Below are 54,986 nucleotides of genomic sequence, written 5' to 3'. Positions count from 1 at the left end.
CTCCGCCTTGAGCGGCGACATCATCGGCGGACGCACCACCACGGTGCCGCCGGACAGACCCTTGGCCACATAGTCATTGGCATCGCCCGACACCTCGATCTTCAGGCCCGGCGCCGCGAAGGCGCCCAGCGACTGACCCGCAGAGCCGGTCAGCTTCACATGCAGGTGGTCGGGCTGCAGCGCGTTGCGCATCCCGAACTTGCGCACGATATGGCTGGAGGTGCGGGTGCCGACGGTGCGGTGGGTGTTCTGCACCGCATAGCTCAGCTGCATCTTCTCGCCATCTTCAAGGAAGCGCGCGGCATCGCGCACGATCTCGGCATCCAGCGTGTCGGGCACCATGTTGCGCGGCTTGTCGCGGTTGTAGACGATGTCATCGGCGCCATCGACGCGGATCAGCAGCGGGTTGAGGTCGAGATCGTCCAGATGCTCCGCCCCACGGCTGACCTGCCGCAGCAGATCGGCACGGCCGATCACGTCATTCAGGCTGCGCGCCCCGATGGAGGCGAGGATCTCGCGCACCTCGGTGGCGTAGAAGGTGATGAGGTTCACCACCTTTTCCGCATTGCCGGTGAACTTGGCGCGCAGGCTTTCATCCTGCGTGCAGACGCCCACGGGGCAGGTGTTGGACTGGCACTGGCGCACCATGATGCAGCCCATGGCGATCAGCGCGGCGGTGCCGATGCCATATTCCTCGGCCCCCAGCATCGCGGCCATCACGATGTCGCGCCCGGTGCGCAGGCCACCATCGGTGCGCAGCGTCACGCGGTCGCGCAGCTTGTTCATCGCCAGAACCTGATGCGCCTCGGTCAGGCCCATCTCCCACGGCAGGCCCGCATGTTTGATCGAGGTGGCGGGCGACGCGCCGGTGCCGCCGTTATGGCCGGAAATCAGGATGATGTCCGCCTTGGCCTTGGCCACGCCCGCCGCGATGGTACCAACCCCGGAGGAGGCCACCAGCTTGACCGTCACCTTGCAGCGCGGGTTGATCTGCTTCAGGTCGTAGATCAGCTGCGCCAGATCCTCGATCGAATAGATGTCGTGATGCGGCGGCGGCGAAATCAGCGTCACGCCTTCGGTGGAATGACGCAGACGCGCGATCAGCTTGGTGACCTTCATGCCGGGCAGCTGGCCACCCTCGCCGGGCTTGGCGCCCTGCGCGACCTTGATTTCAAGCTCTTCGCAGTGGTTGAGATATTCCGCCGTCACGCCGAACCGGCCCGACGCCACCTGCTTGATCTTGGCCGAGGGGTTGTCGCCATTGGGTTCGGGCACAAAATGTGCCGGATCCTCGCCGCCCTCGCCGCTGTCGGACTTGGCGCCGATGCGGTTCATGGCGACGTTCAGCGTCTTGTGCGCCTCCGGGCTCAGCGCGCCAAGGCTCATCCCCGGCGTCACGAAACGCTTGCGGATGGAGGTGATGCTTTCCACCTCTTCCAGCGGCACGGGTTCTGCCAGCGGCTTGAAATCCAAGAGGTCGCGCAGATGGATCGGCGGGTTGGCCCGCATCGCCTTGGAATAGGTCTTCCACAGCTCGTAGCTGGCCTTGTTGCAGGCGGCCTGCAGCAGATGCATGTTCTGCGCGCCCCAGGCATGGGTCTCGCCGGACTTGCGCGCCTTGTAGAAGCCGCCGATGGGCAGCACGTCGCGCCCGCCACGGAAGCCAAGCCCGTGCACCTCTTCGGCCTTCTGCTGGATGCCATGCACGCCGATGCCGGAAATCCGGCTCAGCATGCCGGGGAAATATTCCGCCACCATGGCACGGCTCAGCCCCACCGCCTCGAAGTTCAGGCCGCCGCGATAGGAGGAGATGACAGAGATCCCCATCTTCGACATGATCTTCAGCAGACCGGCGTCGATGGCCTCGCGGTAGCGCGCGACATTGTCGGTCAGCGACCCGTCCAGCAGGCCACGGTCGATGCGGTCGGCAAGGCTGTCTTCGGCCAGATAGGGGTTCACGATGGTCGCGCCGCAGCCCACCAGCACCGCGAAATAATGCGGATCGATACATTCCGCCGAGCGCACGCCCAGCGAACAGAAGGTGCGCAGGCCCTTCTTGGTCAGCCACGAATGCACCGCCGAGGTGGCAAGGATCATCGGCATCGCCACCTTGTCCTCGGACTGGTGGTGATCGGTCAGCACGATGTGACCGCCGCCGGAGCGCACGGCATCCTCGGCCTCGGCCCGGATCCGCGCCAGCCCGTCGCGCAGCGCGCCCTCGCCGCCATTGGCGGGGAAGGTACAGTCGATTTCCACCAGACCGGCGTTGAAATGCTTCACCAGCTCGTCGAACTGCGTGTTGGCGACAAAGGGGCTGTCCAGCACGAGGATCTCGGTCTGGGAGGAGGATTCATCCAGCACGTTCTTGAGGTTGCCGAACCGCGTCTTCAGCGACATCACGCGGAATTCGCGCAGGGAGTCGATGGGCGGGTTGGTCACCTGGCTGAAGTTCTGGCGGAAGAAATGCGACAGCGGGCGGTATTTCTTCGACAGCACCGCCGAAGGCGTGTCATCGCCCATGGAGGCGAGCATCTCCTTGCCGTCCTCCGCCATCGGCGCCAGCGCCTGTTCCAGTTCCTCGATCGTGTAGCCTGCGGCGATCTGGCGGCGGCGCAGTTCGGATCCGGCAAACAGCGGCTTTTCCGACACCTTGCCCAGCACGTCGTCCAGTTCGACGATCTTGCCCACCCATTCGCCGAAGGGCTGGCTGGCGGCCAGACGGTCCTTGATCTCGGTATCGTGGTAAAGCTTGCCCTCTTCCATATCCACGGCGATCATCTGGCCCGGCCCAAGCGCGCCCTTTTCGCGCACCGACCCTTCGTCGACCGGCACCATGCCCGCCTCGGATCCCGCGATCAGCAGGCCGTCACCGGTCACGACATACCGCATGGGGCGCAGGCCGTTGCGGTCAAGCCCGCCACAGACCCAGCGGCCATCGGTCATGGCCAGCGCCGCCGGGCCGTCCCACGGTTCCATCACCGAGTTGACGTAGGAATACATGTCCAGCCACGCCTGCGGCAGTTCCACCGCCTGCTTGGACCACGCTTCGGGGATCAGCATGGTCTTGGCCATGGGGGCGTTGCGGCCCGCGCGCACCAGCACCTCGAACACCGCATCCAGGGCTGCGGAATCCGACGCCCCCGACGCGATGATCGGCTTGATGTCTTCGGCCATCTCTCCGAACGTGGCCGAGGCCATGCGGATTTCGTGGCTTTTCATCCAGTTGGTGTTGCCCTTGATCGTGTTGATCTCGCCGTTATGCGCCAGCATGCGGAACGGCTGGGCCAGCCACCATTGCGGGAAGGTGTTGGTGGAATAGCGCTGGTGATAGATCGCGAAGGCGGATTCGAACCGCGCATCCATCAGGTCGGGGTAGAACACCGCCACCTGTTCGGCCAGCATCATGCCCTTGTAGATGATCGACCGGCAGGACAGCGAAGCGATGTAAAGCCCGTTGATCCCCGCCGCCGTCGCCGCCTTTTCGATGCGGCGCCGGATCACATACAGTTCGCGCTCAAAGGTCTCTTCGTCGATGCCCTTGGCGTTGGAGATCAGGATCTGCTCGATCTCGGGGCGCGTGGCGTTGGCCTTTTCGCCAAGGCAGTCGACATTCACCGGCACATGCCGCCAGCCATAGATGTAATGGCCCATGCGCAGCACTTCGGTTTCCACGATGGTCCGGCAGGTTTCCTGTGCGGCAAAATCCGTGCGCGGCAGGAACACCTGCCCCACCGCCATCAGCTCGTCCTTGCGCGGCGCGTGGCCGGTGCGGTCGATCTGATCGTAAAAGAAGCTGACCGGGATCTGCACATGGATGCCCGCGCCGTCACCGGTCTTGCCATCGGCATCCACGGCACCACGGTGCCAGATCGCCTTGAGCGCGGTGATCCCCGCCTCGACCACCTTGCGCGACGGCTTGCCGTCGATGGAGACAACAAGACCCACGCCGCAGGACGAATGCTCGTGCTCGTCGCGGAACAGGCTGTTCTCTTCCATCCACTTGCGTTTGGTCTCTTCGGCGGCAGCCCAGTTGGCGTCGAAAGTGGTCATGGCTTGATACCTCCATGGCGGGGCCGTGATGCGGCCGGACTAGCGTGGTTCGGCGCGGCTGCGCCGGAATTTCTGGTGGCGCGGGTGCGCCGGTATTCTTCGGTCTTCGGGACCGGGGCTCAGGCCCCGTCGCTTTGCGATCCGAACATCGCGAGGCATTCGGAACGGGTCAGCCGGTCGTGCTGCCCGTCCAGCGCCCAGCTGTCCGGTTTCTTATCGGCAAAAATCTCGCGCTTCAGCGCAAAGCCATTGGCGTCGTCCAGCAGGCCAAGGCAGACCTCATAGGCCCCGGCACCGTCCACGCCTTTGTCGTAACGATACCACAGCACCGAACCGCAGGTCCCGCAGAACGACCGCGTCGCCCAGTCGGAGCTGCGGAAGCTGCGGATGTGCTCGGCGCCCTGCACGTCCAGATCGCCCTCGGCCACATCCGCCGCAAACAGCGCGGATCCCGCCCAGCGACGGCACTGTTCGCAATGACAGACGCCGAAGCTGCCCCAACTCGTCGCGGTGAATCGCACCGCGCCGCACAGACAATGACCGCTTCTGCGTGTCATGGCATGGACCTTTCCGGGTGCGGGTCAGCGGGGCCGACCCAGAGAAACGGACAGAGGCCGTGGCCTCACTCCGCGGCAATCGCCGCCGCGGACTGGAAATCCTTCAGCACCGCCTCGGCGCAGTCGCGACCGTCGCGGATCGCCCAGACCACCAGCGACGCGCCGCGCACGATGTCGCCCACGGCATAGACGCCGGGCAGCGAGGTGCGCCCGCTGGTGAATTCGGCCTTCACCGTGCCCCAGCGTGTCACTTCCAGCTCGGGGCAGCCCCAGAGCGTCGGCAGTTCCTCGGGTTCGAACCCCAGCGCCTTGATGACCAGATCGGCGGGTTCGTCATAGTCGCTGCCGTCGATCAGTTCCGGCGTCTGGCGCCCGGACGCGTCGGGCAGGCCCAGCCGCATCTTCTGCACCACCACCGCTTCGACCGCCGCGTCGCCCTTGAAGCCCTTGGGCGCGGTCAGCCATTCGAAGACCACGCCTTCTTCCTCGGCGTTCTGGGTCTCGCGCTGGCTGCCCGGCATGTTGGCGCGGTCGCGGCGATAGAGGCACTTGACCGAGGTCGCCCCCTGCCGGATCGCGGTGCGCACGCAGTCCATGGCGGTGTCGCCGCCGCCAATGACCACGACCTTCTTGCCCTCGGCGTTCAGCTCGCCGCTTTCGAACTCCGGCACGCTGTCGCCAAAATTGGCCGCGCGGTTGGAGGCGGTGAGATAGTCGATGGCCCGCACGATGCCGCGCGCACCCGCGCCCGGCCCGCCCAGATCGCGGGACTTGTAGACGCCGGTGGCGATGATGACCGCATCATGCTGCGACCGGATCTCGTCAAAGGTGATGTCCTCGCCCACGGCGCAGTTCAGCACGAAGCGCACGCCGCCCGCTTCCAGCTGGGCATTGCGGCGCATCACCACTTCTTTCTCCAGCTTGAAGCCGGGGATGCCATAGGTCATCAGCCCGCCCGCGCGGTCATACCGGTCATAGACCGTGACCTGCACGCCCGCACGGCGCAGCATGTCCGCCGCCGCCAGCCCGCCGGGGCCCGCGCCGATGATGCCCACGCTTTCGGGCCGTTCCACCGCCGGGGCAGCGGGGGTGACCCAGCCGTTTTCCCAAGCGGTGTCAGTGATGTATTTCTCGACCGAGCCGATGGTCACGGTGCCATGGCCCGACTGTTCGATCACGCAATTGCCTTCGCAAAGCCGGTCCTGCGGGCAGATGCGGCCACAGATCTCGGGGAAGGTGTTGGTGGACTGGCTGATTTCATAGGCTTCGCGCAGCCGCCCGGTGGCGGTCAGGTTCAGCCAGTCGGGGATGTTGTTGTGCAGCGGGCAATGGCTCTGACAATAGGGCACGCCGCACTGACTGCAGCGGCTGGCCTGTTCCGCCGCCTTCGCCGCCGCGAACTCGGCGTAGATTTCGTGGAAATCCTCCTTGCGCACATCCGCCGAGCGTTTCTCGGGCATGTCGCGGGCGATCTTCACGAATTTCAGCATGGGTTGCTTTGCCATGACGCCTTGTCTCCAAGCAGATCAGTCGGTGGCGCGTGTTTACTCAAAGCCGCGCCGGAAGAAAAGTCACTCTTACTGACCTATTATGCGTTTATTTTGGAGACACGCCCTCCCCGGTCGCGAAAATCGCGTCAAAATAGGTATCGAACCGGAACCATTTACCTCTTTTCCCCAGAAAACCAAGGGGATATAGCAGACGCCGATAGTCCCCCGGAGAGGCGCTGCGATGCCACTGTCCCAACTCATTATACTCGCCCTGATCCAGGGCATCACCGAATTTCTGCCGATTTCTTCCTCGGGCCACCTGATTCTTCTGCCGAATCTCACTGGGATGGCAGATCAGGGGCAGGTCATCGACGTGGCCGTGCATGTGGGCACGCTGTTCGCGGTGATCCTGTATTTCTGGTCCGACGTGCGCGAGGCTGCCATCGGCACCCTGCGCCTGCTTACGGGCCGTGTCGACACGCCCGGGGCCAAGCTGGCCCTGTGCCTTGCGCTGGCCACCGTGCCGGTGATCGTCGTGGGCCTGATCCTCAAGGTCACCGGGCTTGCCGACATGATGCGGTCGGTCGCGCTGATCGGCTGGACCATGCTGATCTTCGGCATCGTGCTGTGGTGGGCCGACCAGAAGAACCCCGAAATCCGCACCGAAACCGACTGGAGCTTCCGCGACGCGGTCCTGCTTGGCCTGTGGCAGGCGGTGGCGCTGATTCCCGGCACCTCGCGGTCGGGCATCACCATCACCGGCGCCCGCTTCATGGGCTACACCCGGCATGACGCGGCCAAGCTGTCCATGCTGATGTCGATACCCACCATCATCGCCTCCGGCACGCTGCTGGGGCTGGAAGTGGTGGAAACCGCCAACCGGCAGGCTGCGGTGGACGGTGCCATTGCCGCCGGATTCGCCTTCATCTCGGCGCTGCTGGCGCTGACGCTGATGATGCGGCTGCTGCGGTCGGTCAGCTTCACGCCCTATGTGATCTACCGGGTGATCCTTGGCATCATCCTGCTGGTCTATGCCTATGGCTATGCCGGCTCAGACGCGGTGATAGGGGCTGCCGGCTAGGATCGAGGCCGCGCGGTACAGCTGCTCGGCCAGCATCACCCGCACAAGCATATGCGGCCAGACCATGGCGCCAAAGGACAGCGCCATGTCTGCCTGAGCCCGAAGCGCGGGGTCGATCCCGTCGGCCCCGCCGATGACAAAGGCCAGATCCGGCGCGCCCTCGTCGCGCAGCCGGGCCAGCGTGTCGGAAAATTCAGGCGAGCTCATCACCCGCCCGCGTTCGTCCAGCACGCAGATCTTGGCACCGGACGGCAGCGCGCGGCGCAGCAGGTCGGCCTCTGCCGCCATGCCGCCGCCCTTGCGGTCCTCCACCTCATGCACAGTGACCGGGCCAAGCGCCATCGCCCGCCCGGTTCGGTCGAACCGCTTCAGATAGTCGTCGATCAGATCGCGTTCGGGGCCCGCCCGAAGGCGGCCCACCACGCAAAGATGCACCCGCATGACGAAAGGTCAGGCCGGGTTCTGGGTCACCTTGCCCATCGGCATCCACATCTTTTCCAGCTGGTAGAACTCGCGCACCTCGGGACGGAACACATGGACGACCACATCGCCCGTGTCGATCAGCACCCAGTCGCCGGTTTCCTGCCCCTCGATCTTCGAAGGGACACCCAGCTCGTGCTTGAGGTCTTCGACCAGCTTCTGCGACAGCGCAGACACCTGACGGGACGAACGCCCCGAACAGATGACCATATGGTCGCAGACAGACGTCTTGCCGCGCAGATCGATCTGCACGACCTCTTCGGCCTTGTTGTCGTCAAGGCTCCGCAAGATCAGCGCAAGAATGGACTCGCTGGTGACCTCGGGTTGGGTCAGCCCGGTCATGGGCAGGCCCGCATCAGCGGCAGTGGCCGCATCGGCAGTAAGTGACAGGACATTGTCCTCCTTCATGACACGCGCCGAATGTCACCCCGGCGCAGGGCATGGGAAAAAGATAACACCGCAAGGGCCATATCTCAACGGCAGCCCGGACAAAGCCTCCGGCTGCCGCCCCATGGGATTGATCTGACTTGATTTCCTTTTTTCCCAAACCGCCGCAACCGCCGCGACTCGGGCCCGTTTTGCGCCCCTTTCGCTACCGGATCCGGTCCGACAGCCAGCGCAGCAGCGCGTTTTTCTGTGGCCTCAGCAGTTCCAGATGCAGGATGCGCGGCTTGGGCGCATCCGACCACAGCAGTTCCGACGCCTCGAACACCCGTTTGTTGAACTGCGGCGGGAAGACGTAGAATTTCACCTCCGACCGCCACAGCACCTCGCGGAACGAGGGCTGGTCGATCCCCATGCCGGAGACGGCAAAGGTTTCGGCCCAGTCGCGGAAGAAGTCCAGCACGGCGGGCGTCTTGCGATACAGCAGCACGCCGGTGTTGATCTCGGGGAAGGTTTCGGGCAGGTCCAGCGCGATCTTCTTCAGATGGCGCGGGCGGTGCCACAGGATCACCTGCGCGCCGCACATCTCGTATTTGTCGAGCAGATCGAACAGCGAGGACAGATCGGCGCGCACCAGCGTGTCATTGTCCAGAAACAGCGTTTCCTCGAACGGGCTTTCGCCCAGCACGTTGACCTTGGGCCGTTTCAGCCCCTCGGGGATATACAGCGCCTGATCGAATCCGCTCACGTCATCGCCCGGCTTGCACCAGATCGCGGTGCCCAGTCCGGGGTTGGACCGTTTCACGCTGGCCGCAGACCGGCGTGCCACGTCAACATGGTCGCGGCCCCAAGCCACATAGACCACGCCCCGTTGGCTCTGCCTGTTCTGCGTCATGCCATTCTCCGCTGCTGCCCCGCACATAGGCGCGTGCGGCGCCCGTGTAAATCCGTAGCAGCGGCGGCTTGCAAAGCGCGGCATTCCCGCCATGCTGCCCGGAACGGAGGAGCCAGCCATGATCGCCATCATCTTCGAAGTCATCCCCGCCGAGGGGCGCCGGGACGAATATCTCGATATTGCCGCCACCATGCGCCCCATGGTGGAACAGGTCGAAGGCTTCATTTCCGTGGAACGGTTCGAAAGCCTGACCAACCCCGGCAAGCTGCTGTCCATCAGCTTTTTCGAGGATGAGGCCGCCGTGGACCGCTGGCGCGCGCTTTCCGGTCACCGGGGCGCGCAGCGGCGCGGGCGCGAGGGCGTGTTCAGCGATTACCGGCTGAAGGTCTGCCATGTGCTGCGGGATTACGGCATGTTCGACCGCGACGAGGCCCCGCAGGACAGTCTGGCCGAACATGGCTAGGGGTCAGGGGGCGGGCGTTCCGCCCCCCTTCAGGCTCAGATGCCCGATTTCACGATGGCTTCGGCCAGAACCGGCACGGTGGCGCTGTTCAGCCCGGCGATGTTCAGCCGCGAATCACCGACCATGTAGATGCCGTGCTTGCTGCGCAGCGTCTCCACCTGTTCGGGCGTAGCCCCCAGCCGCGAGAACATGCCGCGATGCTGCGCCAGAAAGCCGAAGCGGTCCGACCCGGACAGACGCTGCAGTTCCGAGGCCAGCTGTTCGCGCAGGCCCAGCATCGACAGCCGCACCTCTTCCAGTTCCGCCATCCAGTCGGCCCGCAGCTCGGGATCGGTCAGCACCATGCCAACGAGCCGCGCGCCATGATCCGGCGGGAACGAGAAATTCTGCCGGTTCAGGTAGTTGAGCGTGCCTTGGTTGAGCTTCTTCGCCCCCGCATCCCGGCTGACCGCCATGAGCAGGCCCGTGCGTTCGCGATAGATGCCAAAATTCTTGGAGCAGGAGGCCGCGATCAGGCATTCCGGCATCTTCGACGCCATCAGCCGCACGCCCGCCGCATCCGCATCAAGCCCGTCGCCAAAACCCTGATAGGCGATGTCGATCATCGGCGTGCCTTCTTTTTCAAGAAGCAGATCCGCCACGGCCTTCCACTGCGAAATGTTCAGGTTGGCGCCGGTGGGGTTGTGGCAGCAGCCATGCAGCAGCACCACGTCGCCCGGCAGCACCTGATGCAGATCCGCGATCATACCGACAAAATCCACGCCCCGCGTCTCGGCGTCGAAATAGCGGTAGGTCACCACTTCCATGTCCATGTGCTTGAGGATGGACAGATGGTTCGGCCATGTCGGGTCAGAGACAAAAATCCGCGCCTTGCGGTTCGCCATCCGGATCATGTCGAACCCCTGACGCACCGCGCCGGTGCCCCCGGGGGTGGCGGCGGCAGCCACGTTTTCACGCGGCACGGCATCGCCCAGCACCAGATCCACCATGGCATCGGCAAAGACCGGATCGCCCGCAAGCCCGGTATAGGTCTTGGTGGTCTCACGCTCCCACAGCTGCTTTTCGGCGGCCTTGATGGCGCGCATCACCGGCGTGTTGCCGCTGGCATCCTTGTAGACGCCGACGCCAAGGTCGATCTTCTGCTCGCGCGGGTCTTCGCGGTAGGCCTGCATCAGCATCAGGATCTTGTCGGCGGGTTGTTCCTTGAGGGTCTCGAACATCAGTCCTCTCCGGTGGCGACGGGCAGCGTGGGGAATTGCCCCCACTCGCTCCACGACCCGTCATACAGGGAATGGTCGCTTTTGCCCATGCGGGTCAGGGCAAGGTTCAGAATGGCGGCGGTCACGCCGGACCCGCAGGAGGTAATCGCCGGCTTCGACAGGTCCACCCCTGCGGCCAGAAACACCTCGCGCAGGGCCTGCGGCGGCTTCAGCGTGCCATCCGGAGCCAGCAGCGTGGCAAAAGGCACGTTGCGCGCGCTGGGAATATGCCCCGACCGCAGGCCGGGCCGCGGCTCCGGGACCTCGCCGCGAAACCGCGGCGCCGCGCGGGCGTCGATGATCTCGTGATCGCGCAGCTTGGAGGCGGCAGAAACCTGCGTGACATCCTTCACCAGATGGTTCTGGCGGCGCACCATCATGTGCCGGTCGCGGATGACGGGCGGCATGTCCTCGACCTCACGGCCCTCGGCCTGCCATTTGGGAAAGCCGCCATCCAGCACGGCCACGTCATCCTGCCCCATCAGCTTGAACAGCCACCAGACGCGCGCGGCGGAAAACAGCCCCGCGCCGTCATAGACCACCACCTGATGGCCGTCGCCCACCCCCATGGCGCGCATCCGGGACATGAACTTGTCCACCGGCGGCACCATATGCGGCAGGTCCGAGCGCAGATCGGAAATCTCGTCAATGTCGAAGAACCGCGCGCCGGGAATATGGGCGGCGTCATATTCGGCTTTCGGATCGCGACCCGATCCGGGCATGTACCAGCTGGCGTCCAGAACCCGCAGATCGGGATCCTTCAGGTGCTGCGCCAGCCAGTTGGTCGAAACCAGCGTCTTGGGATCGTCAAGGGCCATGAGCTCCCCCCGGGCAGTCGGCATCGCCCTGTCTCTAGTCGGGGAACCCCGCGCTGACAAGGGCGCCGCCGCTCACTCCGCCGAGGACTGGGCGATGATGCCCACCAGCAGAAGCCCCAGCCCGCCCCCGGCAAGCCCGCCCAGCGCCTCGGCGGCCACCCCCGCCTCGCCCGAGCCGATCAGCAGCGCGCAAAGCCCGCCAAGGCCCCCGCCCACGGTGCCCGACATGGCATCGACGGTGCGGCCCTGACTGAGCCGCGGCCACAATGGTCCGCACAGCACGATGGACACCGCGCCGACGATCATCCCGAAAAACATGCGTAAATCCCCCGATCACGCAGAAATCCCGCGGCAGCCGCGGTCGGGCGCTGCTTATTCCTTCCAACAGGAAAGACAATCCCCGCCGCAGAAAGCTGACCGGATCTGTGGCAATTCTCCGCCGGTCAGCCGCCCTGCTTGAGCAGGCGCTGCTTCTGGCGGTTCCAGTCGCGCTTGGCCTCGGTCTCGCGCTTGTCGTGGTTCTTCTTGCCGCGCGCGATGCCGATCTTCAGCTTCACGATGCCCTTGTGGTTGAAATACATGACCAGCGGGACAAGCGTCATGCCCTTGCGCTGGGTCTCGTTCCAGAGCCGCGACAGATCCTTCTTGGACACCAGCAGCTTGCGCCGCCGCCGTTCCTCATGCGGGAACATCGCCCGGGTATAGGGAGCGATATAGGAGTTCACCAGCCAAAGCTCGCTCTCCTCCACCGCCGCATAGCTCTCGGCCACATTGGCGGAGTTCTCGCGCAGGCTCTTCACCTCGGACCCGGTCAGCATGATGCCGCATTCGAGATCGTCCTCGATGGCATAATCGAAACGCGCCCGCCGGTTCTCGGCGATGATCTTGTAATTCGGGTCGGACTTTGTCTGTGCCATGATGGGCTGACATAGGCTGCGCACGCGTCCCTGTCCATACGGGGCGCGCGCGCGGATGGTGGGGCCGAGGGGGCGCTGCCCCCGCCGCGCGTGCCGCGCGGCCCCCCGGGATATTTGAAGCCAATGGAAACCACGTCCGCGCTTCCAGCGGCCCCAAATATCCCCGCCGGAGGCATCCGAGGCCGCCACACACGCGGCGGCGGGCATCCGGGTGCCGCCGCCGCGTCGGGTTTGCCGAGCCTCAGCGGCGCGCGGTCGGCTGTTCTGTCGCGCGGGGCGGCGGCAGGGCTGCCGATCAGCGCCGCGGACCCGCCGCCACGCGGTAGCCCTGTCCGGCATGGCAGCGTTCGGAAAAGGCGGTGGCGCGCCCGCGCGAGGTGGCGACCTGCATCCGGCAGCGGTCGGGCAGGCTGTTCAGGCGGATGCCGTGCTGGCGCAGGCAGCCTTCGGCCAGAACGTGATCCGTGCGCGCGCCAGACACCGCCAGCAGGCAGGCGCGCGGCAGCAGGTGGCGGGCGGCGGGCTGCGGCGCGTGCGGGCGCCCGATCACCCGGGGAAGCGGCTTGTGGCGGTCGTCCAGATGCGGCTGCCACGGGCGCGGCAGATGCGGTGCGGCGGATCCGTGGGGATGCGGCGCGCGGCCTTGCCAGCCGTCGTGCCGGTCCTTGCGGTCTTTGTCGTCGTCCTTGTCACGCGCGTTCTGGATCGCCTTGCCCAGCACAAAAAGCGTGGCGGCCACGCCCACGGCGCGGGCGATGTCCTGTTCGTCGGCGCGGACCGGGGCGGGCAGCGCCACGGCCAGCGACAGCGCCGTGGCAAGAACGACAGAGATGAAGGTTCGGGACATGGGAAAGCTCCTTGAAAGGGGATCGTGCGGCAGCACCGCACCCTGCCCGAGCCTTGGCCAGCTCGTGAAAACGGGCAATATCCCCAAAGTGTTATCGGATAACCGCGCCCTGTCCGGGCTTCGCTATTGATTTGTGCGGGCCGCGCGATCAGTGTCGCGGCATGAAACCCATGGCCTGCGCGCTTTTCCTGCTGACCGTCCTGCCCGCTTCGGCGGCACAGGCAGCCTGTTTTGTCGAATACAAGGCCAAGCAGGACAACCCGCTGCGCCTGCATTACGGCATCTCGACCCTGCCCGGGGCGGCCTGCCCGCCCGCCAATGCCGCCGCAGCCCAGATGGAGATCCGGCTGGACCGCAACGGCTGGACGCTGCTGAACGTGGTGCATCTGTCGGCAGAGGAACCTTCTGCCGAGAAGAAGGCGAATGCCGGTGACTTCTATCTCCGCTACTGAGGCGCGCCGCGCCGGAACCCGGATCGTGGTCTTCGGGATCGCGGCCATCGTGGCGCTGCTGATGGCTGCCGGGGCCGGGCTGCTGCTGACCCTGCCCGATGGCAATGCCTTCAACGCGCGGGTGGAGCGGATTTTTGTCGAGAATGACACGCTGACCGCGCCCTCCGAGGTCCGGCTGCTTGAGATTCTCGCGCAGTCGGGCACCGCCTTTTCCGAAGTTCTGGTCAGCTACCGGGTGGTGATCTTCGTGCTGCTGGTCTTTGCCACGGCGCTGCTGGTGGCGGCGCTGGTGTTTCTGGTCATGCTGGTGACGCTGAACCGGCGCATGGCGCAGATCGAACGCGCCGGGATTCAGGTCAATTCGCTGCTGATCTCGCGCGAGGAGAACATGGTCTATCTCAACACCATGGGCTTCAAGCTGACCGAGGCGATGATCGAGACGCTGACCGTTCTGGCCGAGGCGCGCATGGATGACGAGATGATGACCGGCGCGCAGATCGAGGCGGTGATTTCCGGGCGCGATGCCGCCGACTGCGACGAGGCCGCAGGCGCCACCCGCATCAAGCGGCTGCGCGACGGGCTGGGCAACCAGATCGTCAGCGAATTGCTGGTCAAGAACATCACCCGCCGCGGCTACATGCTCGCCATCGACAAATCGGTGATCGCGCTGGTCGGAGCCGCAGAGGCGAGGCCGGGCCTTTCCAACAGCGGATGACGCCGCAAGGCGGGGGCGCTGCCCCCGTCCGCGCGGGCGCGGACTCCCCCGGGATATTTGCGGTCAGAAGAAGCCTGCGCCATTTATTTCGGCAAAACCCTTGGCAATGCCGGGCAAACAGGCGAATTCTGCCGCAGACCGGCCCAATGGGATTGCCGCGACTCGCGCCCTTCCTTACCGCATGGTCAAAAACCGGCCAGACATAACAGGGATGGGTCTGATCATGACGACATGGACACGCGGCGGCCCGGGGCTTACCCGGCGGCGGATGCTGATGGGCACGGGCGGGGTGGCGGCGCTGGCGGCGTTTGGCGGTCTGCCGACGCGGCTGCGGGCGCAGGCCCCGGTGCGGGTGGCGGGCATCTATACGGTGCCGGTGGAACAGCAATGGGTGAGCCGCATCCATCTGGCCGCCGAAGCCGCCAAGGCGGCGGGGCAGATCGAGTACAGCTTCACCGAAAACACCGCCAATACCGATTACCCCCGCGTGATGCGCGAATATGCCGAAAGCGGCGCGCAGCTGATCGTGGGCGAGATCTTTGGCGTGGAGCAGGAGGCGCGCGAGGTGGTGCTGGATTATCCCGACACCGCCTTCCTGCTGGGCTCCAGCTTTCCGCCGGATCCGGCCTATCCGAATCTGGGCGTTTTCGACAATTACATTCAGGACGCCTCTTACCTTTCCGGCATCATCGCGGGCGCCATGAGCGAGACCGGCACCATCGGCATGGTGGGCGGCTTTCCCATCCCCGAGGTCAACCGGCTGATGCATGCCTTCATGGCCGGGGTGCGCGAGAGCAAGCCCGAGGCGGCGTTTCAGGTGAGCTTCATCGGGTCGTGGTTCGATCCGCCCAAGGCCAAGGAAACCGCCTTTGCCATGATCGAAGGCGGCGCCGACCTGCTTTATGCCGAACGCTTCGGCGTGTCGGATGCGGCGCAGGAACGCGGCGTGCTGGCCATCGGCAACGTGATCGACACGCAGGCGGATTACCCCGATACCGTGGTCGCCTCGGCGCTGTGGCATTTCGAGCCGACCCTGCAGGCGGCGCTGGCCAAGGTGGCCTCTGGCAGCTTCGCGGCAGAGGATTACGGCATCTATTCCTTCATGAAGGAGGGGGGCTGTTCGCTGGCTCCGCTGGGCACGTTCGAAGGCAAGGTGCCGCAGGCGGCGCTGGATCTGGTGGCCACGCGCGAGGCGGCGATCCGGGATGGCAGCTTTACCGTCGAGATCAACGATACAGAGCCGACCTCTTCCTGATGACGCAAGACCATGGGGCGCAGGACATTGTCCTGCGCCTGACCAACATCACCAAGCGGTTCGGCGCCCTGCTGGCCAATGACGGCATCAGCCTTGCGCTGCGGCGCGGCGAGGTCGTGGCGCTGCTGGGGGAGAATGGCGCGGGCAAGACCACGCTGATGAACATCCTCTTTGGCCATTACACCGCCGATGAGGGCGAGGTGGAGGTGTTCGGCCAGAAGCTGCCCCCCGGCCTGCCGGGCGCGGCGCTGCGCGCGGGCGTGGGCATGGTGCATCAGCATTTTACGCTGGCCGACAACCTGACCGTGCTGGACAACATCCTGTTGGGCACCGAACCGCTGTGGCGGCTGTCGCTGGGGCGCGGCGCGGCGCGGCGGCGGGTGGCGCGGCTGTCGCAGGAATTCGGGCTGGCGGTCGATCCCGACGCGCGGGTGGGCGCGCTGTCGGTGGGCGAACGCCAGCGGGTCGAGATCCTCAAGGCGCTGTATCGCGAGGCGCGGATCCTGATCCTTGACGAGCCGACGGCGGTGCTGACCCCGCAGGAAAGCGAGGCGCTGTTCGACACGCTGCGCCGGATGGTGGCGCAGGGGCTGTCGGTGATCTTCATCAGCCACAAGCTGCACGAGGTCATGGCGGCCTCGCAGCGCGTGCTGGTGCTGCGCCATGGCCGGCTGGCGGGAGAGGTGGCGACAGCCGACACCAGCCGCGAGGCACTGGCGGAGATGATGGTGGGGGCAGAGATCACCCCGCCCGCGCCCAGCCCGGCGCGCCCCGGCGCGGTGCGGCTGCGGCTGGCGGGCGTGGTCACGCCGCCGCAGGGCACCCGCCCCGGGCTGCGCGGCATCGATCTGGATCTGCGGGCGGGGCAGATCCTTGGCCTTGCGGGCGTGTCGGGCAACGGTCAGGGCGCGCTGGCCGACCTGCTGTCGGGGCTGGAGGCGCCGCAGGCGGGCCGGATGGAACTGGACGGCGTGCCGGTGCGCCAGTGGTCGCCGCGCGCAGCGCTGGCCGCCGGGATCGGGCGCATCCCCGAAGACCGGCACAGGACCGGCACCATCGCGGATTTCAGCCTGACCGAAAACGCCGTGCTGGAAACCTATGCCCGCCCGCCCGTGGCGCGGCGCGGCCTCATGGACTGGCGCGCCGCCCGCCGCGCGGCTCAGGATCTGATCGAGGCCTACGACATCCGCTGCCCCGGACCCGAGGCGCGCATCCGCCTGCTGTCGGGCGGCAACATGCAGAAGCTGATCCTTGGCCGCGTGCTGGAGGCGGGCCCCGTGGTGATCCTTGCCAACCAGCCGGTGCGCGGGCTCGACATCGGCGCGGTGACCTATGTGCAGGACCGGCTGATCGCGGCGCGGGATGCGGGCGCGGCGGTGCTGCTGATTTCGGAGGATCTGGACGAGGTGCTGACGCTGTCGGATGTGGTGCGGGTGATCTGCGACGGGCGGCTTTCGCCGGAATTTCCCCGCGGCAGCAAGACACCCGCCGAGCTGGGGCAATGGATGGCGGGCGCGGGGGTCGATCATGCGGCTTGAACCCATCGCCGCGCCCTCTCTGGCGCGCAGGCTGGGCCTGCCCGCGCTGGCGCTTGCCGCCACGGTGCTGGTCGCCTCGGCGCTGGCGATGCTGGCGGGGGCCGATCCCTTGGCCACGCTGGGGCTGATCCTGCAGGGCGCCGTCGGCAGCAAGTTCGCGGCGCTGGAAACCCTGAACCGCGCGACGCCGCTGATCTTTACCGGGCTGGCGGTGGCGGTGGCCTTCCGCGCCAAGCTCTGGAACATCGGCGCCGAGGCGCAGCTTTACGCGGGCGCGCTGCTGACCGTGGTGGTGGGCACGCAGGCGGGCCTGCCCGGCCCGCTGGCGCTGCCGCTGATGGCCGGGGCGGCGGTGCTGGCCGGGGCGCTGGTGCTGCTGGGGCCGGTGCTGCTCAAGACCCGGATGGGCGTCGACGAGGTGGTGACCACGCTGCTGCTGAATTTCATCATGGCGCTGCTGATCTCTTACCTGCTGGAGGGGCCGCTGAAGGATCCGATGGGCATGGGCTGGCCCAAATCCCCGGCCCTGCCCCGCGACGCGCGCCTGCCCCGGCTGGCCGAGGGGCTGCGGCTGCACTGGGGCTTCGCGCTGGCGCTGATCTGTGCGGCGGGAATCTGGCTGATGCAGACCCGCACCACGCTGGGATACGAAATCCGCGCCGTGGGGCTCAGCCCGCAGGCGGCGCGGTTTGCAGGCATCCCGGTGGGCCGGGTGCTGGTCAAGACGGCGCTGATCTCGGGCGGGCTTGCCGCCCTTGCAGGCTTTTCCGAGGTGGCGGGGCTGAAGGGCAACCTGACCGCCGATCTGTCGCCCGGCTTTGGCTATACCGGCATCATCGTCGCCATGCTGGCGCTGCTGCATCCCTTGGGCGTGGTGGTGTCGGCGCTGTTCGTCGCGGGCATCTTCGTGGGCGCCGACAGCATGTCGCGCGCGGCGGGGGTGCCCACCTACATCGCCGACATGCTGCTGGCCACGGCGCTGCTGTTCATGGTGCTGGCGCTGCTGCTGACACGGATGCGGGTGGTGCGCGGATGACCGAGCTTTTCGACATCCTGATGCAGGCCAGCTTCTGGGCCGCCGTGCTGCGCATCGCCTCGCCGCTGATCTTTGCCACCATGGGCGAGCTGATCTGCGAACGCGCGGGCGTGCTGAACCTCGGGATCGAGGGGATCATGGTGATCGGCGCCTTTACCGGCTGGATCGCGGTCTATGCCGGGCTGGGGCTGTGGCCGGGGGTGGGCGTGGCGCTGCTGGCGGGCATGGCCTTTGGCGCGCTGCATGCCACGCTGACCGTGCCCTTCGGCCTGTCGCAGCATGTGGTGGGGCTGGGCATCACGCTGCTGGCCACCGCCACCGCCTCCTTCGCCTACCGTCTGGCCCTGCCCGAGGTCACGAGCCCGCCCCGGATCGAGCCCTTCGCGCCGCTGCACATCCCGGGCCTGTCGGATCTGCCATGGCTGGGCGAGGCGCTGTTTTCCCAGACCGCGCTGACATGGGCAGGCTTTGGGCTGGCCGGGATGGTGGCCTTCGTGCTCTACCGCACGCCGCTGGGGCTGGCGCTGCGCGCGGCGGGGGAAAACCCGCAGGCGGTGGCGGCGCAGGGCCTGTCGGTGACCGGGCTGCGCATGGGGGCGGTGATCGCCGGATCCGGGCTGATGGCCGTGGGCGGCGCCTTCCTGACCATGTCGGCCTTTTCCAGCTTCTTCTTCGAGATGGTGAACGGTCGCGGCTGGATCTGCATCGCGCTGGTGGTGTTCGGCGCGTGGCGCCCGGGCAAGGCGCTGCTGGGGGCGCTGCTGTTTGCTGGCTTCGACGCGCTGCAGATCCGCATGCAGCAGACGCCGCTGGGACAGGTGGTGCCCTATCAGGTGTTCCTGATGGTGCCTTACCTGCTGTCGATCCTCGCGCTGATCCTGATGTCGCGCCGGGCCGAGATTCCCGCCGCCCTGATGACCCCTTTCAACCGTGGAGAGCGCTGATGGCCAGCTTTGACCTTCTTGTGACGGGCGGCACCCTGCCCGATGGCCGCGTGCTGGACATCGGCATCACCGGCGACCGCATCGCCGCCATGGGCGACCTGTCCGGCAGCGACGCGGGCGAGGTGATCGACGCGCAGGGCGATCTGGTCAGCCCGCCCTTTGTCGATCCGCATTTCCACATGGATGCGACGCTCAGCTACGGCACGCCGCGCATCAACGCCTCGGGCACGCTGCTCGAAGGCATCAGCCTCTGGGGCGAACTGCGCGATCAGGCCACGGTCGACGAGATGGTGGACCGCGCCCTGACCTATTGCGACTGGGCCGTGTCGCTGGGCCTGCTGGCGATCCGCACCCATGTGGACACCACGCCGGACCATCTGAACACCGTCACCGCCATGCTGGAGGTGCGCGAGCGGGTGAAGCCCTATCTCGACCTGCAGCTGGTGGCCTTTCCGCAGGACGGCTTCCTGCGCAGCCCCACCGGGCAGCAGAACCTGCTGCGCGCGCTGGACATGGGCGTGGACGTGGTGGGCGGCATCCCGCATTTCGAACGCACGATGGAACAGGGCGCGGCCTCGCTGACGCAGCTCTGCGAGATCGCCGCCGATCGCGGCCTGCCGGTGGACATCCATTGCGACGAAACCGACGACCCGCTGTCGCGCCATATCGAAACGCTGGCCTATGAGGTGCAGCGGCTTGGCCTGCACGGGCGGGTGGCGGCCAGCCACCTGACCTCCATGCACTCCATGGACAATTACTATGTCTCCAAACTGCTGCCGCTGATCGCCGAGGCGCAGATCGCCGCCATCCCCAACCCGCTCATCAACATCGTGCTGCAGGGGCGGCATGACAGCTACCCCAAGCGGCGCGGCCTGACCCGGGTGCGGGAGATGCAGGCGCAGGGCATCCGCGTCGGCTGGGGGCAGGACTGCGTGCGCGACCCGTGGTATTCGCTGGGCACCGGCGACATGCTGGACGTGGCCTTCATGGGGCTGCATGTGGCGCAGATGACCTCGCCGCAGGACATGGCGCGCTGCTTCACCATGGTGACCGAAGACAATGCCGCCATCCTTGGCCTGCCGGACTACGGGCTGGCACCGGGCAAGCGCGCCTCGCTGGTGGTGCTGGATGCGGGCGATGCCGTCGAGGCGCTGCGGCTGCGTCCCGACCGGCTCTGCGTGATCTCCAAGGGCCGGGTGGTGTCGCGGCAGGCGCGCAACGACGCGCGGCTCGGCCTGACCGGGCGCCCGCAGACGGTGCGCCGCCGCCACACGCTGCCGCCACACTGACCGGCGGCGCGCCCCTTCATCTTGCCCCTAAACTCCGGGGGTGAATTGGCCGCAGGCCAAGAGGGGGCAGAGCCCCCTCCCCCGCCTCTCTCAGCCGCCGAGCCGCGCGAGCAGCGCGGGCGACGGCTCTCCGGTCACCGCGAGCCCGGCCTGCGCCTGATAGGCTTCGATGGCCGCCGTGGTGCGCGAGCCCAGCACGCCATCCGGCGTGCCCGCCTCGAATCCGCCCGCGTTAAGCCGGGCCTGCAGCGCCTTGCGCTCCTCCAGCGTCAGGCCGAAGCGGTCGGGTGGGAAACTGCCGCGCAGCGGCCCCGCCCCCAGCAGCCGGTCCGACAGATGCCCGACGCCGATGCCGTATTTCTCGGCATTATTGTAACGCAGGATCACCCCAAAATTGCGATAGACCAGAAAGGCCGGGCCGGTCGGCCCCGCAGGCAGGATCAGCGACGACGCGCCCCCCGGCAGCGCCCCGCCCGAGGCGGCGCGGACGCCCAGCGCGGCCCAGTCGCCCCGCGTGCTGCCGCGTCCCGCCAGCCCGGTGTCGAAGCCCGCAGGCAGCACCACTTCCAGCCCCCAGGGCTCGCCGCGCCGCCAGCCGCTTTTCGCCAGATAATTGGCGGTGGAGGCCAGACCGTCGGTCGGATCTTCCGACCAGATGTCGCGCCGCCCGTCGCCCCGGAAATCCACGGCAAAATCCTGATAGGTGGTGGGGATGAACTGCGTGTGGCCCATGGCCCCGGCCCAGCTGCCCACCAGCCGCGCGGGCGTCACGTCGCCCCGTTCCAGAATGCGCAGCGCCGACAGCGCCTGCGCCTCGAAAAACGCGCCCCGCCGCCCGTCATAAGCCAGCGTGGAGGTGGCCGACAGCACCGGAATGTCGCCCCGGCGGCTGCCGTAATTGCTTTCCATGCCCCAGACCGCCGCCACGACCTGCGGCGGCACGCCATAGCGGCCTTCGATCTCCTGCAGCAGCGCCAGATACTGGCCCAGCTTCGCCCTTCCCTCGCGCACCTTGGTTTCAGAGGCGGTGATGGCGAGGTAATCTTCCAGCGTGCGGGTGAATTCGGTCTGGTTGCGGTCGCGGTCGACCACGCCGGGCAGGAACCCCGCCGCGCGGAAGCCCGCATCGAAGGTGCCGGGCGAAATGCCCGCCTGCTGCGCGCGCCCGCGGAACCCTGCAACCCACGCATCCCAGCCCGCATTGGGCTGCGGGCGCAGGCCCGGATCATCGACCGGCGCCATACCGCCGCCCATGGGCGCCATGCCGCCGCCACAGCCCGCCAGCAGCGCCAGCGCGCCACCGCTCCACATCAGGGATCGTCTTGAAAGGGTCATTTGCCTGCCTCTGCCTTTTGTCTGGCTTTGGCGCAGAGTGGCCCGCCGCACCGCGCCCGGCAAGGGGCCGCCGATCACACGGCGACTCCCCGCCGGTCAGGCTCAGGCGCCGGTCAGCCCGCGCAGCTTGTCCATCGCCCGGTCATACTCCTCCTGATAGGAGATGAAGCCCGCATAGCGGCCCCGCGCGTCGAACAGCAGCACCATGGCGGAATGGTCCATGGTGTAGCCACCGCCCTCCATCGGCACCTTGGCGGCGAAGATGCGGAACGCCTCGATGGCCTTTTTCACCTCTGCCGGATCGCCCGAAAGCCCGGTGACGCCCGGCACCCAGGACACATACTCGCCCAGCAGATCCGGCGTGTCGCGTTCGGGATCGACCGTGGCAAAGAACACCCGCAGATCGCGTCCTTCGGCCTGCAGCCCCTCCTGCCATGTGGCAATGTCGCCCAGCGTGGTCGGGCAGACCTCGGGGCAATGGGTGAAGCCGAAAAACACCGCAGAGGGCGCGCCGCGCAGCGTGTCCTCGGTGAAGGTGGTGCCATCGGTGGCGGTCAGCTGATAGCTGCCCTGCCCCAGCGTGTCGGTCAGATCCTGCGTCAGCCGCGGGGCGATGACGCGGACCCACAGGAGCGCCAGCAGCGCCAGCAGGACCAGCCCCCACAGCGCGACGCGAAGCAGGGTGATGCGGCGGTGGGGGTTACTTTCCATGGTCCATCGCCCCGTGATCCATGCCGTCATGGCCGGACTGCCCGGCGGACTGCCCCGCCACGGCGGTGGCGTTGGACGCCCCGATGACCAGCGGCATCTCGACCGTGCCGGCGCGTTCGAAGGTCAGCGTGACAGAGACGGTTTCGCCTTCGGTCAGGGCCTCGCGCAGGTCCATGAGCATCAGGTGATAGCCGCCGGGTTTCAGCGTCACCGTTTCCCCCGCCGGGATCGGCAGGCCCTCGGGCAGGCCGCGCATCCGCATCACCTGCCCCTCCATCGCCATCTCGTGCACCTCCACATGCCCGGCCACGTCCGAGTTCGCGGCGATCAGCCGGTCATCGGCGCTGCCGGTATTGGTGATGGTCACAAAGCCGCCCGCCACGGGGGCATTGGGCAGGGTGGCGCGGGAAAACCCGTCCGTCAGCACCAGATCGCCCAAGCTCTGGCTCGATCCGGTCGGGCTGGGCAAGGCATCGCCGCTGTGCTGGGCTACGGCGGCAAGGGGGGCGGCGCAAAGCGCCAGCACGCAAAGCGTGGTTTTCAGCATGGTCTTTCTCCGGAAAAGGCGCGGGGACGCAAAGCGGCCTGCGCAAAGGTCTGGTCAGGCGCCGCACCCGGCGCCACGGGATCAGACCAGAGCCGGAGGCGCGCGCGGCGCCACATGCGGATTGCCCCGGCGCGGCGACAGGCGCAGATCGGCCAGCGGCACCGCCCCGAAGGCGCAGCGCAGCCGCAGCGCAAGGACAGGCGGCGCCATGTCGGGCGGATCGGACAGCAGGCGGCAGAGCGGGCAGTCATGGTCATGACCGGGCAGCCCGTCGGCGCAGAGATCCTCCAGACTGCCCCCCATGGCGAGGTAAGCCCCCAGCCCGCCCTGAGCCGAAGCTGCTTCGGGCGCCATGCGCGCGGCAAAGCCGATGCTGGCCAGCGCCAGCAGCAGCGCGGCCGAGATCAGCACAAGACTTTGGCGGCTGCGTCGGATCATGCGCTCTTGTAGCGCCGGACCCGCGCAGCGCGGAAGCCCCTGAGCGCATCGGTCGCACCACGCGGAGCGGGGCTTGCAGGCGCGCCATCATTTCATTATTACATGAAACATGGAAAAGACAGATGCGCTCGACTCCCTCTCCGCCCTTGCCCATGACCTGCGGCTCGACACGTTCCGCCTGCTGGTCCGCGCGGGCCCCGAGGGCATGGCGGCGGGAGAGATCGCCGAGGCGCTGCAGATCCGCGCCAACACCCTGTCCAACAACCTGACCATTCTGGCCGCCGCCGGGCTGGTGCGCTCTGCCCGCGAGGGCCGGTCGATCCGCTATTTCGCCCGGATGGAGCAGATGCGCGATCTTCTTGGCTTCCTGATACAGGACTGTTGCGGCGGCAGGCCAGAACAGTGCCAACCCATGCTGGACCAGCTGTCCTGCCCCTGCTGACGTTTAGAGGACTTTATGACCCATTCTGCCACCGACCCTGCCCCGCAGCCGCTTGGGCTTTTCGAACGCCTTCTGAGCCTGTGGGTGGCGCTGGCGATGCTGGCCGGGCTTGCGCTTGGCACGCTGGCCCCCGGCCTTGTCACCGCCATCGCCAGTGCCGAGGTCGCCTCCATCAACCTTGTGGTCGCGGTGCTGATCTGGGCCATGGTGTTTCCCATGATGGTCAGCGTCGATCTGGGCGCCGTCGCCAATGTGGCGCGGCAGCCGCGCGGGCTGATGGTGACGCTGGCGGTGAACTGGCTGGTGAAGCCCTTCACCATGGCGCTGCTGGCGGTGCTGTTCTTTGACTACGTGTTCGCGCCGTGGATCGCGCCCGAGGATGCGGCACAATACACCGCCGGGCTGATCCTGCTGGGCGCCGCGCCCTGCACCGCCATGGTCTTCGTCTGGTCGCAGCTGACCCGGGGCGACGCGACCTATACGCTGGTGCAGGTGTCGGTCAACGATCTGGTGATGGTCGTGCTTTTCGCCCCCATCGTGGCGCTGCTGCTGGGGGTCACCGACATCGTGGTGCCGTGGGAAACGCTGGTGCTGGCGACGCTGCTTTATGTGGTGCTGCCGCTGGGGGCCGGGCTGCTGACCCGCCGCGCGCTGCGCAGCCCCGAGCGCATCGCCCGCTTTGCCGCGCAGGCCAAGCCGCTGTCGATCATCGGGCTGATCGCCACCGTCGCCATCCTGTTCGGCCTGCAGGGTCAGGTGATCCTTGACCGGCCCATGGTCATCGCGCTGATCGCGGTGCCGATCCTGATCCAGAGCTATGGCATCTTCGCGCTGGCCTATGGTGCCGCGCATCTGCTGCGCGTGCCGCATCGCATCGCCGCCCCCTGCGCGCTGATCGGCACCTCCAACTTCTTCGAACTTGCCGTAGCGGTGGCGATCAGCCTCTTTGGCCTCTCCTCCGGCGCGGCGCTGGCCACCGTGGTGGGCGTGCTGGTCGAGGTGCCGGTGATGCTGTCGCTGGTGGCCTTCGCCAACCGCACCCGCCGCCATTTCCCGGAAACCCCCGCATGATCGTCGTCTTTCACAACCCCGCCTGCGGCACGTCGCGCAACGTGCTGGACTTCATCCGCCGCTCCGGCACCGACCCCGTGGTGATCGACTACCTGACCGAAGGCTGGACCCGCCCGCAGCTTCTGGCACTGTTCGCCGCAGCGGGCCTCCGGCCGCGCGACGCACTGCGCAGCCGTGGCACCCCCGCCGCAGAGCTGGGCCTGCTGGAGGACGGGGTGAGCGATGACGCGCTGCTTGACGCCATGCTGACCCATCCCATCCTCGTGAACCGTCCGATCGTCGCCTGCCCGCGCGGCGTGCGCCTGTGCCGCCCGTCGGAAACCGTGCTCGATCTGCTCGACACCCTGCCCCCCGGCCCGCTTTACAAGGAAGACGGGGAACTGGTCCTGACCGAAGAAGGCCACCGCCCATGACCGACCTGCCCAATATCGACACCGCCTGTTTCCGCATCCCCGCCGCCGCCGATCTGGCTGCGCCCGACCGCAGCAGCGAACCGCCGCGCATCCTGCTGCTTTATGGCTCGCTGCGCGACCGCAGCTATTCGCGGCTTTGCGCCGAAGAGGCCGCGCGGCTGCTGCGCGCCATGGGGGCGGAGCCGCGGCTTTACGATCCCGCCGGTCTGCCGCTGGTCGACAGCGCAGAGCCTGAGCACCCCAAGGTCGCCGAACTGCGCGATCTGACCACATGGTGCGACGGCATGGTGTGGTGTTCCCCCGAACGCCACGGCGCCATGACCGGGCTGATGAAGACGCAGATCGACTGGATCCCGCTGTCCTTGGGCGGGGTGCGGCCCACGCAGGGCAAGACGCTGGCGGTGATGCAGGTCTGCGGCGGCTCGCAGTCGTTCAACACCGTGAACCAGCTGCGGATCCTCGGGCGCTGGATGCGGCTTCTGACCATCCCCAACCAGTCCTCCGTCGCCAAGGCATGGGACGAGTTCGATGCCGAGGGCCGGATGAAACCCTCCCCCTATTACGACCGCATCGTCGACGTGATGGAGGAACTGGTGCGCTTCACCCTGCTGACCCGCGACATCCGCGATCAACTGGTCGACCGCTATTCCGAACGGGTGGAAAGCCATGCCGCGCTGTCGGCCCGCGTGAACCAGACCAAGGCCACCTGAACCCCGCTCTGCACGCGCTTTCAGCCCCTGCGGCACCTGCCCTGACGTCAGGTTCCATGCGCGGATCCGGGGCAGCCAAATCCCGCCGGATCCGCTTGGGCTGGTGGCGGGCTTTGGCCGGTCGCGGCGTTTGCCCCCGGCTTTCGTGACGGTTCCGCAACAGCACAAAGACGTGACCCTGTTGTGTGGATCATTCCCGCTCCCGATATGGTTTCAACCGCAGTCACACGCCCCGAAACGGGCCTGAAGACAAATAAACTAAGGAGCAGAACCTATGAAATTCTCGCATATCGCCCTTCCCGCCCTGCTGATCGGCGGCTTTGCCGCGCCCGCTCTGGCTGGCAACCTCGAGGCCACTCCGGTCGAGCCCGTCATCGCAACCCCGGCTCCCGTTCCCGCCGCCCCGCTGGGCCGCGACTGGACCGGTCCCTCGGCTGGTATCCAGCTGGGCTATGGCGGGTTCAACACCGATGAATCCTCCGAGGAATACGAAGAGAAAGGCGTCTATGGCGCCCGCCTGAACTATGACCACGACTTCGGCTCGTGGGTCGGCGGTGCCGGCATGCAGTATGACCGCACCGACGCCGATCTGGGCAATGCCGGCGATCTGGACGGCATCTTCCGTCTTGGCGCCCGCGCCGGTTATGATGCTGGCAACACGCTGATCTACGGCACCGGCGGCTATGCCAAGGCCTTCACCGATGGCGGCACGCTGGATGCAGGCGATTCCGACGGCTACTATGTGGGTCTCGGGACCGAAACCTTCGTGTCCGACAACTGGACCTTGGGCACCGAGCTAACCTACAACGAGTTCAAGGACTTCGACGACAGCGATCTGGAGCTTGACGCGACGCAGCTGAACGTGTCGCTGAACTACCGCTTCTGATCGAGCGACGCCCGCAGCGCCCGGCCCCCAAGGGCCGGGCGTTTTTTCTTGCGCCACAGCCGCCGCGCTAGGTGATTTTTCACACCGCTGTTACACTCCTGTGCATGCGCGGTCTTTTTGTGATTCCCCTGCTGCTTGCGACACAGGCTCCCGCCGCCTCCCCCATCGCGGAGGTGGTCTGCGACGCCGCGCCCCGCATGAGCGACCGGCTCAGCCGACAGTTCGGCGCGCGGCTGACCTCGACCGGCCTGCAGGGCCCCGATCAGGTGATGGAACTGTGGACCGGCCCGCAGGGCGACTGGACCATGGTCATCGCCTATGCCTCCGGCACTTCCTGCATCGTGGCCATGGGCGAACACTGGTCGACCCTGTCTCCGGACAGCCCGGAGGATCCCCAAGATCCGGCGTGACGCCGGGACGGACCCACCGTATCATGGGGCGGGGCTTTTCCCTGCCTGCCCGCTCTGTCATAGTCGGGCGCAATCAGAATCCGGGAACGAGCAGCACATATGGCCGATGATCTTCTTGCCGCAACCGCAGGCCCAACCTATGACGCCTCCTCCATCGAGGTGCTCGAGGGGCTGGAACCGGTGCGCAAGCGGCCCGGCATGTATATCGGCGGCACCGACGAACGGGCGCTGCACCACATGGTGGCCGAAATCCTTGACAACTCCATGGACGAGGCGGTGGCGGGTCACGCCACCCGCATCGAGGTGGAGCTGCATGCCGATTACGCACTGACGGTGCGCGACAATGGCCGTGGCATCCCGATTGATCCGCATCCCAAATTCCCCGGCAAATCCGCGCTGGAGGTGATCCTGTGCACCCTGCACGCGGGCGGCAAGTTTTCGGGCGACGCTTATGAAACCTCGGGCGGCCTGCATGGCGTGGGCGCCTCCGTGGTCAACGCGCTGAGCGACAGTCTGGTGGTGCAGGTGGCGCGCAACAAGGAACTGTTCGAACAGCGCTTCTCGCGCGGGCATCCGCTGGGGCCGGTGGAACGGGTCGGCGCCGCCCCGAACCGGCGCGGCACCACGGTGACCTTCCACGCCGACGAGCAGATCTTTGGCGCGCACCGGTTCCGGCCCGCGCGGCTGTTCAAAATGGTCCGCTCCAAGGCCTATCTGTTTTCGGGCGTGGAAATCCGCTGGAAATCCGCCATCGACGACAAGGAAACCCCGGTCGAGGCCACGTTCCACTTCCCCGGCGGTCTGTCCGACTATCTGACCGAAACGCTGGGCGGCTCGCGCACCTATGCCGACCGTCCCTTTGCGGGCACGGTGGAATTCCGCGAAAAATTCAACGCGGCGGGCAAGGTGGAATGGGCGATCAACTGGACGCCCTCGCGCGACGGGTTCATCCAGTCCTACTGCAACACGGTCCCCACCCCCGAGGGCGGCACCCATGAAGCGGGCTTCTGGGCCGCGATCCTGAAGGGCATCCGCGCCTATGGCGAGCTGGTCAGCAACCGCAAGGCTGCGCAGATCACCCGCGAGGATCTGCTGACCGGCGGCTGCGCGCTGGTGTCGTGCTTCATCCGGGAGCCGGAATTTGTCGGCCAGACCAAGGACCGGCTGGCCACGACCGAAGCCGCCCGTCTGGTCGAAGGCGCCGTGCGCGACCATTTCGACAACTGGCTGGCCTCCGACACCAAATCGGCGGGCGCGATCCTCGATTTCCTCGTGCTGCGCGCCGAAGAGCGTCTGCGCCGCCGTCAGGAAAAGGAAACCGCGCGCAAATCCGCCACCAAGAAGCTGCGGCTTCCGGGCAAGCTGACCGACTGCACCGCGAAGAACCGCGAGGGCACCGAGCTTTTCATCGTCGAGGGCGATTCGGCGGGCGGGTCGGCCAAGGGCGCGCGCTTCCGCGAAACGCAGGCGCTGCTGCCGCTGAAGGGCAAGATCCTGAACGTGCTGGGCGCGGCCTCGTCCAAGCTGGGGTCCAACGCCGAAATCAGCGACCTCTGCGAGGCGCTTGGCGTGGGCATGGGTGCGAAGTTCAATCTGGATGATCTGCGCTATGAAAAGATCATCATCATGACCGACGCGGATGTGGACGGGGCGCATATCGCCTCGCTGCTGATGACGTTCTTCTTCACCCAGATGCGGCCGCTGATCGATCAGGGGCATCTGTATCTGGCCTGCCCGCCGCTCTACCGGCTGACGCAGGGCGCACGGCGGCTTTATGTGGCCGATGACGCGGAGAAAGAGCGGATGATGGCCAAGGGGCTGGGCGGCAAGGGCAAGATCGACGTGCAGCGCTTCAAGGGTCTGGGCGAGATGGACGCCAAGGATCTGAAGGAAACCACCATGGATCCCGCCACCCGCAAGCTGATCCGGGTGACCATCGACGAGGATCTGCCGGGCGAAACCAGCGATCTGGTGGAACGGCTGATGGGCAAGAAGCCGGAGCTGCGGTTCCAGTATATCTCTGAAAACGCACGGTTCGTCGAAGAACTGGACGTCTGAGGCCGCGTCCTCGCTGCAACACCGGAACTGACATGACGCGAAAGCGCGTCATTTTTTTGCCCGCAGTCGTTGCGCGGGCAAATGGAACCTGTCAGACTTTTGAGGCGTAAAGTTCAGAGTGTCCCTGCTTTAACCTACCCTCAGCCAGACGTCTGATAATGAAAATGACCAGATCTTACCTCCTCAAGCTTCAGCTCATGTGCTTCCTGCTGGTGCACATTCCCCTGCTCGCCACCGGGCTTTATGCCTATCGGGAAGGGCTTTCCGGCCATCTGGACATGGTCGTGGTCGTGTTCCTTGCCACGCTGGTGACGGCGCTGGCGATCTGGACCGCGCTTGGCCGTCTGCCCTGTCAGGACCGCGCCTACGGCGAAAACAGCGCGTAAGCCAGCAGGACCAGCACCCCCAGCTTGGCCAGCACCGCCAGCATGAGCCAGCCGCGAAGCTCGGGCGCCATGATCCGCGCCCAAAGGCTCTGCGGTTTCGGCTCTTCGAACAGCCGGGCCTCGATCGCGGCAAAGCTGCGGGCGGGGGGTGACACTTCGGGCGCGGGTTCCAGATAGGGGACAAGGCGGTGCTGCCAGCGGGCCAGTTCTTCCCGCAGTTCGGGATCCGCTTCTGCCGCGCGCAGGGCGCGGGCATGGTGCTCCGGAGTCAGAAGCCCAAGGGCCAGCTCCGCAGCCAGAAGCGACTTCTCTTCAGTCAGCACGGTCACGCCTTTCACCTGTGCGCCAGCCTGCCAGACCGCAAGGGCACACAGGGATGAATCTGCCTGATACAGCCCCAGCGTGCAACGATCCAGTGCCCGTTCACGGACGCGTGCGGGCCGGGGGGTTCCCAACTGTCCGTTGGCGCGGCAGACTGACCCAGCAACCGCAAAGGGATCTGGCCCATGCGCCTCGTGCTGCCCGCTTTCGTGGCCCTGCTGGGCGCCGCCGGTCCCGGCGCGGCGCAGGACACCGATCTGGAACTGGTGCTGCTGGCCGATGCTTCAGGATCGATCACCCAGCAGGAACTGCTGTTCCAGCGTGAAGGGTATGCGCAGGCCATCACCGACCCCGAGGTGCTGGCGGTGATCACGGGCACCGCCTATGGGCATATCGCCGTCACCTATGTGGAATGGGCCGCCAATCAGGCGCAGGTGGTGGACTGGACCCTGATCGACGGGCCGGAGGCGGCGCAGGGCTTTGCCGACACGCTGCTGGCCCAGCCCCGGCAGGCCTATGGCCGCAACGCCATCGGGGCCGCGCTGCTGGAAGGGCTGCGGCTGATGGATCAGAATGACATCGAAGGCTGGCGCCGCGTCATCGACTTTTCCGGCGACAGCGCGGGCAACTGGTCCGGTCCGGGGATCGAGGAATCGCGCGATCAGGTGGTGGCCCAGGGTGTGACCATCAATGCCCTGCCGATCCTGCGCCCCGACGATCCGGGCCGCGCGCAGGGCGGGCTGGAAGCGGTCTATGAGCGGCGCATCATCGGCGGCGTCGGCGCTTTTGTCGTCACCGCCGAAAGCCGTGACAGCTTTGCCGAAGCGGTGAAGCGCAAGCTGATCCTCGAAATCTCCGGCACGCTGCCGCGGCATGTCGCCCAAGCGCGTCAAGCGCCTTGATCTTCTGCTGAATCCGGGCTCCAGTCTGGCCATGCGGTTTTTGTGTCTTGCCCTGTTCCTGTGTCTGGCCGCCGCCTGCGGGCGCCCGCTGACGCCCAACGAACGCGCTTTCGTGCAGGACGTGCAGGGGGATCAGGTCGATCCCCGCCGCGTGCGCTTTCACGAAGGGCTCTGGGCCGCCGCCGTCACCTACCAGCGCCCGATCCGCCCGCGGCTGACCTGCATGGAACGGATCTTTCCGCCCTCGCGCGGGGAAACCGTGACGGTGCAGCCCGGCGCCATGGCGCTGTTCAACCATGTCTATTATCGCGAGGATCTGTATCTGGACGATTACATGGCGGAGTATCCGGAGCGCATCAACCTTTATGCCGCCATGCTGATGGCCCATGAGATGACCCATGTCTGGCAATGGCAGAACCGCGCCCGCACCGGCTACACCCCGCTGAAGGCGGCATCGGAACACGGGCGCACCGCCGATCCCTATCTTTTCGATCCCCAAGGGCAGAGCCGGTTTCTGGATTACGGCTATGAACAGCAGGGCGCGCTGGTCGAGGAATATGTCTGCTGCCGCCTGCTGGATCCGGAGGCGCCGCGCACCCGCCGGATGCGCGCCATGATTTCAGAGGCGATGCCGCTGGCCGGGCTGGAGACGGCGATCAGCCGTCCCGCGCTGATCCTGCCATGGGACGGCGCCGAAACGGCAAAGATCTGTCACTGAGGCAGACAGCAGAACGGGGCCCCGAAGGACCCCGTCTGTCTGATGTGCCTGAGGGAAACAGGCCGGTCAGAGGGTGCGCTGCCAGTCGTCGACCTGACGCTCCGCCTCTTCCTTGGCAATGCCGTATTTCTTCTGGATGACGCCGGCCAGCTGCTCGCGGTTGCCCTTGGCCTGCTGCACTTCGTCATCGGTCAGATCGCCCCACTGTTCGCGGGCCTTGCCGGTGAATTGCTTCCAGTTGCCTTCGATTTGATCCCAGTTCATTTCAAAACCCTCCTAGGTCTGTCTTCGCAGGATCAACCCGCAAAACCGCCTCCGGGTTCCCGGGCCTGTGTCAGATCACGGCGAGATGCCCCTGCCCCGGACGGTGCAGCATCGGCCATGCGGCGGGCCGACCGTCGCGGCAGAAGCCGACCTCGGTCTGGCCGGTGGCGCGGCGGTGGCTGACAAGGCTGATGCGCTGGCCGTCGAAATTGCAGAAGCTCAGGCTTGCGCCGTGATCGAGCCCCTCCAGCCAGTCCCGCAGCACCTGCAGCGCCACCGCCTCGCCGATGCGCAGATCCTGATGGTTCTCCGCCTGAAAATGGCTGCCCGCCAGCGACCGCTGCAGCAGCACGTCCGCCGCAAGCCGGTCCGCCTCGGCGGTGATGTCGAGCCCGCCTGCCGCCTCCCCCACCATGCGCAGCAGCGCCTGCCGCCGCGTGTCGAACAGCGCCTTCAGCAGCGTGCAGAGCGCGCCGGTGACCACCCCCTGCACCGCGCCTTCGGCCCGGTGCGGCATCCCGCCCTCGCCGCAGAGCGGCGGCAGCAGCAGCATGTCATGGAAGCGGCCCGTGCGCCCGTGGCGCGCATTCAGCCGGGTGATCCAGTGCAGCAGGCCGGGCGCACCGGTCTGCAGTTCCTCGGCCACTTCGCGCAGCAGCGGATCGCCGCCGCGCGGCTCGTCCTGCGCCAAAAGGGCGGTCAGCCGCGCCGCCACCACGCCGGGGCGGCTCAGCCGGTCCAGACGGGCCTGCCGCCGCAGCGCCAGCGCCGCCGCCCGTTCCGCCGCCTCGGCCATCAGGGCCAGCAGGCGCTGCGCGCTGATCGGATCGGTCCCGCCCTGCGGGTCAAGCCCTTCGTCAAAGGCGGTGCCGCGCACCAGAAGCATCAGGGCCGCGTTGAAATGCACCCGCGCCACCGGCGCCTGCCGCAGCCGGTCGGTCAGCAGGCGCGGCGTCAGATCGGGCCCCACGCCACAGGTGGCGTGGCCGGGCAGCGTCAGCCGGGCGCCGGTGCTGCGTTCCAGCCACTCCACCCAAGCCGACATCGGCGCCTCGGCGGCGGGACGCGCGCCGGGATCGGCCACCGGATCGGCGCTGCTGTCATCCTCGTGAAAGGCCGAGACCCGGATCCCCGACAGCGGTCGCGCCACCACGCCCCGGAACAGGCTGCGCAGGGTCAGCTGGCCATCGCCATTAAGCCGCAGATCGCGGCGCGCCCCCGCCTCGGCATCGGTGTCCTGCGCCACGCGGCCAGAGGCGTCGAACCACGACAGGCTGCGCAGTTCGCACAGCAGTTCATGCAGCGTGAACCGCGTGCGCCCGTCGATCCACACGCCGGTATGCGGATCCTGCAGCGCCGTGAACGGCACATCCCGCACCAGCGCCAGCGCATAAAGCTCGGCCATGTCCGCCGCCAGTTCCGCCGCCGACAGCTGCGGGGCCGCCGGGGGGTGCAGGCTGGCTGACAGCCCCTCTCCGGCGCTGCGCCCGCCGTCGATGACGCGAAAGTTCCGTCTGTCGCTTGCGGTTCGTGCTGACATGGTGCCGTTCCCCCGTCGCTTGCGGTCCCTGCTGCGCCGCATCTCTTTACCAAAGGTAAGGAAAGACTGCCCAAACTGCGTGAACCCACCGTGACCCGTCCGCGACCTCCCGGCAAAAACCGCGTATGTGGCACAGGGGTTTGCATGGGATGGCGCGTGAATTGACCGCAAATCGCCGCAGCGCGCTTGACGCAGCGCCAGCCGCGCCGCTTTGCTGATCCCGCCCGCCACCGTCAGAAAGGATCGGCCATGTCGCTGCGCTGGACTGCTGTCACCCCCGCGGAGATCCGCGATGCCTGTCTGGATTTTGCATGGCTCACCCGCCAGCGGCGGCATCCCGTCCCCACGGGCCCACTGCACGAGCCCATCTTCATCCGCCTGCGCGGCGAGCCCGAGGCGGCGCGCGCCGCCCTGCTGACCGCCGTCAGCGATCCGGCCGATCCGCTGGTGATGGAGCCGCATGAGCTTGCCGTGCTGACCGCCCGCTGCGCCGATCCCGCCACCGATGCGGGCCTGCCCGACGAATATGCGCTCTATCGGGAGCTGGGCACGCCCGACCCGGACGCGGCGGGGTTCTATCAGGTGCTGGACACCGGCTTTCCGGTGGCGCTGACCGAGGCACCCGCCATGGCGGCAGCCCCGGCACCGGTCGCAGCCCCCGCCGCAAGCGGCCAGCCCATCGTGGCGCTGATCGACGATGGCATCGCCTTTCTCAACGCGCGCTTCCGCAAGGAGGGCGCGACCCGGTTCCACGCGGTCTGGCTGCAGGCGCTGGAGCAGGCGGGCAGCCCCGGCACCGCCCGGTCGGGCGAGGTGCTGGGCCGCGCGCAGATCGACGCGCTGCTCGACGGGCTGGTGGACGAGGCTTCGGTCTATGCCGAGATCAACAGCCGTCTGATCCGGCACGAGGCGCATCGGTCCACCGAACATGCCGCAAGCCATGGCACCCATATGCTGGATCTGGCGGCGGGCGCCGACCCGTTCGATGCCGGGGATCCGGTGCGGGACTGGCCGCTTCTGGCGGTGCAGCTGCCGCCGCAGGCCATTGCCGATACCTCGGGCATCCTGATGGAAAGCTACATGGTGATGGCGATGCGCTGGATCCTGCGCCGCGCCGCCGAAATCGACCCCACCGCGCCGGTGCTGGTCAATCTGTCCATGGGCATCGCCGCCGGGCCCAAGGACGGCACCCGCTTTGCCGAATACCAGATCGCGCGCGAGGCGCGGCTGTGGGAAGAGGTGAAGGAACAGCCGGTGCGGGTGATCTGGTCCTTCGGCAATGGCTTTGAGGACCGGCTGACCGCAAGGCTGCGCTTTGCCGCCGGGGCCGAGACCGAGCAGCAGATCGACTGGATCGTGCAGCCCGGCGACCAGACCGAAAGCTATCTGGAACTGCGCCCCGGCCCCGGCCAGACGCTGGACGGGCTGGAGATTGCGCTGGTGCCGCCGGGCGGGCCCGCCTCCGGCTTTGTGCCGATGCGCCCCGGCACCTGCCGCGACCTGCTGGAGGGCTGCGCCCCCGTGGCCCGCATCAGCCATGTCGCCCGCCGCAGGCTGGGCGGCGGGGTGATCCAGCCCGCGCATCTGGTGGTGGCGCTGGCGCCGACCGACTGCGCCGATCCCGAACCGCTGGCCCCCGCCGGGCGCTGGCAGGTGATCTGCCGCCACAGCGGCGCGGCGCCTTTGGACCTGCATCTGCAGATCCAGCGCGACGACAGCCTGACCGGCTACCGCCCGCGCGCCCGGCAGTCCTATTTCGACAGTCCCGAAGGTTATGACTGGCATCCCGACCGGCAGGATCACAGCGCGCTGGCCCCGGACTGCGCCATCCGCCATAACGGCACGCTCAACGCGCTGGCCAGCGCCAGCGGACGGCAGATCGTCACGGCGGGGGCGGCGCGGCATGACCCGGTGCGCGGCACGCTCTGGCCCGCACCCTACAGCGCGGCAGGGGCGGACTGGTGCCTGCCCATGCCCACCGTGGCGGCGCTGGTCGACCGGGGCCCCGGCCTGACCGGGCTTGCCGGCACCGGCACCACCTCCGGCAGCAGCCGGGCCTTCAACGGCACCAGCGCCGCCGCAGCGCGGATCACCCGTGCGCTTGGCCTCTCCGCCGACCGGATCCGCCGCAACCGGCTGGTGCCCGGCTCAACCCAGCTTAGCGATTTTTCCGCCGATCTGGGGTTCTGGAGCGTGCCGCATGACCAGAGCGCGCGGCTGGGGGTCTGGGTGGTGTCGCCATGGGCGCCCGGCCACGCCCCCGAGGAACAGCCGGGCTACTGAGCCGCAAAAGCAATGGCCGGAGCATCGCTGCCCCGGCCCACTCGCACGCTCCAAAGCCCCCACCAAAGCGGCTCCGGCCTCACACAAACCCGTTATCCCTCTGTCAGGGCGCTGCGCCACATCTCGCGCATCCAGACCGGCACAAGAACCGGATCCAGCGTAATTGCGGTTTCGGTCACATGCTGTCCCGAAGCCAGTTCCGCCGCCAGCCGCCCCAGCGTAAAATCACCCTCATAGGTGTCGCCGCGATAGGTGCGGCTCGCGGTCTGGACCTCTGCCACCGGATCGGCCAGCGCGCCATCCAAGAGCCGCACCAGCGCCTCGGCCAGCGTCAGCCCCAGCACCGCGCCCGCCATGCTGTCGGTGGGGTAATGCACCCCGGCCACCGTGCGGTTCGCGGCGATCCGCGCGGCGTGGCGGTAGAACGGACTGCCCGCCGCCAGCGCCGCCTTGGGATCGAACGGCCCTTCGGTGAACAGCCGCAGCAGCAGCGTGGCCACGGCAAAAGCCTCTGTCGCGTGACCGCTGGGCCATGCGCCATGCCCCGGCGTCTGGATGATCGGCTGCACCTCATAGGCCAGCGTGATGGGCCGCGCCACGTCGAAGCCCAGCTTCAGCGGCATCTCCAGCAACGTGCAGAGCCGCAGCACCGCCCCCGCGAACCAGTGGGTCCATTTTGTGGCTTCGGGGTGCATGTAGCCCAGCATCCCGAAAAACGACAGGATGTCAGAGGTCTGCACCTGAATTTCGGCCAGCCGGTCCATGCGCAGATCCGCCGCCGCCCGCAGATGCGGCAGCTGGCTGCGCACCAGCAAAGCGTCATCGGGTTTGTGCAGCGTCACCAGCGTCTGGCCGCGCAGGGTCAGATGGCCCACGGCATTGGCGGCGGCGCTGTCCGCCAGATCGATGGCAAACAGCGATCCCAGCGCCTGATCGACCACGGCGCGGCGGGGAAAGGCATCCATCCGCTGCACGGCTTTCCACGCGCTCTGCCCCGTGGTCACCGGGCTGCGCGAGGCCGCCCCCGACCAGTAGCCCACGGTGCCATCCCGCGCATTGGCCAGCGCAAGGCTGAGATAGGGCGAGGCGGTGCCACCGGCATGAGCCTGCCCGCCCTGGCCCCCCTGACCGCCCTGCCCGGTCTGGCCCCCTTGGCCGCCCTGACCACCTTGCCCCCCCTGGCCCCCTTGGCCGCCCTGCCCGGTCTGACCGCCTTGGCCGCCCTGACCGCCTTGGCCTCCCTGCCCGCCAAAAATCGTCATCCTGCCCCCGTATGCTGCAGCCCTGTCCGCCCTGCATCTAATCGGGCTGCCGCAAGTTCGGTCAAAGGAATTTCAGCCCCCCTCGAAACAATTAACGATCATTTCACGCCCGTTGCCGCAAACGTGAGGTGGTGCTAGCGTAAACCCCGGTGAGGTCTCGCCGCGGGGACAGGAGTGTGACGACCGACGGACAGCTGTTGCGGGTGGAGATGATCGGTCCGCTGCGCGTGACCGGACCCGACTGCGTCGACATCACCCCGCAGGGCGCCAAGAATCAGGGCGTTCTGGCCCTGCTGATGCTGTCGCCCGGCATGCGCCGCCCGCGCCGCTGGGTGGAAGACAAGCTGTGGTCCAGTTTTGCCCCCGAACAGGCCAGCGCGAATCTGCGGCAGGCGCTCAGCAAGCTGCGCCGGAGCCTGGGTCCGTGGGAGGATGTGCTGGGGGCCGACCGCAGCAGCGTCTGGCTGGATCCGGCCCGCCTGCATGTGGACGTGCTGGAAAACGAGTTCCGCATCGAAGACGGGTTCGACCTGCTTGAAGGGCTGGACGTGCGCGATCCCGAATTCGAGGACTGGCTGCGCAGCGAACGCTCGCGCTTTGCCGACAGGGTGGGGGCGGCGCGGCCCGCTCTGCCCGGCGGGCTGCTGATCCGCTGCCGCACCAGCCTGAACGGCACCGGCCTGCCCGAGGTGCTGGGCGACATCCTTGCCAACCGCATCGGCGAAAACATCGCCGAACAGGTGCGGGCATGGCGGCAGTCCGGGCGGCATGTGGATGCGGGCGCCGAGGATCGCGGCGATCTGGAAATCACCTGCGATCTGATGGACAGCGACGGCAGGCTGCATGTCTTTGCCAAGGTGGTGCATCTTCCCTCGGCGCGCATCCTCTATTCCAAGCTGCAGCCCATCGTGTCGGCAGAGACCATCCTTGGCTCTGACGACGCGATCTGCGCGATGATCTTCGAGGCGGCGGACCGCACGCTGGGCCGCCTGCCGCTGGCCATCGAAAATGCCCGCCCCGAAGCCCGGGCCACGGCGCTGGCGCGGCTGGCGCTTTATCGCATGTTCACCTTCCAGCCGGACGCGCTGCGCGAGGCAGACAGCCTGCTGCTGCAGGCGCATGAGGTCGACCGCAACGGCATCTATATCGCGTGGCGCAGCCTGATCCGCACCATCCAGATGATCGAGCTGCTGGAGCCGGATCTGGCCGCACTTTACGAAGAAACCCAGATGCTGAACCACAAGGCGCTGGAACAGGGCGCCGACAACGCGCTGGTGCAGGCGCTGGTCAGTCAGGTGCGGGTCATGGCGATGGGGGATGCGGCGGGCGGGCTTGAACTGGCGGAACGCTCGGTGGACCGCAACCCGGCGGGAGGCTTTGGCTGGCTGTCGCTGGCGGTGGCGCGGATGCTGGCGGGGGATCACCGGCAGGCGCTGGACATGTCGCGCCACGCCCGCAGCATCGCGCGGCATTCGCCGTTCCGCCACTGGTGGGATCTGTATCACTGCATCGTCAGCGTGGCCTGCAACGAGCCGCATATGGCCATCGAGGCCGGAGAGGCGGCGGCCCGCGCCGCGCCCTCCTTCCGGCCCGCGCACCGGCATCTGCTGGCGCTTTACGCGCTGGACGGGCAGCTGGAGAAGGCGCGCGCCGTGGCCGAACGGCTGGCCCGGATCGAGCCGGGCTTCAGCCTTGACCGGCTGGTGAATGATGACGCCTATCCGGTGCGCACCCTGCGCAGCAAGGGCCTGCTGGAGCCGATCCGCGCGCTGCTGTGACCTAGCGCCGGGCGGTCCAGATGATGTGCCGGGGGCCGCGCTTGCCCCGCCCTGCCGGCACGCTGTGCGTCTCGGCCTGAAAGCCGCAGCGCCCCAGCCGCCGGGTGAAGGCGGGATCGGGGGCGGCGGACCAGACCGCCAGCACACCGCCGGGGCTAAGCGCGCAATGCGCCGCCCGCAGGCCAGCTTCGCCATAAAGCCCGTCATTGCCCGCGCGGGTCAGGCCATCGGGGCCGTTGTCCACATCCAGCAGGATCGCGTCATAGGGGGGTGCGGCGGTCCGGATCTCTGCCGCCACATCGCCCGCACGCAGCAGCACGCGCGGATCCTCCAGACAGCCGCCGAACACCTCGGCCATGGGGCCACGCGCCCAGCCGATCAGGTCGGGCACGATTTCCGACACCACCACCTGCGCGGCGGCGGGCGTGGCGGCAAGGGCGGCGCGCAGGGTGAAACCCATCCCCAGCCCGCCGATCAGCAGCCGCGGCGCGGGACGGGCGCCGATCCGGTCCAGCGTCAGCGTGGCCAGCGATTCCTCTGACCCGCCCAGACGGCTGTTCATCAGCTCGTTGCCGCCCTCCAGCCGGATGGAATATTCGGTGCCGCGCCGCAGCAGGCGCAGCGTGTCGCCCTGCGGCGCCGATGCCGTGGCCAGAAGTTCCCAAGGCAGCATGGCAATGTCCCTGTCCCGAAGTCTGCGCTGCCCTTAGCCCATCGGGGACCGCAGGTGAAGCCGCGCCAGCGGTGCCGATGCGCCGCCGCGGGCAGACCCCGCCGGCCCCCGGATCAGGACAGCCGGTCGCGCAGCTTGTTCACCGGGCCGCGCAGGCTCTGCACCGCAAGCCCGATCAGCCGCCCCGCAGGGATGCGCGCGGGCGGATCGGCGGGCCAGAGCCGCGCGCCCTCTGCCGGATCGGTCAGCGTGGCGGCAAAGGCCCGGCCCAGCACCGCAGAGGTGGGCACGCCGCGCCCGGAATAGCCCAGAAGCCCCCAGAGCCCCTCCTCCAGTTCAAAGATCGCCGGGCGCTGCCGCGCCGAAATGCCGACGGTGCCGGTCCAGTGATGGGTCCAGACCAGCCCCTGCAGTTCCGGGAACCGCCGCGCCAGCCGCGCCCCCTGTTCGGCGACGGTGGGTGCGGTCCACCGCCCGCGCCGCAGTTCCACCAGCCCGCCGGTGATGATGCGCCCCGTGGCATCGACCCGAAAGAACATCGGATCGCGCCGCGTGTCGCTGAAATTCACGCCCGAAGGCAGCACGGCGGCGCGCTGGTGCGGCTGCAGCGGTGCGCTGGCAATGGCGTAAGAGGTCATGGGCACAAGGCTTGCCCGCATCCGCGCGGGCACCGCCCCCATGCCATAGGCATTGGTGGCCAGCCCGACCTTGCGGGCGGTGATCTCTCCCTCCGGGGTGGCAAGGGTCCACGCGCCGTCCCGCCCGCGCCGCAGCCCGGTGACAGGTGTCCGGGTGTGAAGCCGCGCGCCCGCCGCCTGCGCCGCCCGTGCAAGGCCGCGCACATAGGCCAGCGGGTTCAGATGGCCGCCATCGCGATGCAGCCAGCCGCCAAAGGTGCCGGACACGCCGCTGAGCGCCGCAATCTCCTCCGGGTCCAGAAACGCATCTGCCTTGCCAAGGGCGGCATATCTGGCATGGGTGGCGCGCGCCCGCTCCAGCCCCTTTGCGGAATGCGCGGCCTGCAGCCAGCCCTTCTGCACCGGGTCGCAGGCGATGCCCAGTTCGGCGATCTGGTCAAAGACCAGCCTGCCCGCGTCGCGCAGCAGGGCAAAGCCTGCGGGGGGCAGCTGGGTTTCGTCAAGATAGCCGAAGACGGGAATGCACTGGCCGTGGTTGCGCCCGGACCCGCCCTGCCCGACCTCCCCCGCCTCGATCAGCGCCACCGACAGGCCACGGCGGCTTAGCTCCAGCGCGGCGATGCAGCCGCTGAACCCCGCCCCCACCAGCGCCACGTCGACACGCAGGCTGCCCCGCAGCGGCCCGGCCTGCGGCGCGCAGAGCGCGGTCAGCGCATAGGGCGGAATCCGAAAGATCTGGTCTGTCATGCCACTGCCCCTGTCTGTGTCAGCGTGGACAGCGCGTCGCCCAGCCGGTTGGCCCAGTCCGCCTGCCCCTGCGGCGTCTCCAGCAGGTCATTGGACACCTCGAACCCGCAGGCGCGATAGCCGCTGCCCCATGTGTGCCGGTCAAGCGTGTAGGCGCCTTCGCGCCCGGAATAGGGCTGGTTGTCGCCCAGCGTGAGGCCTAACGTGCCCAGCGCCTCCAGCAGCGGATGGGCGAGCGTCGGCGCCTCGTTCCAGATCGTGCCACCATCCCACGGGCGGCGCTGCCCGCCGAACTGCCGGGTGCAGCTGTGCAGGGCAAAAAACAGCGGGTCGCGGTGGCGGCGGGTGACCCGGTCCCAGACCGAGGTGATCGCGGCATGATAGGGCCAGAAGATCGCGTCCTGCCGCGCCCGGCGTGTTGCTGGGTCCAGCGTGACATTGCCGGGCACGGGCACGCCCTCCACCTGCGTCAGGATCGAGCGCGGATCGTCCAGCCAGCGGTTCAGGTCGATCACCAGCCGGCTGACCGTGCCCAGCAGCACCGGCGCATCCAGCCGCTGCGCCAGCGCTTGGGCCAGCGGCGCCACGCCCAGATCGCAGAAATGATGGGTGTGCCGCCAGTTCTCGGCCAGACCCAGCGCGCCGAAGCGGGCGGGCGTGGCGGTGCCTGCGTGATCGACGACGATCAGCCCGGGAAAGCGGCCTTCGGGGTTCAGCAGGACGGGCGCCTCGATCATGCCGGATCTCCGCGGCGGCGCAGCGCCTCCAGCCGGGCGAGGCGATCCTTGGCGCCGTCGCGGTCGCGGTCGACCACCGCCGCCACCAGCGCCTCGACCTGCGCCGTGGGCACCACCCGCGACCCGAAGGGCGAGGCAGACTGATCCGGCGCGGTCAGCACCGCCTCTGCCAGCGCGGCCACCGGAGAGCGCCAGAAATCGGTCAGCAGCACGATCCGCGCCCCCGCCGCCCGCGCGCCTTCGGCAAAGCGCAGCAGATCCTCCTGATAGCGGCGGTAATCGAACAGCACGATCACGTCGCGCGGTCCCAGATCCACCAGCGCGTCATAGGCAAAGCCCAGCGGCTGCTCCAGCAGCGCCACATTGGCCCGCACCTGCCCCAGCTGCAGCGCCAGACGCTGCGCAAGGTTGCGGCTGTAGCGTCCGCCCAGCGGCCGGATGGTCAGTTTCGGATCGGCCAGCAGATCGGCGATGGCGTCAAATTCGGCGGGCACCACCCGTTCGGCCATGCGGCGGAAGCTTTCCGCCTGCATCAGCAGCACCCGGCGATAAAGGTGATCCCCTGCCCCGCCCGCCTGCTCTGCGGGGTGGTCCATCTGCACCAGCGGCGAGCCCAGCTGCCGGTCCACCTCCTGTTTCACCGCCGCCTGAAATTCGGCGAAGCGGACAAAGCCCAGCTTGGCCAGATAGCGCAGCACGGTGGGGCCGCTGACCCCGGCGCGGCCAGCAAGCGCCTCGACCGTGCCCAGCGCGCTGGCGGGGAAGTTTTCGGCAAAGGCCGCAGCCAGCTTCCGCTCGGCCTGAGATACAGCCGAATTGCGCAGCCGGGCGGCAAGATCATCGGAGGATGTCATGGGAAGACGCAGTAATTCCTGTGTATCGTTTGATACAAGTTGACGGAATCATGAAGACTACGCAACATTTAATACACCCGCCCCCGCCTCTGCGCCCGCCGCATCGCGGGAGCCAACACCGACCGGCCGCGCAGGGTGACCGGCACAGACACCGACAGGAGAGCCCAGATGAAGACCTTTTCATGGATGGTCGGAACGGCGCTGACGCTGCTTCCGATGACCGCCACCGCCGAACGCGGCAGCGACGGCGACCTGCGCATTCTGTACTGGCAGGCCGCGTCGACGATGAACCCCTATCTGTCGGGCATCGCCAAGGAGGTGGAGGCCGCCTCGCTGGTGCTGGAGCCGCTGGCGCGCTTCGACGAGACCGGCGCGCTGGTGCCGGTGCTGGCCGAAAGCATTCCCACGCTGGAAAACGGCGGGGTCAGCGCCGACCTGACCCGCATCACATGGACCCTGCGCGAGGGGCTGACATGGGCCGATGGCAGCCCGGTCACGCCGCAGGACGCGATCTTTACATGGCGCTACTGCACGGATGACCAAAGCGGCTGCGCCGCGCTGTCGCTGTTCGACGGGGTGGCAGAGGTGGTGGCCCTGGACGAGCGGCGCGTTGAAATCCGCTTTTCGGAACCGAAGCCCTATCCCTATACCGCCCTTGTCAGTTCCGAAGCGCCGCTGCTGCAGGAGGCGCAGTTTGCCGACTGCACCGGCGCCCGCGTCGCGCAATGCACCGAACAGAACACCTATCCCATCGGCACCGGCCCCTACCGGGTGGAGGAGTTCCGCGCCAATGACGTGATCACCTACACGCTCAACCCCGAATACCGCGAGGCGGACAAGCCCGCCTTCGCCACGGTGACGATCAAGGGCGGCGGCGATCCGGCCTCTGCGGCGCGGGCGGTGCTGCAGACGGGCGAGGTGGATTATGCGTGGAACCTGCAGCTGTCGCCCGACATTCTGGCGCAGATGACCGGCGGCCCGGGCGAGGTGATCACCTCGGACAGCCCGGCGGTGGAGTTCCTGTTCCTGAACCAGACCGATCCCGACCCCGCGCTTGGCGAGGCGCGCGCCACCGTGGCGGGCGGGGCGCATCCGGCCTTTACCGATCCACGGGTCGGACAGGCGCTGTCGCTGGCCATCGACCGCGCGGTGATCGCCGAGGCGCTTTATGGCGATGCGGGGGTGCCGGGCTGCGCCGTGGTGCCAACGCCCGCGCTTTACGCCTCTGACACCCATGCGGACTGTGCGACGCAGGATCTGGACCGCGCCGCCGCCCTGCTGGACGAGGCGGGCTGGACCGACAGCGATGGGGACGGCATCCGCGACCGCGACGGGCGCAAGCTGTCGCTGCTGTTCCAGACCTCGACCAATGGCGTGCGGCAGGACAGTCAGGCGCTGATCAAGGACTGGTGGCGGCAGATCGGCGTGGAGACGGAGCTGCGCAACATCGACGCTTCGGTGTTCTTTGGCGGCGATCCCGGTTCACCCGACACGCGGCAGAAATTCTTTGCCGATGTCCAGATGTATACGGACAACGCCAAGGGACAGGATCCCGAAGCCTTCCTTGGCAACTGGAGCTGCGCCAATATCCCCTCGCCCGCGACGCAGTGGCAGGGCAACAACATCCAGCGCTTCTGTTCCGAGCCCTATGAGGCGCTGATCCGGGAATTCCGCACCGCCGGATCGCTGGAGGACCGGGGCCGGATCGGGCGGGCCATGAACGACCTGCTGGTGGAGTCCTATTCCATCCTGCCGCTGATCCACCGCCACACCATCTCGGGCAAGGCGGCGACGCTGGAAGGCGTGCGGATGAACAGCTGGGACAGCCAGATCTGGAACATCGCCGACTGGCACCGCGCCGACTGACACAGGCCGCGCCCCCGCCTCCGGACCGGAGCGCGGGGGCGCGGCGCCTTTTCCGGTCGCCCCCGCAGGTTCTGATGCTATATTATAACGTCGCAAAATCAAAGGAAAAATCCGACTGGATCACATATCTGTCACCTGACGCTCCTAGGGTCCGCGCAGATTGTCATGGAGCCCAATCATGAAACAGATTCTCCTTTCCACCGCCGCCGTCCTCGGCCTTGCCACTGTCGCTTCGGCTCAGGATCTGCCGCAGGCCGGGTCCGACTGGTATCAGGCCGCTCAGGACACCATCGCCGAGCGTCTGGCCGTGCAGCCGAACACCGCGACCGCCAAGAACGTGATCCTGTTCACCGCAGACGGCAACGGCGTGGGCACCAACTACGCCATCCGCCTGTTCTCCGGCCAGCAGGAAGGCGGTCTGGGGGATGAGTATGTCCAGCCTCACGAAACCTTCCCGCATGTCGCGCTGGTGAAGACCTATTCCTCGAACGGCCAGACCCCCGACTCCGCCCCCACCGCCATGGCGATGAACTCGGGCGTCAAGGGCAAGAACGGCATGATCAACATCATGGACACCGTGGCTGTCGAAGACTGCGCCGCCGGGGCTGATGCCGGGACCAAGCTGTTTTCGGAAATCGCGACCGAGATGGGCAAGTCGGTTGGCGTCATCTCCACCGCGCGCATCACCCACGCGACCCCGGCAGCGGTCTATGCCCGCACCGTGAGCCGCGACTGGGAAGACAACTCTGCCCTGCCCGAAGGCTGCGAGCAGAAGGACATCGCCGCACAGCTGATCGACCAGATGCAGGCAGGCGTGATCGACGTGGCGTTCGGCGGGGGCCGCGCGCATTTCCTGCCGACCGACGTGACCGATGTGGAAGGCAAGACCGGCAAGCGGACCGATGGCCGCAATCTGGTGGAAGAAGCCACGGGGCTCGGCGCGCAGGTCGTGTTCGGCGAAGAGGATTTCTCTGCCCTGACCGCAGGCAACAACGCGCCCATCCTTGGCCTTTTTGAGGCCAGCCACATGAAATACGAACATGACCGCACCGGCGAGCCCTCGCTGGCGGAAATGACCGAAGCCGCGATCGAAGCCCTGTCCACCAATGACGAAGGCTTCTACCTGTCGATCGAAGCGGGCCGCGTCGACCATGCCAACCACGAAGGCAACCTTTATCGCGTGCTGGCTGACGGCAAGGCCTTTGCCGATGCCATCGCCAAGGCGATGGAGCTGACCAATGCCGAAGACACGCTGATCATCGTCACCGCCGACCACGAGCACGCCATCTCCTTCAACGGCTATTGCGGGCGCGGCTCCAACATCGTCGGTCTCTGCATGGAAGAGAACGAAGCGGGCATCGAACATAACGGCACGCCGAACCTTGGCGCCGATGGCAAGCCCTACACCGTGGCCGGTTACCTGAACGGCGCCGGATCGGTGCTGATCGAACAGGCCGATGGCACCTTCTCGGGCAGCCGTCCGGACCTGACCGAAGAAGAAGCGACCGATCCCGACTACCTGCAGCAGGCGCTGATCCCCATGTCCTCTGAAACCCATTCGGGCGAAGACGTGGCCGTGTTTGCCCGAGGTCCCTGGTCGCATCTGTTTGGCGGCGTGATCGAGCAGAACGTGATCTTCCACGTGATGAACCACGCCGTTACCGCCGAATAATCCCGGCGCTGCGTTACGGATGTGCAGGCCCCGGATCATCTCCGGGGCCTGTGCCGTTGCCGGACGTTATGCGGGTGTCACATGCCCGCGCCATATCTGCCGCGAAAGGACATGCCATGAACCGACGCCATCTGCTTGCGCTGCCGCTTGCGCTGCTTGCCCCCCGCGCCGTCGCGCAGGACGGCCCGATCCTCCTGCGCGATCTCTACAACAAGGATCTGAGCTTTTCCGACGCGGCGCTCTCCGCCGAAGGCGGGCGGCTGGCGGTCGAGGGCTTCATGGCGCCGCCACTGAAGGCCGATTCGGTGTTCTTCGTGCTGACCAAGCGCCCCATGGCGGTCTGCCCGTTCTGCGAGCCGGGGATGCCATGGCCCGATGACATTCTGGCGGTCTATGCCAAGCGCATCGTCGACGTGGTGCCGTTCAACGTGCCCATCGTGGTCGAAGGCGTGCTGGAACTGGGCGACGAGGTCGACCCCGAGCTGGGTTTCTATTCCAAGGTGCGGCTGACCGACGCCACCTTCCGGCGGATCTGAGCGATGAGAGCCCCGGATCTGCGGGTGGAGGGGCTGCGCGTGCAGAGCCGCGAAGGCCGGGTGCTGCTGGCCATCGACCATCTGGCGCTGCCCGGCGGGCAGAGCCTTGCGCTGACCGGCGCCTCGGGGGCGGGCAAATCCACCTTCCTGCACGTGCTGTCGGGGCTGGTGCGCCCCCATGCAGGCCGGGTGATCTGGGGCGAGACCGACATTGCCGCGCTGTCCGAAGACGCGCGCGCCGCCTTTCGCCGCGACCGGCTGGGGCTGGTGTTTCAGGACTGCCATCTGTTCGAGGAACTGTCGGCGCTTGGCAATGCCGCACTGGCCAGCGCCTTTGCGCCGCGCGCTGCCCGTGCGCCGATCCGCGCCGCCGCCGCGCGCTGGCTGGCCGGTCTGGGGCTGGGACAGGCGGGCGCGCGCCCCGTGGACAGCTTTTCGGGCGGCGAACGGCAGCGCATCGCCGTCGCGCGCGCGCTTGCGGGCGATCCGCCGGTCATTCTGGCCGATGAGCCGACCGCCGCGCTGGACCGGGCCAATGCCGATGCGCTGGGGGCCGATCTGGTGCGGCTGGCGCAGCAGGACGGGCGCGGGCTGATCGTGGTCACCCATGATGCGGGCCTTGCCGTGCGCATGACCCGGCAGCTGCGGCTGGCCGATGGCCGCATCGCGGAGGACAGCCATGCGTGATCTGTGGATGTCGCTGCCCGCCACGGCGCAGGATGCCGCACTGGCGCTGGCGCTGGTCGCGCCGGGGCTGCTGCTGGGGCTTTGGGTGATGCGCGGGCTGCGCCCGCTGCCGCTGGTCGGTGCGATGCTGCGGCGGTTCTCTTGGGTCAACGGGCTGTTCGTGCTGCTGATCGCCGTGTCGGTGGGGCTGGGTGTCGGGCTGCTGGCGCAGGAGCGCGGGCTGCGGCAGGGTTCTGCCCGCGCCGCCGAAAAATTCGACCTGATCGTCGCGGCTCCGGGCAGCGAGGTGACGGTGATGCTCGCCTCGGTCTATCTGCAGCCTTCGGACATGGCGCTGATCACCGGCGCGCAATATGCCGAGATCGCGGCGACCGAAGGCGTGGCGCTGGCCGCCCCCATCGCCTTTGGCGACAGCCATGCGGGCGCGCCGGTGGTGGGCACCACGGCAGATTTCGTGACCCATCTTGCCGGGCCGCTGGCGGCAGGGCGCAGCTTTGCCACGGCGCAGGAGGCGGTGGCAGGCGCCTTTGCGCCGGTGGATGTCGGCGACAGTTTCACCCCGGCGCATGGTCATGGCGCCATGGCCGAAGGCGACGCCCATGCCGGGCACGCCTATACCGTGACGGGGCGCATGGCCGCCACCGGCAGCCCGTGGGACCGCGCCATCCTTGTGCCCGTCGAGGGCGTGTGGGAGGTGCATGGCCTTGCCAGCGGCCACGCGCCCGGCACCGACCGCATCGGCCCGCCCTTCGATGCCGAGTATATGCCCGGCACCCCCGCCGTGCTGGTGCGCGCCACCGAGCTCTGGGGCAATTACGCGCTGCGCTCGCGTTTTACCCGCAGCGACATGATGGCGTTTTTCCCGGGCACGGTTCTGGCGCAGCTGCACGGGCTGATGCGCGACATCCGGTCGGCCATGTCGCTGATGGCAGGGCTGACGCAGGTGCTGGTGGCGCTGTCGGTGCTGATCGGCCTCATGATCCTTGTCCGGCTGATCGCGCGCAGCCTTGCGCTGCTGCGGGCGATCGGGGCGCCGCTGCGCTTTGTCTTCGCCGTGGTCTGGAGCTATTGCGCCGCCCTGATCCTCAGCGGGGCAGCCTTGGGGCTGGCGCTGGGATTTGTCGCGGCACGCGGTCTTTCGGCGCTGGTGACCGCCCGCACCGACGTGCTGGTGACCGCAGGCCTTGGCTGGCCGGAACTGCATCTGGTGGCGGGATTTGTCAGCGTCACGCTGCTGATGGCCCTGCTGCCCGCGTGGCTGGCCGTGCGCCGCCCGCTTCTGTCCGACCTTCGCACCTAGAGGTATCCCATGCGCGCCGCCCTTTCTGCTTTTGCCCTGTGCCTGCTCGCCGCCCCGGCCCTTGCCGAAAACCATGACCATGCCGACCATGTCGCAGAGGCCGAGGGCCTGCGCGTCATCCACGCCTGGGCCGCCGCCACGCCACGCGGCGATGCGGCGCTGGTCTATATGGACATCGAAAACGCCACCGGATCCGAGGTGGTGCTGACCGGCGGCAAGGCGCTTGGCCAGCCGCTGGATCTGGTGGGCTTCGGCTATGGCGCCACGGGCGAGACATGGACCGTGCTGCCCGCCCTGCCGCTGGGACCGGGGCAGAAGCTGATGCTGGCGCCCAAGGTGCTGGCGCTGCGCCTGTCGGATCTGCCGCAGCCGCTGGAAGACGGCGGCGATCTGGATCTGGAGGTGCAGTTCGGCGACCTGCATCTGGAGGCGCATGTGGAAATCGGCGCGGCGGATGCCACCGCCCACAGCCATGCCGGGCATATGCACTGACCGGGCGGGCGCGCGCTCTCCACAAGCGGGCACGGGCCTGCTAAGAGCTTGGAGGACTTCCCGAAGAAAGGGCGCCTGACATGACCGCACCAAAACCCGTCGTCCTGACCATCCTTGATGGCTGGGGCCTGCGCGAAGACACCGCCTATAACGCGCCCGCGCTGGCCCGGACGCCGACCATGGACCGGCTTCTGGCCACCTGCCCCCATGCCACGCTGACCACCTTTGGCCCCGATGTCGGCCTGCCCAAGGGGCAGATGGGCAATTCCGAGGTGGGCCATACCAATATCGGCGCGGGCCGGGTGGTGGCGATGGATCTGGGCCAGATCGATCTCGCCATCGAGGATGGCAGCTTTTTCGACAATGCCGCCATCGTGGATTTTGCCGAAACCGTGAAGGCGGCGGGCGGCACCGCGCATCTGATGGGCGTGGTTTCCGATGGCGGGGTGCATGGCCATATCACCCATATCAAGGCGGCGGTGCGCCTGCTGACGGATCGCGGCCTGCCGGTGGTGGTGCATGCCATCACCGATGGCCGCGACGTAGCACCCAGTTCGGGCAAGGGGTTTGTGGCCGATCTGGCCGACAGCCTGCCCGAAGGCGCCCGCATCGGCACGGTGATCGGGCGCTATTACGCCATGGACCGGGATACCCGCTGGGAGCGGGTCGAACGCGCCTATGATGCGATGATCCGGGGTCAGGGCGTTGCCGCCCCCGACGCGGTCACCGCCGTGACGCAGAGCTATGCCGACGACAAGACCGACGAATTCATCCTGCCCAGCGTCATCGGGGACTATGCCGGGGTGGCGGCGGGGGACGGGCTCTTCTGTCTCAACTTCCGGGCCGACCGGGCGCGCGAGATCCTGTCGGCCATCGGTGATGCCGAATTTGACGGCTTTGCCCGCGATCTGCCGGATCTGTCGGCGCTGCTGGGGATGGTGGAATATTCCAGCCGCCACAACAGCTTCATGACCACCGCCTATCCCAAGCGCGTGCTGGTCAACACGCTGGGCGAATGGGTGGCGCAGCACGGGCTGCGGCAGTTCCGTCTGGCCGAGACCGAAAAATACCCCCATGTCACCTTCTTCCTGAACGGCGGCAAGGAAGAGCCGGAGGAAGGCGAAGACCGCTTCATGCCGCAATCGCCCAAGGTCGCCACCTATGACCTGCAGCCGGAGATGAGCGAACCCGAGGTGGCCGCAAAATTCGTCGAGGTGATCGGACAGGGATACGATCTGATCGTGACCAATTTCGCCAATCCCGACATGGTCGGCCATACCGGCGATCTGGACGCCGCGATCCGCGCCTGCGAGGCGGTGGATGACGGTCTGGGACAGGTTCTGGCCGCGCTGGAACAGGCGGGCGGCGCGATGCTGGTCATCGCCGATCACGGCAATTGCGAAACCATGTGGGATGATGAAACCAACGGCCCCCACACCGCCCACACCACCAACCCGGTGCCGGTGATCCTGTTCGGCGGGCCCGAGGGCGCGACGCTGCGCGACGGCATCCTTGCCGATGTGGCGCCGACGCTGCTGCAGCTGATGGGCCTGCCGCAGCCCGCCGAGATGACGGGCAAGAGCCTGATCGGGGAATGATCCGCACAGCGCTGGTCCTTGCCCTGCTGGCCGCCCCCGCCGCGGCGCAGGATCAGGCGCAGGCGGCGCGCAACGCCGCCCGCGCGCTGGAGGAAGCCTCGGTGCAGCTTGACGCTGCGGAAAGCGCGCGTGACCAGGTGCGGGCGCTGACCCAGACGGTGCAGGCCTATGAGGAGGGACTGGCGGCCCTGCGCGACGGGCTGCGCGAGGCCGCGATCCGCGAAACCGAACTCAGCCGCCGTCTGGCCGCGCAGGAGGGCGAGATCTCGCAGCTTCTGGGGGTGCTGTCGGCGCTTGGCACCGCGTCCGGGCCGCAGGCGCTGCTGCATCCCGACGGGCCGGTGGGGTCGGCCCGGGCGGGGATGATGCTGGCCTCGGTCACGCCGGGTCTGGCGCAGGAGGCGCAGCAGCTGCGCGCCGATCTGACCGAGGTGACCGATCTGCGCGCCCTGCAGGAGAACGCCGCCGCCACCCTGCGCGACGGGCTGGCGGGGGTGCAGACCGCGCGCACCGAGCTGAGTCAGGCCGTGGCCGACCGCACCGCCCTGCCGAAGCGGTTCACCGAGGATCCGGTGCGCACCGCCATCCTGATCGCCGCCACCGAAACGCTGGAGGGCTTCGCCTCCGGCCTGTCGGAGATCGCCACGAACGAAACCCCCGCCGACCTGCCGCCCGTCGCGGCGCGGCGCGGCAGCCTGCCCCTGCCCGTGCGGGGCGAAATCCTGCGCCGGGCCGGGGAAGCCGATGCCGCAGGCGTCAGCCGCCCCGGCATCGTGGTGGCCACCCGGTCGCGGGCGCTGGTCACCACCCCCGCCGCCGCCACCGTGCGCTACAGCGGTCCGCTGCTGGATTACGGGCTGGTCACCATTCTGGAGCCGCAGCCCGACCTGCTGCTGGTGCTGGCCGGGCTCGACACCACCTATGCGCAGACCGGCGAGATCCTGCCCGAAGGCGCACCGGTTGGGCTGATGGGCGGCGACGAGCCCGGCACGGGCGAGGATCCGTCACCGTCACGTGAAGCCTCCGGCGCTGGACGCACGGAGACGCTGTATATAGAGGTAAGGGAAGGCGACGCCCCCGTGGACCCGCTAGAGTGGTTCGCCAGCGACAAGGGATGAATTGGGCATGAAGAAGTTTCTGATGGCCGCCGCGGGTGGCACGATCGCAGGCGTGGTGGCGACGACCCAGTTCGTGGGGCCGCTGCTGGCGCAGGAAGCCGCAAAAACCACAAATGTCTATGAACAGCTTGACCTGTTCGGCGACATCTTCGAACGCATCCGGTCGCAATATGTCGAGGAAGTGGACGAGGGCGAACTGATCGAAGCCGCGATCAACGGCATGCTGACGTCGCTTGATCCGCATTCCAGCTATCTTGCGCCCAATGATGCCGAGGACATGCGGGTGCAGACCCGCGGCGAATTCGGCGGTCTGGGGATCGAGGTCACGCAGGAAGACGGCTTCGTGAAGGTGGTCTCGCCCATCGACGGCACCCCTGCACAGGAAGCAGGCATCGAGGCGGGCGATTTCATCACCCATGTCGATGGCGAATCCGTGCTGGGCCTCAACCTTGACGAGGCGGTGGAGATGATGCGCGGGCCGGTCGGGTCCGAGATCCTCATCACCGTGGTGCGCGAAGGCCGCGACGAGCCCTTCGAGGTGTCGATCATCCGCGACACCATCAAGCTGACGGCGGTGCGCACCCGGCTTGAAGGCAATACCGTGGTGCTGCGCGTCACCACCTTCAACGACCAGACCTTCCCCAATCTCGAAGAGGGTCTGGCAGAGCGGGTGGCCGAAGCGGGCGGCATGGAGAATGTCGAAGGCATCGTGCTCGATCTGCGCAACAACCCCGGCGGCCTGCTGACGCAGGCGATCAAGGTGTCGGACGCGTTCCTCGACAAGGGCGAAATCGTCTCCACCCGGGGCCGCAACGCTGCCGATGGCGAAAGGTTCAACGCCGAGGCGGGCGATCTGGCCGAAGGCAAGCCCATGGTCGTGCTGATCAATGGCGGCTCTGCCTCGGCCTCGGAAATCGTGGCGGGCGCGCTGAAGGACCACCGCCGCGCGGTGGTCGTGGGCACCAAGAGCTTCGGCAAGGGTTCGGTGCAGACGGTCATGCCGCTGCGCGGCGACGGCGCCATGCGGCTGACCACGGCGCGCTATTACACGCCCTCGGGCCGGTCGATTCAGGCGCTTGGCGTCTCCCCCGACATCGTGGTGGAACAGCGCCTGCCCGACCCCGAGGACGAGGGCGAAGAGGCCCCCGCAGGCTTCAGCCGCTCCGAGGCGGAACTGCGTGGCCGTCTGGACAATGACAGCCTGTCGGAAGACGAGATCCGCCAGATCGAGGAAGAGCGCACCAAGGCCGAAGAGGCCGCAGCCCTGCGTGAAGAGGATTACCAGCTGGCCTATGCCATCGACATCCTCAAGGGCCTGAGCGTTCTGAACATCGAAGAGCGGATGCAGCAGGCCGCCAGCACCGCCGGACAGGACTGACCCCCGGACAGACCCACAGGGCGCGGCCCCCCAAGGCCGCGCCTCCCCCGGCACAGCTCCCCCAGAACCCGCGCGACCTCGGCGAAAACGCCCCTCCTGCAGGCTCAGACGCCCGCACGGGACCACACGAAGTTTGCCTGAGGCTGGTTGACGTCAGTCGCGCAGCCATGCCTTCAATTTCCAGAGCCGCCTAGAAGCTGGCCTCGGCTTCCGCTGGTGGGATGGGCCCGATGGGCCCAAGCAGGCGGCGGGCGTTGAATCAGTCGCCCCATTCCAGAGTGGCGTCGTCAACCGTTTCGAAGCTGCGCATTGGTCCGCGGCGGTGGATCGGCCTTGAAGAGACCATTGATCGTTTCCGCCAAAGCCTTGTCGTAGCTGTCTCCGACGCTGCCAAACGAAGGCTCGATGCCGATGTCATTCAGCCGCTCGGTATTGCGGACTGGCAGGTATTGGACGGAGTCAACCGGTCGTCGCACCACCTTCGATCATCTCCTGATTGAGCAGCCGGTCGAGAGCCTCTGCCGGTGTTTCCCAGCCTCGCGTTTTCATGGGTCGCGTGTTCAGTGCGGGTGCAACGGCGTTCAGTTCCTTCCGGCAGCGTCGGCTGCCCGCCCTAGACAGGGTGTGGCCTATTGATTGCAGAATATGATCCAGCGGCCGATGACGGCTTTGGCGATCCGGTTTCCCAAGCGTGCAGGTAGACGCATTCGGATTTCAGGGACCGCCAGAGGCGCTCGATGAAGACGTTATCTATGCACCGTCCTTTGCCGTCCATGGAGATCCGGGTGCCGGCCCGCCTCAGGCGGTTGGTCCAGGCGAAGGATGTAAACTGTGAACCCTGATCCGTATTCAGGACCCCAGGCGCTTAAGGCAGCGAATGGCCCTGTTCAGCGCCTCGACGCAGAAGTCGGCCTCCAGCGTGTTGGAGATGCGCCAGGCCAGAACCTTTCGGGCGAACCAGTCCATGATCGCCACGAGGCAAAGGAAGCCCGGCAGATAGGTGATATCAGCGCGCCAGATCTGGCCGAGGCGGTCCACGCGCAGACCGGGATAGGTCTTGTGGCCCCTTTCTCGGCTTGCTGGTGTTGGGCTTCTGGTAGATCGGCACCAGACGCATCAGACGCATCAGACGCGTGGTGCGCTTCTGGTTCACGCCACGCCCCTCGTTTCGCAGATGGCACGTCCTCCGCCGGACAGCGTAGACGGACGTGTCGAGGAAGTGCTGGTCAATCACCCGCATCAGCTCAAGGTGCTCTCCGTCGCTCCGACCGATTCATGCCAGAGAGACGAGCACGAGATCGACAGCAGGCGGCATTGCGCCACGATCGCCAACGCCGGTGGCCCCGCTCAATCATCCCACGTCTCACTTGCCAGTCCCCGGTTTGAGCTTTCGTGACAAAAAAACCGTTGGGAGAAACACGCGAAAGTTGGTGATGCCCTGAGGGGCGGCATATCATGGCGGTGTTCAGACGCCGTCAATTCTCAGCCGAGAAAGGGATATGCCACATGCCAGAGACTACCATCACAGAACTGCCCGATCCATCAGGATTTGGCTCCGACCCGTTCACCGACGTTCTGCGCGATGGAGCGCGCAAGCTGATCGAACAGGCAATCCACGCCGAGCTGGCCGCGCTCATGAACGCCTTTTCCGGGGACAAGCTCGAGGACGGGCGGGCACGCCTGGTGCGCCATGGTCATTTGCCGGAACGCGACGTGATGACCGGCATTGGTCCAGTGCCCGTTAA

General features: G+C 67.4%; 55 protein-coding genes and 4 pseudogenes (1 of these 59 running past the window's edge). 31 read left to right on the top strand and 28 right to left on the bottom strand.

What is annotated here, in order from left to right; genetic code table 11:
• The 3 genes from gltB to BLR51_RS20960 all read right to left on the bottom strand — a co-directional run.
• On the bottom strand, positions 1-4,050 hold the 5' portion of the coding sequence (gltB, locus tag BLR51_RS20970) for a glutamate synthase large subunit (RefSeq protein ID WP_089850648.1). Its footprint begins 492 nt before the window's first position; only the first 4,050 of its 4,542 coding nucleotides appear in the window; its start codon is at positions 4,048-4,050; its stop codon lies off the left edge, out of view.
• A 119-nt stretch (positions 4,051-4,169) separates the two neighbouring features.
• Positions 4,170-4,607 (bottom strand): GFA family protein, encoded by a 438-nt coding sequence (locus BLR51_RS20965; RefSeq protein ID WP_165616890.1) that lies wholly within the window; start codon positions 4,605-4,607, stop codon positions 4,170-4,172.
• Between the two features lie 65 nt (positions 4,608-4,672).
• Positions 4,673-6,112, bottom strand: a complete 1,440-nt coding sequence (locus BLR51_RS20960) for an NAD(P)-dependent oxidoreductase (protein ID WP_089850645.1) — start codon at positions 6,110-6,112, stop codon at positions 4,673-4,675.
• A gap of 226 nt (positions 6,113-6,338) precedes the next feature.
• Between BLR51_RS20960 and BLR51_RS20955 the strand changes: the two genes are divergently transcribed.
• Positions 6,339-7,178, top strand: a complete 840-nt coding sequence (locus tag BLR51_RS20955; protein WP_089850643.1) for an undecaprenyl-diphosphate phosphatase — start codon at positions 6,339-6,341, stop codon at positions 7,176-7,178.
• Here the strand turns inward: BLR51_RS20955 and rlmH are convergent.
• The 3 genes from rlmH to BLR51_RS20940 form a co-directional block, all read right to left on the bottom strand.
• The gene (gene rlmH / locus BLR51_RS20950; RefSeq protein WP_089850641.1) at positions 7,149-7,619 is read right to left on the bottom strand and encodes a 23S rRNA (pseudouridine(1915)-N(3))-methyltransferase RlmH; all 471 of its coding nucleotides are present in this window, start codon (positions 7,617-7,619) and stop codon (positions 7,149-7,151) included. The two genes, BLR51_RS20955 and rlmH, sit on opposite strands and share 30 nt — an antisense overlap.
• A gap of 9 nt (positions 7,620-7,628) precedes the next feature.
• Entirely contained in the window at positions 7,629-8,066 is a 438-nt protein-coding gene (gene rsfS, locus BLR51_RS20945; RefSeq protein WP_089850639.1) for a ribosome silencing factor, read from the bottom strand.
• A 184-nt stretch (positions 8,067-8,250) separates the two neighbouring features.
• Positions 8,251-8,937, bottom strand: a complete 687-nt coding sequence (locus BLR51_RS20940) for a glycosyltransferase family protein (protein ID WP_089850637.1) — start codon at positions 8,935-8,937, stop codon at positions 8,251-8,253.
• 118 nt (positions 8,938-9,055) lie between these two features.
• On the opposite strand from BLR51_RS20940, the gene BLR51_RS20935 reads away from it, so the two are divergent.
• Positions 9,056-9,400, top strand: a complete 345-nt coding sequence (locus tag BLR51_RS20935) for an antibiotic biosynthesis monooxygenase family protein (protein WP_089850636.1) — start codon at positions 9,056-9,058, stop codon at positions 9,398-9,400.
• Positions 9,401-9,435: 35 nt separating this feature from the next.
• On the opposite strand, the gene BLR51_RS20930 is transcribed toward BLR51_RS20935, so the two are convergent.
• From BLR51_RS20930 to BLR51_RS20910, 5 genes are all read right to left on the bottom strand, one after another.
• The gene (locus BLR51_RS20930) at positions 9,436-10,620 is read right to left on the bottom strand and encodes an amino acid aminotransferase (protein ID WP_089850634.1); all 1,185 of its coding nucleotides are present in this window, start codon (positions 10,618-10,620) and stop codon (positions 9,436-9,438) included.
• Entirely contained in the window at positions 10,620-11,477 is an 858-nt protein-coding gene (gene sseA, locus BLR51_RS20925; RefSeq protein ID WP_089850633.1) for a 3-mercaptopyruvate sulfurtransferase, read from the bottom strand. Before sseA ends, BLR51_RS20930 begins: the two co-directional genes overlap by 1 nt.
• A 72-nt stretch (positions 11,478-11,549) precedes the next feature.
• The gene (locus BLR51_RS20920) at positions 11,550-11,795 is read right to left on the bottom strand and encodes a hypothetical protein (RefSeq protein WP_089850631.1); all 246 of its coding nucleotides are present in this window, start codon (positions 11,793-11,795) and stop codon (positions 11,550-11,552) included.
• A gap of 125 nt (positions 11,796-11,920) precedes the next feature.
• Positions 11,921-12,394 (bottom strand): SsrA-binding protein SmpB, encoded by a 474-nt coding sequence (smpB, locus tag BLR51_RS20915; RefSeq protein ID WP_089850629.1) that lies wholly within the window; start codon positions 12,392-12,394, stop codon positions 11,921-11,923.
• 295 nt (positions 12,395-12,689) lie between these two features.
• Positions 12,690-13,241: a hypothetical protein gene (locus tag BLR51_RS20910; protein ID WP_089850627.1), complete on the bottom strand. Its 552-nt coding sequence runs from the start codon at positions 13,239-13,241 to the stop codon at positions 12,690-12,692.
• Positions 13,242-13,402: 161 nt separating this feature from the next.
• Between BLR51_RS20910 and BLR51_RS20905 the strand changes: the two genes are divergently transcribed.
• From BLR51_RS20905 to BLR51_RS20875, 7 genes are all read left to right on the top strand, one after another.
• Positions 13,403-13,693: a hypothetical protein gene (locus tag BLR51_RS20905; protein ID WP_089850625.1), complete on the top strand. Its 291-nt coding sequence runs from the start codon at positions 13,403-13,405 to the stop codon at positions 13,691-13,693.
• Positions 13,665-14,408, top strand: a complete 744-nt coding sequence (locus BLR51_RS20900) for a winged helix-turn-helix domain-containing protein (protein ID WP_089850623.1) — start codon at positions 13,665-13,667, stop codon at positions 14,406-14,408. Before BLR51_RS20905 ends, BLR51_RS20900 begins: the two co-directional genes overlap by 29 nt.
• 223 nt (positions 14,409-14,631) lie before the next feature.
• Entirely contained in the window at positions 14,632-15,663 is a 1,032-nt protein-coding gene (locus BLR51_RS20895; RefSeq protein ID WP_089850732.1) for a BMP family protein, read from the top strand.
• Positions 15,663-17,201, top strand: a complete 1,539-nt coding sequence (locus BLR51_RS20890; protein WP_089850621.1) for an ABC transporter ATP-binding protein — start codon at positions 15,663-15,665, stop codon at positions 17,199-17,201. Before BLR51_RS20895 ends, BLR51_RS20890 begins: the two co-directional genes overlap by 1 nt.
• Positions 17,191-18,237 carry an ABC transporter permease gene (locus BLR51_RS20885; protein ID WP_089850619.1) on the top strand — a complete coding sequence of 349 codons (1,047 nt, stop codon included), beginning with the start codon at positions 17,191-17,193 and terminating at the stop codon, positions 18,235-18,237. Before BLR51_RS20890 ends, BLR51_RS20885 begins: the two co-directional genes overlap by 11 nt.
• Positions 18,234-19,181, top strand: coding sequence for an ABC transporter permease (locus tag BLR51_RS20880; RefSeq protein WP_089850617.1), 948 nt, complete (start codon positions 18,234-18,236; stop codon positions 19,179-19,181). Before BLR51_RS20885 ends, BLR51_RS20880 begins: the two co-directional genes overlap by 4 nt.
• Positions 19,181-20,470, top strand: coding sequence for an amidohydrolase family protein (locus tag BLR51_RS20875; protein WP_089850615.1), 1,290 nt, complete (start codon positions 19,181-19,183; stop codon positions 20,468-20,470). Before BLR51_RS20880 ends, BLR51_RS20875 begins: the two co-directional genes overlap by 1 nt.
• Before the next feature lie 90 nt (positions 20,471-20,560).
• On the opposite strand, the gene BLR51_RS20870 is transcribed toward BLR51_RS20875, so the two are convergent.
• From BLR51_RS20870 to BLR51_RS20855, 4 genes are all read right to left on the bottom strand, one after another.
• Positions 20,561-21,805: a lytic murein transglycosylase gene (locus tag BLR51_RS20870; protein ID WP_089850613.1), complete on the bottom strand. Its 1,245-nt coding sequence runs from the start codon at positions 21,803-21,805 to the stop codon at positions 20,561-20,563.
• Between the two features lie 102 nt (positions 21,806-21,907).
• Positions 21,908-22,516 (bottom strand): SCO family protein, encoded by a 609-nt coding sequence (locus BLR51_RS20865; RefSeq protein ID WP_089850611.1) that lies wholly within the window; start codon positions 22,514-22,516, stop codon positions 21,908-21,910.
• Positions 22,506-23,063 carry a copper chaperone PCu(A)C gene (locus BLR51_RS20860; protein WP_089850609.1) on the bottom strand — a complete coding sequence of 186 codons (558 nt, stop codon included), beginning with the start codon at positions 23,061-23,063 and terminating at the stop codon, positions 22,506-22,508. The genes BLR51_RS20865 and BLR51_RS20860 overlap by 11 nt, the downstream gene beginning before the upstream one ends.
• A gap of 81 nt (positions 23,064-23,144) precedes the next feature.
• The gene (locus tag BLR51_RS20855) at positions 23,145-23,501 is read right to left on the bottom strand and encodes a hypothetical protein (protein ID WP_089850607.1); all 357 of its coding nucleotides are present in this window, start codon (positions 23,499-23,501) and stop codon (positions 23,145-23,147) included.
• 109 nt (positions 23,502-23,610) lie between these two features.
• Between BLR51_RS20855 and BLR51_RS20850 the strand changes: the two genes are divergently transcribed.
• The 8 genes from BLR51_RS20850 to BLR51_RS20815 all read left to right on the top strand — a co-directional run bounded on the left by BLR51_RS20850 (position 23,611) and on the right by BLR51_RS20815 (position 29,877).
• A complete protein-coding gene (locus BLR51_RS20850) occupies positions 23,611-23,943 on the top strand; it encodes an ArsR/SmtB family transcription factor (RefSeq protein ID WP_089850605.1) in 333 nt (110 codons plus the stop codon).
• A 15-nt stretch (positions 23,944-23,958) separates the two neighbouring features.
• On the top strand, positions 23,959-25,014 hold the full coding sequence (gene arsB, locus BLR51_RS20845; RefSeq protein WP_089850603.1) for an ACR3 family arsenite efflux transporter: 1,056 nt from the start codon (positions 23,959-23,961) through the stop codon (positions 25,012-25,014).
• Entirely contained in the window at positions 25,011-25,427 is a 417-nt protein-coding gene (arsC, locus tag BLR51_RS20840) for an arsenate reductase (glutaredoxin) (RefSeq protein WP_089850601.1), read from the top strand. The genes arsB and arsC overlap by 4 nt, the downstream gene beginning before the upstream one ends.
• Complete coding sequence (gene arsH / locus BLR51_RS20835) at positions 25,424-26,137, top strand: arsenical resistance protein ArsH (RefSeq protein ID WP_089850600.1); 714 nt, start codon at positions 25,424-25,426, stop codon at positions 26,135-26,137. Before arsC ends, arsH begins: the two co-directional genes overlap by 4 nt.
• A 274-nt stretch (positions 26,138-26,411) precedes the next feature.
• Entirely contained in the window at positions 26,412-27,023 is a 612-nt protein-coding gene (locus tag BLR51_RS20830; RefSeq protein WP_165616889.1) for an outer membrane protein, read from the top strand.
• A gap of 119 nt (positions 27,024-27,142) precedes the next feature.
• Entirely contained in the window at positions 27,143-27,433 is a 291-nt protein-coding gene (locus tag BLR51_RS20825; protein ID WP_242656795.1) for a hypothetical protein, read from the top strand.
• A gap of 99 nt (positions 27,434-27,532) precedes the next feature.
• Positions 27,533-29,491 carry a DNA topoisomerase IV subunit B gene (gene parE, locus BLR51_RS20820; RefSeq protein WP_089850596.1) on the top strand — a complete coding sequence of 653 codons (1,959 nt, stop codon included), beginning with the start codon at positions 27,533-27,535 and terminating at the stop codon, positions 29,489-29,491.
• 164 nt (positions 29,492-29,655) lie between these two features.
• Positions 29,656-29,877 carry a hypothetical protein gene (locus BLR51_RS20815; protein WP_131821857.1) on the top strand — a complete coding sequence of 74 codons (222 nt, stop codon included), beginning with the start codon at positions 29,656-29,658 and terminating at the stop codon, positions 29,875-29,877.
• Here the strand turns inward: BLR51_RS20815 and BLR51_RS20810 are convergent.
• Positions 29,856-30,206, bottom strand: coding sequence for a hypothetical protein (locus tag BLR51_RS20810; protein WP_131821856.1), 351 nt, complete (start codon positions 30,204-30,206; stop codon positions 29,856-29,858). The genes BLR51_RS20815 and BLR51_RS20810 overlap by 22 nt on opposite strands.
• 177 nt (positions 30,207-30,383) lie before the next feature.
• Here BLR51_RS20810 and BLR51_RS20805 point away from each other — a divergent pair, with 177 nt between their 5' ends.
• Positions 30,384-31,100: a DUF1194 domain-containing protein gene (locus tag BLR51_RS20805; protein WP_089850591.1), complete on the top strand. Its 717-nt coding sequence runs from the start codon at positions 30,384-30,386 to the stop codon at positions 31,098-31,100.
• A gap of 31 nt (positions 31,101-31,131) precedes the next feature.
• Complete coding sequence (locus BLR51_RS20800) at positions 31,132-31,818, top strand: hypothetical protein (protein WP_089850728.1); 687 nt, start codon at positions 31,132-31,134, stop codon at positions 31,816-31,818.
• A gap of 66 nt (positions 31,819-31,884) precedes the next feature.
• Here the strand turns inward: BLR51_RS20800 and BLR51_RS20795 are convergent, their stop codons facing one another.
• Complete coding sequence (locus tag BLR51_RS20795) at positions 31,885-32,082, bottom strand: CsbD family protein (protein WP_089850589.1); 198 nt, start codon at positions 32,080-32,082, stop codon at positions 31,885-31,887.
• A gap of 70 nt (positions 32,083-32,152) precedes the next feature.
• A complete protein-coding gene (locus BLR51_RS20790) occupies positions 32,153-33,622 on the bottom strand; it encodes a phosphatase PAP2 family protein (protein ID WP_131821855.1) in 1,470 nt (489 codons plus the stop codon).
• A 249-nt stretch (positions 33,623-33,871) separates the two neighbouring features.
• Between BLR51_RS20790 and BLR51_RS20785 the strand changes: the two genes are divergently transcribed.
• Positions 33,872-35,905, top strand: a complete 2,034-nt coding sequence (locus BLR51_RS20785; RefSeq protein ID WP_089850585.1) for a S8/S53 family peptidase — start codon at positions 33,872-33,874, stop codon at positions 35,903-35,905.
• A 92-nt stretch (positions 35,906-35,997) separates the two neighbouring features.
• Here the strand turns inward: BLR51_RS20785 and BLR51_RS20780 are convergent, their stop codons facing one another.
• Positions 35,998-37,167 carry a phosphatase PAP2 family protein gene (locus BLR51_RS20780; protein WP_207543672.1) on the bottom strand — a complete coding sequence of 390 codons (1,170 nt, stop codon included), beginning with the start codon at positions 37,165-37,167 and terminating at the stop codon, positions 35,998-36,000.
• Between the two features lie 176 nt (positions 37,168-37,343).
• Between BLR51_RS20780 and BLR51_RS28500 the strand changes: the two genes are divergently transcribed.
• Positions 37,344-38,945, top strand: coding sequence for an AfsR/SARP family transcriptional regulator (locus BLR51_RS28500; protein WP_230797623.1), 1,602 nt, complete (start codon positions 37,344-37,346; stop codon positions 38,943-38,945).
• Between the two features lies 1 nt (position 38,946).
• Here the strand turns inward: BLR51_RS28500 and BLR51_RS20765 are convergent, their stop codons facing one another.
• The 4 genes from BLR51_RS20765 to BLR51_RS20750 form a co-directional block, all read right to left on the bottom strand.
• Positions 38,947-39,618 (bottom strand): polyamine aminopropyltransferase, encoded by a 672-nt coding sequence (locus tag BLR51_RS20765; RefSeq protein ID WP_089850583.1) that lies wholly within the window; start codon positions 39,616-39,618, stop codon positions 38,947-38,949.
• Between the two features lie 113 nt (positions 39,619-39,731).
• On the bottom strand, positions 39,732-41,003 hold the full coding sequence (locus tag BLR51_RS20760) for an NAD(P)/FAD-dependent oxidoreductase (RefSeq protein ID WP_089850581.1): 1,272 nt from the start codon (positions 41,001-41,003) through the stop codon (positions 39,732-39,734).
• The gene (locus BLR51_RS20755; protein ID WP_089850579.1) at positions 41,000-41,740 is read right to left on the bottom strand and encodes an N-formylglutamate amidohydrolase; all 741 of its coding nucleotides are present in this window, start codon (positions 41,738-41,740) and stop codon (positions 41,000-41,002) included. The genes BLR51_RS20760 and BLR51_RS20755 overlap by 4 nt, the downstream gene beginning before the upstream one ends.
• On the bottom strand, positions 41,737-42,594 hold the full coding sequence (locus BLR51_RS20750; RefSeq protein ID WP_089850577.1) for a MurR/RpiR family transcriptional regulator: 858 nt from the start codon (positions 42,592-42,594) through the stop codon (positions 41,737-41,739). Before BLR51_RS20750 ends, BLR51_RS20755 begins: the two co-directional genes overlap by 4 nt.
• A gap of 168 nt (positions 42,595-42,762) precedes the next feature.
• On the opposite strand from BLR51_RS20750, the gene BLR51_RS20745 reads away from it, so the two are divergent.
• The 9 genes from BLR51_RS20745 (at position 42,763) to BLR51_RS20705 (ending at position 53,241) form a co-directional block, all read left to right on the top strand.
• Positions 42,763-44,460: a peptide ABC transporter substrate-binding protein gene (locus BLR51_RS20745; protein WP_089850574.1), complete on the top strand. Its 1,698-nt coding sequence runs from the start codon at positions 42,763-42,765 to the stop codon at positions 44,458-44,460.
• Between the two features lie 178 nt (positions 44,461-44,638).
• Complete coding sequence (locus tag BLR51_RS20740; RefSeq protein WP_089850572.1) at positions 44,639-46,132, top strand: alkaline phosphatase; 1,494 nt, start codon at positions 44,639-44,641, stop codon at positions 46,130-46,132.
• 116 nt (positions 46,133-46,248) lie between these two features.
• Positions 46,249-46,668, top strand: a complete 420-nt coding sequence (locus BLR51_RS20735) for a hypothetical protein (protein ID WP_089850570.1) — start codon at positions 46,249-46,251, stop codon at positions 46,666-46,668.
• A gap of 3 nt (positions 46,669-46,671) precedes the next feature.
• Positions 46,672-47,355 carry an ABC transporter ATP-binding protein gene (locus tag BLR51_RS20730; protein ID WP_089850569.1) on the top strand — a complete coding sequence of 228 codons (684 nt, stop codon included), beginning with the start codon at positions 46,672-46,674 and terminating at the stop codon, positions 47,353-47,355.
• Positions 47,348-48,655, top strand: coding sequence for an ABC transporter permease (locus tag BLR51_RS20725; protein WP_089850567.1), 1,308 nt, complete (start codon positions 47,348-47,350; stop codon positions 48,653-48,655). Before BLR51_RS20730 ends, BLR51_RS20725 begins: the two co-directional genes overlap by 8 nt.
• Before the next feature lie 9 nt (positions 48,656-48,664).
• Complete coding sequence (locus BLR51_RS20720; protein WP_089850565.1) at positions 48,665-49,147, top strand: copper chaperone PCu(A)C domain-containing protein; 483 nt, start codon at positions 48,665-48,667, stop codon at positions 49,145-49,147.
• 80 nt (positions 49,148-49,227) lie between these two features.
• Positions 49,228-50,745: a 2,3-bisphosphoglycerate-independent phosphoglycerate mutase gene (gpmI, locus tag BLR51_RS20715; RefSeq protein WP_089850564.1), complete on the top strand. Its 1,518-nt coding sequence runs from the start codon at positions 49,228-49,230 to the stop codon at positions 50,743-50,745.
• The gene (locus tag BLR51_RS20710; protein WP_089850562.1) at positions 50,742-51,863 is read left to right on the top strand and encodes a murein hydrolase activator EnvC family protein; all 1,122 of its coding nucleotides are present in this window, start codon (positions 50,742-50,744) and stop codon (positions 51,861-51,863) included. The genes gpmI and BLR51_RS20710 overlap by 4 nt, the downstream gene beginning before the upstream one ends.
• A gap of 7 nt (positions 51,864-51,870) precedes the next feature.
• Positions 51,871-53,241: a S41 family peptidase gene (locus BLR51_RS20705; protein WP_089850560.1), complete on the top strand. Its 1,371-nt coding sequence runs from the start codon at positions 51,871-51,873 to the stop codon at positions 53,239-53,241.
• Positions 53,242-53,431: 190 nt separating this feature from the next.
• On the opposite strand, the pseudogene BLR51_RS20700 reads toward BLR51_RS20705, so the two are convergent.
• The 5 genes and pseudogenes from BLR51_RS20700 to BLR51_RS28585 all read right to left on the bottom strand — a co-directional run.
• A pseudogene (locus BLR51_RS20700) lies at positions 53,432-53,693 on the bottom strand (integrase core domain-containing protein); the annotation flags it as partial.
• Positions 53,694-53,700: 7 nt separating this feature from the next.
• Positions 53,701-53,847: pseudogene (locus tag BLR51_RS28670) on the bottom strand (IS30 family transposase); the annotation flags it as partial.
• 73 nt (positions 53,848-53,920) lie between these two features.
• Positions 53,921-54,103, bottom strand: a pseudogene (locus BLR51_RS28665) (IS3 family transposase); the annotation flags it as partial.
• Positions 54,091-54,279, bottom strand: coding sequence for a DDE-type integrase/transposase/recombinase (locus tag BLR51_RS20690; protein WP_089850556.1), 189 nt, complete (start codon positions 54,277-54,279; stop codon positions 54,091-54,093). The pseudogene BLR51_RS28665 and the gene BLR51_RS20690, both read right to left, overlap by 13 nt.
• On the bottom strand, positions 54,248-54,481 hold the full coding sequence (locus BLR51_RS28585) for an IS3 family transposase (RefSeq protein WP_089850554.1): 234 nt from the start codon (positions 54,479-54,481) through the stop codon (positions 54,248-54,250). Before BLR51_RS28585 ends, BLR51_RS20690 begins: the two co-directional genes overlap by 32 nt.
• Before the next feature lie 266 nt (positions 54,482-54,747).
• Between BLR51_RS28585 and BLR51_RS20680 the strand changes: the two are divergent.
• Positions 54,748-54,986, top strand: a pseudogene (locus BLR51_RS20680) (IS256 family transposase); the annotation flags it as partial.

This window comes from Salipiger marinus (genome assembly GCF_900100085.1).
Classification (GTDB): domain Bacteria; phylum Pseudomonadota; class Alphaproteobacteria; order Rhodobacterales; family Rhodobacteraceae; genus Salipiger; species Salipiger marinus.
Note: the sequence above shows the minus strand (reverse complement) of the source record. Positions and strands in the feature narration are given on the sequence as shown.

Coding starts and splice junctions, on each gene's coding strand:
- BLR51_RS20960 (WP_089850645.1), bottom strand. CDS start 6,112: ATGGCAAAGCAACCCATGCTGAAATTCGTGAAGATCGCCCGCGACATG.
- BLR51_RS20965 (WP_165616890.1), bottom strand. CDS start 4,607: ATGACACGCAGAAGCGGTCATTGTCTGTGCGGCGCGGTGCGATTCACC.
- BLR51_RS20745 (WP_089850574.1), top strand. CDS start 42,763: ATGAAGACCTTTTCATGGATGGTCGGAACGGCGCTGACGCTGCTTCCG.
- BLR51_RS20790 (WP_131821855.1), bottom strand. CDS start 33,622: ATGTCAGCACGAACCGCAAGCGACAGACGGAACTTTCGCGTCATCGAC.
- BLR51_RS20880 (WP_089850617.1), top strand. CDS start 18,234: ATGACCGAGCTTTTCGACATCCTGATGCAGGCCAGCTTCTGGGCCGCC.
- BLR51_RS20765 (WP_089850583.1), bottom strand. CDS start 39,618: ATGCTGCCTTGGGAACTTCTGGCCACGGCATCGGCGCCGCAGGGCGAC.
- BLR51_RS20755 (WP_089850579.1), bottom strand. CDS start 41,740: ATGATCGAGGCGCCCGTCCTGCTGAACCCCGAAGGCCGCTTTCCCGGG.
- BLR51_RS28585 (WP_089850554.1), bottom strand. CDS start 54,481: ATGCGGGTGATTGACCAGCACTTCCTCGACACGTCCGTCTACGCTGTC.
- BLR51_RS20935 (WP_089850636.1), top strand. CDS start 9,056: ATGATCGCCATCATCTTCGAAGTCATCCCCGCCGAGGGGCGCCGGGAC.
- BLR51_RS20910 (WP_089850627.1), bottom strand. CDS start 13,241: ATGTCCCGAACCTTCATCTCTGTCGTTCTTGCCACGGCGCTGTCGCTG.
- BLR51_RS20870 (WP_089850613.1), bottom strand. CDS start 21,805: ATGACCCTTTCAAGACGATCCCTGATGTGGAGCGGTGGCGCGCTGGCG.
- BLR51_RS20940 (WP_089850637.1), bottom strand. CDS start 8,937: ATGACGCAGAACAGGCAGAGCCAACGGGGCGTGGTCTATGTGGCTTGG.
- BLR51_RS20705 (WP_089850560.1), top strand. CDS start 51,871: ATGAAGAAGTTTCTGATGGCCGCCGCGGGTGGCACGATCGCAGGCGTG.
- BLR51_RS20740 (WP_089850572.1), top strand. CDS start 44,639: ATGAAACAGATTCTCCTTTCCACCGCCGCCGTCCTCGGCCTTGCCACT.
- gpmI (WP_089850564.1), top strand. CDS start 49,228: ATGACCGCACCAAAACCCGTCGTCCTGACCATCCTTGATGGCTGGGGC.
- BLR51_RS20920 (WP_089850631.1), bottom strand. CDS start 11,795: ATGTTTTTCGGGATGATCGTCGGCGCGGTGTCCATCGTGCTGTGCGGA.
- BLR51_RS20750 (WP_089850577.1), bottom strand. CDS start 42,594: ATGACATCCTCCGATGATCTTGCCGCCCGGCTGCGCAATTCGGCTGTA.
- BLR51_RS20875 (WP_089850615.1), top strand. CDS start 19,181: ATGGCCAGCTTTGACCTTCTTGTGACGGGCGGCACCCTGCCCGATGGC.
- BLR51_RS20890 (WP_089850621.1), top strand. CDS start 15,663: ATGACGCAAGACCATGGGGCGCAGGACATTGTCCTGCGCCTGACCAAC.
- BLR51_RS20885 (WP_089850619.1), top strand. CDS start 17,191: ATGCGGCTTGAACCCATCGCCGCGCCCTCTCTGGCGCGCAGGCTGGGC.
- sseA (WP_089850633.1), bottom strand. CDS start 11,477: ATGGCCCTTGACGATCCCAAGACGCTGGTTTCGACCAACTGGCTGGCG.
- BLR51_RS20725 (WP_089850567.1), top strand. CDS start 47,348: ATGCGTGATCTGTGGATGTCGCTGCCCGCCACGGCGCAGGATGCCGCA.
- BLR51_RS20780 (WP_207543672.1), bottom strand. CDS start 37,167: ATGACGATTTTTGGCGGGCAGGGAGGCCAAGGCGGTCAGGGCGGCCAA.
- BLR51_RS20730 (WP_089850569.1), top strand. CDS start 46,672: ATGAGAGCCCCGGATCTGCGGGTGGAGGGGCTGCGCGTGCAGAGCCGC.
- arsB (WP_089850603.1), top strand. CDS start 23,959: ATGACCCATTCTGCCACCGACCCTGCCCCGCAGCCGCTTGGGCTTTTC.
- BLR51_RS20795 (WP_089850589.1), bottom strand. CDS start 32,082: ATGAACTGGGATCAAATCGAAGGCAACTGGAAGCAATTCACCGGCAAG.
- BLR51_RS20930 (WP_089850634.1), bottom strand. CDS start 10,620: ATGTTCGAGACCCTCAAGGAACAACCCGCCGACAAGATCCTGATGCTG.
- parE (WP_089850596.1), top strand. CDS start 27,533: ATGGCCGATGATCTTCTTGCCGCAACCGCAGGCCCAACCTATGACGCC.
- BLR51_RS20860 (WP_089850609.1), bottom strand. CDS start 23,063: ATGCTGAAAACCACGCTTTGCGTGCTGGCGCTTTGCGCCGCCCCCCTT.
- BLR51_RS20830 (WP_165616889.1), top strand. CDS start 26,412: ATGAAATTCTCGCATATCGCCCTTCCCGCCCTGCTGATCGGCGGCTTT.
- smpB (WP_089850629.1), bottom strand. CDS start 12,394: ATGGCACAGACAAAGTCCGACCCGAATTACAAGATCATCGCCGAGAAC.
- BLR51_RS20785 (WP_089850585.1), top strand. CDS start 33,872: ATGTCGCTGCGCTGGACTGCTGTCACCCCCGCGGAGATCCGCGATGCC.
- rsfS (WP_089850639.1), bottom strand. CDS start 8,066: ATGAAGGAGGACAATGTCCTGTCACTTACTGCCGATGCGGCCACTGCC.
- BLR51_RS20865 (WP_089850611.1), bottom strand. CDS start 22,516: ATGGAAAGTAACCCCCACCGCCGCATCACCCTGCTTCGCGTCGCGCTG.
- BLR51_RS20720 (WP_089850565.1), top strand. CDS start 48,665: ATGCGCGCCGCCCTTTCTGCTTTTGCCCTGTGCCTGCTCGCCGCCCCG.
- arsH (WP_089850600.1), top strand. CDS start 25,424: ATGACCGACCTGCCCAATATCGACACCGCCTGTTTCCGCATCCCCGCC.
- BLR51_RS20900 (WP_089850623.1), top strand. CDS start 13,665: ATGCCGGTGACTTCTATCTCCGCTACTGAGGCGCGCCGCGCCGGAACC.
- BLR51_RS20800 (WP_089850728.1), top strand. CDS start 31,132: ATGCGGTTTTTGTGTCTTGCCCTGTTCCTGTGTCTGGCCGCCGCCTGC.
- BLR51_RS20895 (WP_089850732.1), top strand. CDS start 14,632: ATGACGACATGGACACGCGGCGGCCCGGGGCTTACCCGGCGGCGGATG.
- BLR51_RS20955 (WP_089850643.1), top strand. CDS start 6,339: ATGCCACTGTCCCAACTCATTATACTCGCCCTGATCCAGGGCATCACC.
- BLR51_RS20710 (WP_089850562.1), top strand. CDS start 50,742: ATGATCCGCACAGCGCTGGTCCTTGCCCTGCTGGCCGCCCCCGCCGCG.
- arsC (WP_089850601.1), top strand. CDS start 25,011: ATGATCGTCGTCTTTCACAACCCCGCCTGCGGCACGTCGCGCAACGTG.
- BLR51_RS20850 (WP_089850605.1), top strand. CDS start 23,611: ATGGAAAAGACAGATGCGCTCGACTCCCTCTCCGCCCTTGCCCATGAC.
- BLR51_RS20855 (WP_089850607.1), bottom strand. CDS start 23,501: ATGATCCGACGCAGCCGCCAAAGTCTTGTGCTGATCTCGGCCGCGCTG.
- BLR51_RS20805 (WP_089850591.1), top strand. CDS start 30,384: ATGCGCCTCGTGCTGCCCGCTTTCGTGGCCCTGCTGGGCGCCGCCGGT.
- BLR51_RS20760 (WP_089850581.1), bottom strand. CDS start 41,003: ATGACAGACCAGATCTTTCGGATTCCGCCCTATGCGCTGACCGCGCTC.
- BLR51_RS20905 (WP_089850625.1), top strand. CDS start 13,403: ATGAAACCCATGGCCTGCGCGCTTTTCCTGCTGACCGTCCTGCCCGCT.
- BLR51_RS20815 (WP_131821857.1), top strand. CDS start 29,656: ATGACCAGATCTTACCTCCTCAAGCTTCAGCTCATGTGCTTCCTGCTG.
- rlmH (WP_089850641.1), bottom strand. CDS start 7,619: ATGCGGGTGCATCTTTGCGTGGTGGGCCGCCTTCGGGCGGGCCCCGAA.
- BLR51_RS20735 (WP_089850570.1), top strand. CDS start 46,249: ATGAACCGACGCCATCTGCTTGCGCTGCCGCTTGCGCTGCTTGCCCCC.